48 protein-coding genes and 1 riboswitch (1 of these 49 running past the window's edge) are annotated in these 57,671 nt (G+C 56.4%); of the genes, 11 read left to right on the top strand and 37 right to left on the bottom strand.

The genetic code is table 11. The features are described 5' to 3' along the window. The 3 genes in view from pcaH to pcaD are tightly spaced (at most 13 nt apart) and all read right to left on the bottom strand, a layout consistent with a single transcriptional unit that may run on beyond the window. Positions 1-169, bottom strand: the 5' end (the start) of a protein-coding gene (pcaH, locus tag LB462_RS04025) for a protocatechuate 3,4-dioxygenase subunit beta (RefSeq protein WP_224506086.1). Its footprint begins 572 nt before the window's first position; only the first 169 of its 741 coding nucleotides appear in the window; the start codon lies at positions 167-169; its stop codon lies beyond the left edge, outside the window. Positions 170-182: 13 nt separating this feature from the next. After that, positions 183-590, bottom strand: a complete 408-nt coding sequence (pcaC, locus tag LB462_RS04020) for a 4-carboxymuconolactone decarboxylase (RefSeq protein ID WP_224506085.1) — start codon at positions 588-590, stop codon at positions 183-185. Then, complete coding sequence (gene pcaD, locus LB462_RS04015; protein ID WP_224506084.1) at positions 587-1,393, bottom strand: 3-oxoadipate enol-lactonase; 807 nt, start codon at positions 1,391-1,393, stop codon at positions 587-589. The genes pcaC and pcaD overlap by 4 nt, the downstream gene beginning before the upstream one ends. A 97-nt stretch (positions 1,394-1,490) precedes the next feature. On the opposite strand from pcaD, the gene pcaQ reads away from it, so the two are divergent. Beyond that, positions 1,491-2,414 (top strand): pca operon transcription factor PcaQ, encoded by a 924-nt coding sequence (gene pcaQ / locus LB462_RS04010; RefSeq protein ID WP_224506083.1) that lies wholly within the window; start codon positions 1,491-1,493, stop codon positions 2,412-2,414. Here the strand turns inward: pcaQ and LB462_RS04005 are convergent. After that, positions 2,411-3,166, bottom strand: a complete 756-nt coding sequence (locus LB462_RS04005; protein WP_224506082.1) for an IclR family transcriptional regulator — start codon at positions 3,164-3,166, stop codon at positions 2,411-2,413. The genes pcaQ and LB462_RS04005 overlap by 4 nt on opposite strands. A gap of 123 nt (positions 3,167-3,289) precedes the next feature. On the opposite strand from LB462_RS04005, the gene LB462_RS04000 reads away from it, so the two are divergent. From LB462_RS04000 to pcaF, 3 genes are read left to right on the top strand one after another with little or no spacing between them, the layout of a single operon-like run. Then, the gene (locus tag LB462_RS04000) at positions 3,290-4,150 is read left to right on the top strand and encodes a CoA transferase subunit A (protein WP_224506081.1); all 861 of its coding nucleotides are present in this window, start codon (positions 3,290-3,292) and stop codon (positions 4,148-4,150) included. Positions 4,151-4,161: 11 nt separating this feature from the next. Continuing rightward, positions 4,162-4,935 (top strand): CoA-transferase subunit beta, encoded by a 774-nt coding sequence (locus LB462_RS03995; protein ID WP_224506080.1) that lies wholly within the window; start codon positions 4,162-4,164, stop codon positions 4,933-4,935. Continuing rightward, the gene (pcaF, locus tag LB462_RS03990) at positions 4,935-6,140 is read left to right on the top strand and encodes a 3-oxoadipyl-CoA thiolase (RefSeq protein WP_224506079.1); all 1,206 of its coding nucleotides are present in this window, start codon (positions 4,935-4,937) and stop codon (positions 6,138-6,140) included. The genes LB462_RS03995 and pcaF overlap by 1 nt, the downstream gene beginning before the upstream one ends. A gap of 52 nt (positions 6,141-6,192) precedes the next feature. Here pcaF and LB462_RS03985 read toward each other — a convergent pair whose 3' ends face one another. The 16 genes from LB462_RS03985 to LB462_RS03910 all read right to left on the bottom strand — a co-directional run bounded on the left by LB462_RS03985 (position 6,193) and on the right by LB462_RS03910 (position 30,116). Further along, complete coding sequence (locus LB462_RS03985; protein WP_224506078.1) at positions 6,193-7,962, bottom strand: CDC27 family protein; 1,770 nt, start codon at positions 7,960-7,962, stop codon at positions 6,193-6,195. After that, positions 7,959-8,798 (bottom strand): glycoside hydrolase family 16 protein, encoded by an 840-nt coding sequence (locus LB462_RS03980; protein ID WP_224506077.1) that lies wholly within the window; start codon positions 8,796-8,798, stop codon positions 7,959-7,961. Before LB462_RS03980 ends, LB462_RS03985 begins: the two co-directional genes overlap by 4 nt. Then, positions 8,795-10,135, bottom strand: coding sequence for a polysaccharide pyruvyl transferase family protein (locus LB462_RS03975; protein WP_224506076.1), 1,341 nt, complete (start codon positions 10,133-10,135; stop codon positions 8,795-8,797). The genes LB462_RS03980 and LB462_RS03975 overlap by 4 nt, the downstream gene beginning before the upstream one ends. A gap of 2 nt (positions 10,136-10,137) precedes the next feature. Beyond that, the gene (locus LB462_RS03970) at positions 10,138-13,008 is read right to left on the bottom strand and encodes a glycosyltransferase (RefSeq protein ID WP_224506075.1); all 2,871 of its coding nucleotides are present in this window, start codon (positions 13,006-13,008) and stop codon (positions 10,138-10,140) included. A gap of 5 nt (positions 13,009-13,013) precedes the next feature. Beyond that, complete coding sequence (locus tag LB462_RS03965) at positions 13,014-14,543, bottom strand: DUF6212 domain-containing protein (RefSeq protein WP_224506074.1); 1,530 nt, start codon at positions 14,541-14,543, stop codon at positions 13,014-13,016. 258 nt (positions 14,544-14,801) lie between these two features. Continuing rightward, positions 14,802-15,821: a UDP-glucose 4-epimerase GalE gene (gene galE / locus LB462_RS03960; protein WP_224506073.1), complete on the bottom strand. Its 1,020-nt coding sequence runs from the start codon at positions 15,819-15,821 to the stop codon at positions 14,802-14,804. Between the two features lie 123 nt (positions 15,822-15,944). Beyond that, positions 15,945-17,132, bottom strand: coding sequence for a polysaccharide pyruvyl transferase family protein (locus tag LB462_RS03955; RefSeq protein ID WP_224506072.1), 1,188 nt, complete (start codon positions 17,130-17,132; stop codon positions 15,945-15,947). Positions 17,133-17,170: 38 nt separating this feature from the next. Continuing rightward, the gene (locus tag LB462_RS03950; RefSeq protein WP_224506071.1) at positions 17,171-18,499 is read right to left on the bottom strand and encodes a glycosyltransferase family 4 protein; all 1,329 of its coding nucleotides are present in this window, start codon (positions 18,497-18,499) and stop codon (positions 17,171-17,173) included. Beyond that, positions 18,496-20,736 (bottom strand): hypothetical protein, encoded by a 2,241-nt coding sequence (locus tag LB462_RS03945; RefSeq protein ID WP_224506070.1) that lies wholly within the window; start codon positions 20,734-20,736, stop codon positions 18,496-18,498. Before LB462_RS03945 ends, LB462_RS03950 begins: the two co-directional genes overlap by 4 nt. Positions 20,737-20,753: 17 nt before the next feature. Further along, positions 20,754-21,527 (bottom strand): hypothetical protein, encoded by a 774-nt coding sequence (locus LB462_RS03940; protein ID WP_370637059.1) that lies wholly within the window; start codon positions 21,525-21,527, stop codon positions 20,754-20,756. Between the two features lie 10 nt (positions 21,528-21,537). Further along, positions 21,538-22,797 carry a glycosyltransferase family 4 protein gene (locus LB462_RS03935; RefSeq protein WP_224506069.1) on the bottom strand — a complete coding sequence of 420 codons (1,260 nt, stop codon included), beginning with the start codon at positions 22,795-22,797 and terminating at the stop codon, positions 21,538-21,540. After that, the gene (locus LB462_RS03930) at positions 22,794-23,639 is read right to left on the bottom strand and encodes a class I SAM-dependent methyltransferase (RefSeq protein WP_224506068.1); all 846 of its coding nucleotides are present in this window, start codon (positions 23,637-23,639) and stop codon (positions 22,794-22,796) included. Before LB462_RS03930 ends, LB462_RS03935 begins: the two co-directional genes overlap by 4 nt. Next, a complete protein-coding gene (locus tag LB462_RS03925; RefSeq protein ID WP_255626407.1) occupies positions 23,636-25,909 on the bottom strand; it encodes a glycosyltransferase family 2 protein in 2,274 nt (757 codons plus the stop codon). Before LB462_RS03925 ends, LB462_RS03930 begins: the two co-directional genes overlap by 4 nt. A gap of 69 nt (positions 25,910-25,978) precedes the next feature. Beyond that, on the bottom strand, positions 25,979-26,638 hold the full coding sequence (locus tag LB462_RS03920; protein WP_112531200.1) for a calcium-binding protein: 660 nt from the start codon (positions 26,636-26,638) through the stop codon (positions 25,979-25,981). A 293-nt stretch (positions 26,639-26,931) separates the two neighbouring features. Further along, positions 26,932-28,350 carry an HlyD family type I secretion periplasmic adaptor subunit gene (locus LB462_RS03915; RefSeq protein ID WP_224506066.1) on the bottom strand — a complete coding sequence of 473 codons (1,419 nt, stop codon included), beginning with the start codon at positions 28,348-28,350 and terminating at the stop codon, positions 26,932-26,934. Next, positions 28,347-30,116 (bottom strand): type I secretion system permease/ATPase, encoded by a 1,770-nt coding sequence (locus LB462_RS03910; protein WP_224506065.1) that lies wholly within the window; start codon positions 30,114-30,116, stop codon positions 28,347-28,349. Before LB462_RS03910 ends, LB462_RS03915 begins: the two co-directional genes overlap by 4 nt. A 199-nt stretch (positions 30,117-30,315) precedes the next feature. Between LB462_RS03910 and LB462_RS03905 the strand changes: the two genes are divergently transcribed. Both LB462_RS03905 and LB462_RS03900 read left to right on the top strand, forming a co-directional pair. Further along, on the top strand, positions 30,316-30,885 hold the full coding sequence (locus LB462_RS03905; protein ID WP_112531210.1) for a MarR family transcriptional regulator: 570 nt from the start codon (positions 30,316-30,318) through the stop codon (positions 30,883-30,885). A gap of 44 nt (positions 30,886-30,929) precedes the next feature. Next, positions 30,930-32,150 carry a glycosyltransferase family 4 protein gene (locus LB462_RS03900; RefSeq protein ID WP_224506064.1) on the top strand — a complete coding sequence of 407 codons (1,221 nt, stop codon included), beginning with the start codon at positions 30,930-30,932 and terminating at the stop codon, positions 32,148-32,150. Positions 32,151-32,154: 4 nt separating this feature from the next. Here the strand turns inward: LB462_RS03900 and LB462_RS03895 are convergent, their stop codons facing one another. From LB462_RS03895 to LB462_RS03850, 10 genes are read right to left on the bottom strand one after another with little or no spacing between them, the layout of a single operon-like run. After that, a complete protein-coding gene (locus LB462_RS03895; RefSeq protein WP_224506063.1) occupies positions 32,155-33,315 on the bottom strand; it encodes a TrbL/VirB6 family protein in 1,161 nt (386 codons plus the stop codon). Then, a complete protein-coding gene (locus LB462_RS03890; protein ID WP_224506062.1) occupies positions 33,302-33,514 on the bottom strand; it encodes a hypothetical protein in 213 nt (70 codons plus the stop codon). Before LB462_RS03890 ends, LB462_RS03895 begins: the two co-directional genes overlap by 14 nt. Further along, positions 33,511-35,940 carry a VirB4 family type IV secretion/conjugal transfer ATPase gene (locus LB462_RS03885; protein ID WP_224506358.1) on the bottom strand — a complete coding sequence of 810 codons (2,430 nt, stop codon included), beginning with the start codon at positions 35,938-35,940 and terminating at the stop codon, positions 33,511-33,513. Before LB462_RS03885 ends, LB462_RS03890 begins: the two co-directional genes overlap by 4 nt. Further along, positions 35,940-36,239, bottom strand: a complete 300-nt coding sequence (locus LB462_RS03880) for a VirB3 family type IV secretion system protein (RefSeq protein ID WP_224506061.1) — start codon at positions 36,237-36,239, stop codon at positions 35,940-35,942. The genes LB462_RS03885 and LB462_RS03880 overlap by 1 nt, the downstream gene beginning before the upstream one ends. A gap of 4 nt (positions 36,240-36,243) precedes the next feature. After that, a complete protein-coding gene (locus LB462_RS03875) occupies positions 36,244-36,540 on the bottom strand; it encodes a TrbC/VirB2 family type IV secretion system protein (protein WP_224506060.1) in 297 nt (98 codons plus the stop codon). Between the two features lie 4 nt (positions 36,541-36,544). Beyond that, complete coding sequence (locus LB462_RS03870; RefSeq protein WP_224506059.1) at positions 36,545-37,222, bottom strand: lytic transglycosylase domain-containing protein; 678 nt, start codon at positions 37,220-37,222, stop codon at positions 36,545-36,547. Next, the gene (gene virB11, locus LB462_RS03865) at positions 37,219-38,334 is read right to left on the bottom strand and encodes a P-type DNA transfer ATPase VirB11 (protein ID WP_224506058.1); all 1,116 of its coding nucleotides are present in this window, start codon (positions 38,332-38,334) and stop codon (positions 37,219-37,221) included. Before virB11 ends, LB462_RS03870 begins: the two co-directional genes overlap by 4 nt. Further along, positions 38,331-39,695 (bottom strand): type IV secretion system protein VirB10, encoded by a 1,365-nt coding sequence (gene virB10, locus LB462_RS03860; protein ID WP_224506057.1) that lies wholly within the window; start codon positions 39,693-39,695, stop codon positions 38,331-38,333. The genes virB11 and virB10 overlap by 4 nt, the downstream gene beginning before the upstream one ends. Position 39,696: 1 nt before the next feature. After that, the gene (gene virB9 / locus LB462_RS03855) at positions 39,697-40,506 is read right to left on the bottom strand and encodes a P-type conjugative transfer protein VirB9 (protein ID WP_224506056.1); all 810 of its coding nucleotides are present in this window, start codon (positions 40,504-40,506) and stop codon (positions 39,697-39,699) included. Continuing rightward, positions 40,503-41,216, bottom strand: coding sequence for a VirB8 family type IV secretion system protein (locus LB462_RS03850; protein WP_224506055.1), 714 nt, complete (start codon positions 41,214-41,216; stop codon positions 40,503-40,505). Before LB462_RS03850 ends, virB9 begins: the two co-directional genes overlap by 4 nt. Positions 41,217-41,619: 403 nt before the next feature. Here LB462_RS03850 and LB462_RS03845 point away from each other — a divergent pair, with 403 nt between their 5' ends. Together LB462_RS03845 and LB462_RS03840 are read left to right on the top strand one after the other, a co-directional pair. Then, on the top strand, positions 41,620-42,885 hold the full coding sequence (locus LB462_RS03845) for an adenylate/guanylate cyclase domain-containing protein (RefSeq protein WP_224506054.1): 1,266 nt from the start codon (positions 41,620-41,622) through the stop codon (positions 42,883-42,885). Between the two features lie 194 nt (positions 42,886-43,079). Then, the gene (locus LB462_RS03840) at positions 43,080-44,141 is read left to right on the top strand and encodes a GSU2403 family nucleotidyltransferase fold protein (protein ID WP_224506053.1); all 1,062 of its coding nucleotides are present in this window, start codon (positions 43,080-43,082) and stop codon (positions 44,139-44,141) included. A gap of 53 nt (positions 44,142-44,194) precedes the next feature. On the opposite strand, the gene gcvP is transcribed toward LB462_RS03840, so the two are convergent. The 4 genes from gcvP to LB462_RS03820 all read right to left on the bottom strand — a co-directional run bounded on the left by gcvP (position 44,195) and on the right by LB462_RS03820 (position 49,909). After that, on the bottom strand, positions 44,195-46,996 hold the full coding sequence (gene gcvP, locus LB462_RS03835; protein WP_224506357.1) for an aminomethyl-transferring glycine dehydrogenase: 2,802 nt from the start codon (positions 46,994-46,996) through the stop codon (positions 44,195-44,197). Positions 46,997-46,999: 3 nt separating this feature from the next. After that, positions 47,000-47,368 carry a glycine cleavage system protein GcvH gene (gcvH, locus tag LB462_RS03830; protein WP_112532235.1) on the bottom strand — a complete coding sequence of 123 codons (369 nt, stop codon included), beginning with the start codon at positions 47,366-47,368 and terminating at the stop codon, positions 47,000-47,002. 5 nt (positions 47,369-47,373) lie between these two features. After that, a complete protein-coding gene (gene gcvT / locus LB462_RS03825) occupies positions 47,374-48,477 on the bottom strand; it encodes a glycine cleavage system aminomethyltransferase GcvT (protein WP_224506052.1) in 1,104 nt (367 codons plus the stop codon). 156 nt (positions 48,478-48,633) lie between these two features. Beyond that, positions 48,634-48,732, bottom strand: a riboswitch (glycine riboswitch). A 127-nt stretch (positions 48,733-48,859) separates the two neighbouring features. Further along, positions 48,860-49,909: an adenylate/guanylate cyclase domain-containing protein gene (locus LB462_RS03820; RefSeq protein WP_224506051.1), complete on the bottom strand. Its 1,050-nt coding sequence runs from the start codon at positions 49,907-49,909 to the stop codon at positions 48,860-48,862. 206 nt (positions 49,910-50,115) lie between these two features. On the opposite strand from LB462_RS03820, the gene LB462_RS03815 reads away from it, so the two are divergent. Next, entirely contained in the window at positions 50,116-51,102 is a 987-nt protein-coding gene (locus LB462_RS03815; protein ID WP_224506050.1) for an ATP-binding cassette domain-containing protein, read from the top strand. Then, positions 51,102-51,908 carry an ABC transporter permease gene (locus tag LB462_RS03810; protein ID WP_224506356.1) on the top strand — a complete coding sequence of 269 codons (807 nt, stop codon included), beginning with the start codon at positions 51,102-51,104 and terminating at the stop codon, positions 51,906-51,908. Before LB462_RS03815 ends, LB462_RS03810 begins: the two co-directional genes overlap by 1 nt. Positions 51,909-52,050: 142 nt before the next feature. Here the strand turns inward: LB462_RS03810 and LB462_RS03805 are convergent, their stop codons facing one another. From LB462_RS03805 to LB462_RS03795, 3 genes are read right to left on the bottom strand one after another with little or no spacing between them, the layout of a single operon-like run. Further along, entirely contained in the window at positions 52,051-54,447 is a 2,397-nt protein-coding gene (locus tag LB462_RS03805) for an aldehyde dehydrogenase family protein (RefSeq protein ID WP_224506049.1), read from the bottom strand. Between the two features lie 11 nt (positions 54,448-54,458). After that, the gene (deoC, locus tag LB462_RS03800) at positions 54,459-55,463 is read right to left on the bottom strand and encodes a deoxyribose-phosphate aldolase (protein ID WP_224506048.1); all 1,005 of its coding nucleotides are present in this window, start codon (positions 55,461-55,463) and stop codon (positions 54,459-54,461) included. A gap of 48 nt (positions 55,464-55,511) precedes the next feature. Further along, positions 55,512-56,507 carry a sugar-binding transcriptional regulator gene (locus tag LB462_RS03795; protein ID WP_224506047.1) on the bottom strand — a complete coding sequence of 332 codons (996 nt, stop codon included), beginning with the start codon at positions 56,505-56,507 and terminating at the stop codon, positions 55,512-55,514. A gap of 198 nt (positions 56,508-56,705) precedes the next feature. On the opposite strand from LB462_RS03795, the gene LB462_RS03790 reads away from it, so the two are divergent. Then, complete coding sequence (locus LB462_RS03790) at positions 56,706-57,644, top strand: threonine/serine dehydratase (RefSeq protein WP_224506046.1); 939 nt, start codon at positions 56,706-56,708, stop codon at positions 57,642-57,644. Positions 57,645-57,671: the final 27 nt, after the last annotated feature.

The following is a 57,671-nucleotide window of genomic DNA, read 5'->3' as shown; positions in this document are numbered from 1 at the left end:
CATGGCCGAACACCGGCCCGGTGATCTCCGAGAGTGTATTATCGAATGAAATCAACGCTCTCTGCGGCGAACGCACGACGCTCGTCTTGTACTCTGGCGTATAGGCCGGCGGATGCCACTGCCTGTCCCGCTGAAAGAATGCGCCGGTCTCCGGCTTCCTGTTGGACATTGTGAGCCTCCCGTCAGGCTGTCTTTTCGGCCGCAGCGAGGTCTTTATAGACCTGCGTCGCCAGTTTAATCGCATGGTTGGCCGCCGGAACGCCCGCATAGATTGCAACGTGCAGAAACGCCTCGCAAATATCATCCTGGGTCGCGCCAGTGTTCGCCGTCGCCTTGATATGCATGACCAGTTCCTCGTCCTGGCCCAATGCTGCCAACAGCGCGATGGTCACAATCGAGCGCTGCCGCTTCGTCCAGCCTGGCCGCGACCAGACATGGCCCCAAGCAGCTTCAGTGATAAGCTCTTGAAATGGTTCGTCAAAGTCTGTCTTGTTTGCCTCGGCACGATCGACATGCGCATCGCCGAGGACAATCCGACGTGTTTTCATGCCTTCAGCATAGCGATGGGAAGGAACGTCTGTAGACGTCATGCTCTTTCTCCAAGTTGGAACTCGTCGATGAACGCTCGTATCACCGCCGTCAGCGCTTCCGGTTGCTCCACGCAGGGGATATGTCCGGCATCCTTGATCACCTCGTAACGAGCGCGCGGAATGAGCTTTGCCAGCGAAAGCACAACTTCCGGTGGCGTCGACCCATCCTGATCCCCGACGATGCAAATGGTCGGGACCGCGATACGCGAGGCTTCGGTTGTAAAATCGGCATCGCGCAACGCGGCACACGTCCCGATATACCCTCCGATGGCCTGGCGGGTCAGCATATTGCGATATCCGGCAAGTTCGTCGCGACGCTGCTTGTGGAAGGGAGGAGTGAACCATTTTTCGAGCACCCCATCCGCAATGGCTTCAATGCCCCCTTGCTCAAGCGCCGCGATGCGCGCAGCCCACATTTCCGCCGAGCCGATCTTATGGGCGGTATCGCAAAGGACAAGTGCACGCACCAGATCCGGCCGCGTCGCATGAAGTCCTTGTGCCACCAGCCCGCCAACCGACAGGCCGCAGACAATCGCGTTCCTGACCTCAAGATAATCAAGGAGACCTGCAAGGTCAGCGGTATGATCGTCGATGGAGTAGGGTGTCGTACCAATATCCGAAAGACCATGTCCGCGCATGTCATATGTCACGATGGCGAAATCGCCGACAAGGCGAAGGATTACATCGCGCCAGATACGGAAGTCGGTGCCAAGCGAATTGGCAAAGACCAACACGGGCTTGCCTTCCGGTGCGCCGATCAATTGATAGTGCAGTGTTACGCCGTTGCTAGAAACGAATTGCACAGAAGCCTCCCATTCAATAAACCATCATGGATTATCCGTATGGTTAGGTAAAATCATATTCTATCGCATTCTCTTAACTGATGGGTTATGAAATGCCATGATCGATAGTCGCATCAAGTTTCGCCATCTTCAAACTTTTCTGGAAGTCGCGCGTCAGAAGAGCGTGATGAAGGCGGCAGCAATCCTTCATATCAGTCAACCGGCTGTCACCAAAACAATCCGTGAAATGGAAAACGAGCTTGGCGTTGCCGTATTTGAACGTGACGGCCGCGGCATCAGGATCACGCGTTATGGCGAGGTGTTCCTGCGCCATGCCGGCGCCGCCATCACGGCATTGCGCCAAGGCATTGATTCCGTTTCCAATGAACGGTCGGGGGAGGGTGTCCCCATCCGCATTGGCGCTTTGCCGACTGTGTCCACCCGCGTGATGCCGCATGCCATCAGCTTGTTTCTGCAAGAGGAAACGCAAAGTCGCATCAAGATTGTTACGGGCGAAAACGCGGTCCTGCTGGAGCAGCTTCGGCTTGGTGATCTCGATCTTGTTGTTGGCCGCCTTGCCGCTCCAGAGAAAATGACGGGGTTCTCCTTCGAACATCTCTATTCCGAGCAGGTGGTTTTCGCCGTCAGCGCCAGCCATCCGCTCTTGAACTCACAAGAGGATATTTTTTCGCTTCTTGCCGATTTTCCCATTCTCATGCCAACCAGGGCATCGATCATTCGGCCCTTCGTCGACCGCTTTCTCATCGCCAATGGGGTAGCCACCCTGCCTACCCAGATCGAGACGGTATCCGACGCGTTCGGCCGCGCCTTTGTTCGCTCCAGCAATGCTGTTTGGATCATCTCATCGGGCGTCGTCGCCAATGATGTTGACGATGGGAGTTTGGCGCTTTTACCCATAGACACAAGCGAAACGCGCGGACCGGTAGGTCTCACGATGCGTGCTGACATAACGCCGTCCCTGCCACTGATGATCTTGATGCAGACGATCCGCGAGGCAGCAACTGAAGGGTCACCAAACTAGACCAGCAGGCCCGCCAACGTATCGCGAGTTGACTGCATAACCGGCAGATAGGTTGCAACCATTTCATCAACTGTAACCCTCGGCGCCTGTGCACCGACGTTAAGTGCCGCAATGGTGGTACCCCGCATATTGCGCACCGGGATGGCAATCGAACAGAGACCGATCTCCAATTCCTGATCGATGACGGCATATCCCTGCTCGCGTATCAGTTGCAACTCAGCCATCAAGTCAGCAATAGTCGTTTTTGTATTCGGCGTATTCGCCTTACGGTTGCTATTCTCCAGAATACTCTTCGCATCGCCCTCATTCATCGCGGCGAGCAAGACTCGCCCCATGGACGAGCAATAGGCGGGCAGGCGGCTTCCGGGATTGAGATTGATCGACATTACCCTCTTATGCGATGCCCGGGCGATATAGACGATCTCATTACCATCGAGGACGGAAGCCGATGCGCTTTCGCCGGTCTTTTCGGATAGTTGATCGAGAAAAGGCTGCAGCAGGCGGGGCAGGGGAGTCGCTGTAAGATAGGAATGGCCAAGACGCAGTATTCGCGGCGATAGCGAGAAGAATTTGCCGTCATAGTCGGCATAGCCGAGTTGTGCCAAGGTCAAGAGACAACGCCGGGCGGTCGCACGTTCGAGGCCGGTAATCCTCGAGATATCGGTGATTGAAAGACGCGGATTTGCCGCGTCGAACGCCTCGATTACCGAGAGGCCCTTGGCAAAACCACTGATGAAGTCTGTTTCTCGCATACCAAACTCTAGCACGCTTTGTGCGATATACGAACAAAAATCAAATAACGCACAAAAGATTTGACCTTTGAACCATTGAAGCACTAATCCAAAAGACGAGGAATTCGAGACAGGGAGAGAAACGTGGCGCGGATTTGCACGCTTTCCGAAGCGATTGAAGAGAATGTCAGAGACGGCGATTCCATTGCGATGGAAGGGTTCACGCACCTGATCCCCTATGCGGCTGGCCATGAAATCATCAGGCAGGATCGCAAGGAGCTTTTTCTCATCCGGATGACGCCAGACCTGATTTACGATCAATTGATCGGCGTCGGGGCGGCACGCGGTATGAAATTTTCCTGGGGTGGCAATCCGGGCGTTGGCTCGTTGCACCGTTTTCGCGATGCAGTCGAGAACCAATGGCCACGCCCGCTCGAAATCGAGGAGCATTCGCACGCCGCCATGGCAAACGCCTATGAGGCTGGGGCAGCAAACCTGCCATTCGCCATGCTCCGCGGCTATAACGGTGCGGATCTAGCGAAGGTTAACCCGAACATCAAATCGATTACCTGCCCGTTCACTGGCGAAGTCCTGGCGGCGGTGCCATCGATTCGACCTGACGTGTCCATTATCCACGCCCAGCGCGCGGACCGCAAAGGCAATGTGCTGATCGAAGGCATCTCCGGCGTCCAAAAAGAAGCGGTGCTTGCGGCCAAACGCTCGATCGTTACGGTCGAAGAAATCGTTGATGAACTGAATCCGCCGTCGCCCAATGCAGTGGTTCTGCCAACATGGGCCGTCAGTTCTGTTGTTCATGTTCCAGGTGGTGCGTTTCCGTCCTATGCGCACGGCTATTATCCGCGTTCCAACGCTTTTTACATTGCCTGGGACAAGATCGCCCGTGACCGCGAAAGTTTCACAGCCTGGGTCAAGGAGCATGTGCGTGACGGAAAGCCCGAAGATTTCGCCCGCCATGTCGGCAAGCGTTCTGCAAAAGCAGCGTAAGGAGTATCGTCATGTCGATTGAATTTACACCAACAGAGATGATGACGATCGCTGCAGCCCGCGCTTTGACCAATGATGACGTGTGTTTCGTCGGCATCGGCGCGCCATCGGCAGCATGTAACGTTGCGCGGCTTACCCACGCGCCGGATATCACACTAATCTACGAAAGCGGCACGATCGGTACCAAACCTGACGTTCTGCCCCTTTCGATCGGGGATGGTGAATTGTGCGATACCGCCTTGTGCACTGTTTCAGTCCCTGAGATGTTCCGCTACTGGTTGCAGGGCGGACGCATTACCACTGGCTTTCTCGGCGGCGCGCAGATCGACCGGTTCGCCAATCTGAATACGACCGTCGTCGGTGACTATGACAAGCCGAAAGTTCGCCTGCCGGGTGGTGGCGGCGCACCCGAAATCGCCAGTAATTGCGGCCAGATCTATATAACCATGGCGCTCAACAAGCGTGGTTTTGTCAACCATCTCGACTTCATCACGTCGATGGGACATGGGGAGGGCGGCGATCACCGGGCGCGGCTTGGCATGAAAACCAAGGGTCCGACACGCGTTATCACTGATCTGTGCATATTCGAGCCCGACCCCGCAACCAAGGAATTGACGGTCGTTTCGATCCATCCAGGTGTGAGCCGTGCGACGATCGAAGAGAATTGCGGCTGGCCGGTTCGTTTTGCCGAGACAGTTGCGGAAACTCCGGTCCCGACGACGACCGAAATCTCCGTGCTCCGCGACATCAACGCCCGCACCAAGAAAGCACATGAGGCCGCCTGATGACCGAAGTTTACATCTGCGATTATATACGCACGCCCATCGGCCGCTTTGGCGGAGCCCTGGCCTCCGTTCGCGCCGATGATCTTGGCGCAATTCCGTTAAAGGCACTGATTAAACGCAATAAAAGTGTCGATTGGGAAGCCATTGACGAAGTGATTTACGGTTGCGCCAACCAGGCTGGCGAAGACAATCGCAATGTAGCGCGCATGGCGCTGCTGCTCGCCGGGCTTCCCGTGAGCGTACCCGGAACAACCATGAACCGCTTGTGCGGCTCGGGTATGGATGCCGTCATCACCGCCGCCCGTGCGATCAAGGCCGGCGAAATCGAACTTGCGATCGCCGGCGGCGTCGAATCCATGTCTCGTGCCCCTTTTGTAATGCCGAAAGCAGAAAGTGCATTCTCGCGCCATGCGGAAATCCATGACACGACGATCGGCTGGCGTTTCATGAATCCACTGATGCAGCAAGAATATGGCGCCGATTCAATGCCAGAGACTGGCGAGAACGTTGCCGAGGATTTCAATGTATCGCGTGCAGATCAGGATGCTTTTGCAGTGCGATCACAGCAAAAGACGGGGGCGGCGATGGCGAACGGACGCCTTGCCCGTGAAATCACGCCGGTCACAATCCCGCAGCGAAAAGGCGATGCAATCGTTGTTGATCGGGACGAACACCCGCGTCCCCAAACCACAATCGAGCAACTGGCGAAACTCCCGACGCCGTTCCGTAAAGGCGGGTCGGTTACAGCGGGCAATGCGTCAGGCGTCAACGACGGCGCGGCAGCGCTGATCGTCGCTTCCGAAGCCGCCGCGAAGAAATATGGCCTGACCCCGATTGCCCGTATCGCCGGTGGCGCAACTGCTGGTGTACCGCCCCGTATCATGGGTGTCGGGCCGATCGAAGCCTCGGTGAAGCTCTGTGCCCGGCTTGGCATTTCGCCGAAAGATTTCGATATCATCGAACTCAACGAGGCCTTTGCCTCGCAGGGACTCGCGACACTTCGGGCGCTTGGCATTGCCGACGATGCAGACTTCGTCAATCCAAATGGCGGCGCCATTGCGCTGGGTCATCCACTTGGCATGAGCGGTGCCCGGATCACAGGCACCGCCGCGCTGGAACTCAATCTGCGTGGCGCAAAACGCGCGCTTGCCACCATGTGCATTGGCGTTGGGCAAGGGATTGCCGTCGCACTCGAGAGGGTTTGATCGGACGATTTGGCCGACCTCGCGAAATCCAGACAAAATTCCCGCTGGTTTGCTATCTCGATTTGGCTGTACCGGCCTGGCGCGTTTCTTGTGCGTGCAGCCGCGCCAGCGTCTTCTCGGCCCATTGCCAATCCGGCGCAAGTTCGGTGCTTCGAACTGCAGCGTCGATAGCCTTGTCGCGTTGCCCGTTCACCTCGTAGAATTGCGATCTCAGCATGTAGACTTCTGCGCGTTCGCGTGCATGGAAGAGGGTTTCGAGCAAGCGATCTGTGGCGATCAGACCCTGCTCCGGATTGGTCTTGCTGCGAACGCGAAGATTTGAAAGTTTCAGCAGCGGCCAGGTCCATTCGGGCTTCGCATCGGATGCGCGCACAAAGGCTTCGGCAGCGTCTTCGATATTGTTCAAAGCTTCGTGGCAGCGCCCGAGCAACTGCCAGGCATCGGACGAATCCGGCCGGCGGGCGATGTATTCGCGCAAGGCATCAGTGCAGGGCTCGTATTTCTGTTGCCGGAACAGGACCTGCGCGAGCTGATAATTCCACCAATCGACGCTGCGATCGAGTTCGATCGCTTTGCGCAGTTGCGCTTCAGCCTCTTCAGGGTGTTCCAGCCGCATCAGGGTCAGGGCCAGTTGATGCCGCGAGCGCGCATTCCACGGCTCAGAGCTGACTGCGCGCTCCGCGTAGATACGCGCCTCATCGAGCTTCTCACCAAGGCGGGACAATTCGACCGAGACTATGTGCTGTGCTTCTGGATTATCCGGGTGATGGTTTTTCAGCTCCGCAACAAGATCAGGGGGGACGGCTTTGCCGCTATGTGCGGACAACAGGGCCTGGTAGACAGCGTGAACCGGGAAGATGGCAGGTTCGATGCTGGCCGCTTGTTGTGTTGCGAACGCCAAATCTTCCTTCGACAGAAGTTTCAGCTTGGTGCGAACCACCGAAGCGTAAGTGAAGCGCGGCGTATCGATGGGTGGCTCGATCAAGAAGCGTTCGACGAATTGCGACAGGACAACATCTGGCTGGTAGGCTTCGATCAACTCGCGATCAAATGATTTGCCGTAGACATAGACAAGCGTGCTGAAACTCTCTTTGAGGAAAGGCAACAGGTTACCGCCGAAGGAATCGCCGAACATCACGCAGCGCGGCAGCGTTGTGTCCTTGTTGACAAAAACCCTGATCCTCCCGCGGTTCGGAATGCGGTTGTCGAAGGCGAGGCGGCCAGCTGCGCCTTCAATGCGGGCGGACAAAGTGGGCGCAGAAACAGGGGGTTCGAACTTGATACCTAGATCACCGATATACGGGACCTCTTCAAAAGCCACGCGTGAGCCTTCGACCCGCAGCGGTTCGATGCCACTATTCGAAAGGCCTGCGCAAAAGGACTGATAGCCTATATAGGCCCCAAATCCGCTCCAGTGCGTATCGCTTTTCGGATAGGTTAACCCTTGCATTTTCCCCGCGCGGATTGCCTCAAGAGGATAAATGATTTTCCGCGCGCGTTGCGGGCCAAGGGCAGCCATGATCTGGTGGATGGGGCGTTGTTCGGCGATTTCCACCCAGTCCGGAAGTTGTTCTGAATAGACGAGCTCCTTGTTCGGAGCCACGAACATCAGATGTTGAGCACCGACCGAAGCTACATATTGATCGCGTTCGAGGATCAGTTTTTTCCAAGCGTCAACACCCTGCTGATCCAGCAAATGACGGCCAGTGATCTGGTCGATAACGCGATTTGAATCATGATCGAGAAAAATCCAGCCATTTTTGCCCAGGAGATATTTCTTGCTCTTGTCTGCGCGCGACGTGGAAACGAAATCATCACTCATGAACACCTCCAGAGCGGCACGTCCTGCCACTCGCTGTTTTGGAATACGCGAATGCTTTTCACCGAGGTTGCCGCGCCATCCACATCGCCGTCATCTTTACCGGCGAAAGACGCGACCGCGTTGCTGAAGAGAAGCTGCGCAGGCGTGTGCGCGAAGGTGTTTCCAACCTCGTAGATTTTCCGGTCATCAAAGAAGAACTGAAACCGGTCCTTGCTCCACAGCATGCCATAGCGATGGAAAGCATCGGCCAGTTTCAAGCGCGGGCGGTAAGTCTTGGATAAAACCTGCCTGTCAGGTAGCCAGCGACGCGCTGTCACTTGAACCAGATTGGGATACTTGGCTTCTGCCACGTCGAGCTCAAAGCGGGTATCGCCTTCACTCTCGCGCACGGAGGTAAGCCAGAACGCGTTGTTGACACCGGGCTCATTGGCGATCTTCATTTCGCACTCGAAGTAACCGTAGCATTGGCGAAAATCACGCGTTCGCACGTATCCGCCGCTGAACGGTCGCTTGTCACTCAACTTGCCCGTGTTGCGGCCAAGTTTCAATGAAAGCCCGGCGCCCGAAATTGCAACATTCCCGGGTATCCGGATGCTCCTTGTCTCTCCGCCGCTGTCACTAACCTTGATCCAGCGTTGATCGAAGCCGGCATTGTCGGTGAAATCATCATTGAACGAGAGTTGCCATTTTCCTCGCGCGCGCTGAAGTGGCGCGGGAATATCCGAGCAAAGCGCGTGAGCAAGTGCAGGCCGCGCCAGCAATCCAGCCGAAGCAATCCCCAAGCCCGCAAGGCTCAGGAAGGAACGTCGGCTGAATTGCGCGCGGCCGTGCCTCATACCGTGGCCTTGGCTGGAGCTTCCTTGAGGCTGCGCAGGCTGGTTTCGAGATTCCAGGCACGATTACGCAAGGTTTCCACCTCTCCGGTCATGAAGTCAATCTCGCTACGGAACCATGCCACAGCTTCATGGATGTTGTGCGGAACCTGAACCAGATTGGGTACCGAGAGCGGCTTGTCTGCAGGTGCAGCCACAGGCTTTGGCAGCACGTGGTTCAGCTTGTTCTCGGTCAGGAAGCGATGGTACTCGGCATAGTTCAGGCGATAGATATGCTGGACCTTGGAGAAGTCCGCTTTTTCAAGCATTTTTTCGAGGTTGATCGGCAGATAGTCCTCGATCTCGATCGATGGAATTGCAAACAGTGAGGACAATTCCCGTATACGCGAATCATAGGTGAAGAATACCGCCGGAATTCCCTGATGCAGGGCTATAACATTGCCGTGCAGTCGGAAACCAACCATTACATCCACATTTGCAGCTGCGTCGGCCGCCCATTCTTCGATATCGAAAAAGGCGCTCATGCGATTGTTGAGCATCTCTTCCGCCTCGGCGTGGCCAACTAGATTGAACTTGGTGAGGATGGCCTTGATGTTGTCCTGCTTCTCCTTGCCGGAGGAGAAAATAGCAAGCGTCTCTTCGCGTTCGCCCTGCGAGTAGAGTTTGCTCGAAGGACGCTTGGCGACTGCATCGATCAGCGCGCGCTGCATCCGGTTGGTCTTGGTCGCGTTGCTGGCGTAGTCAGCAGAAAGATATTTGTTCAGCGTCAGGCCGACGCGGGCAGTTGCCGGATCGATGGATTTGATCGTGATCGAGGGGCGCAAGGAACGGTAAAAGCTCGGGCAGCCGATCACCCGCACATTCTTGATGCCGAGATCGTTGAATATCTCCGCGCTGTAGAAGCCACGAACGCCAATCGTCTCGCATTTGTCGGCGATGACCTTCCACGCCTCGACGGTACCTTTTGGCACGTTGAGTTTCTTGTACTTGCCGGCCTGTGCGCCGACGCCGATGGCGACGACCGGGCCTTTGAGCTTCTTGAGCAGCGGCACGACATGGGCGAGATCGACGGTTTCCGTCAGATAGTTCGAACCGCGCACGACGGTAGCGTCATAAGTTCCGTCTTGCGGCCAGAGCTTTTCGTTACCGGCGTGCGAGAACTGCACGTTCTTGATGTCGTCGTAGGCGAGGGCCTTGAGCGTGGCGTCATAGACGAGAACGTCGCCTGTGTTGATGCCACCCTTGTTGAAGGCCGCCAGCGGGTCTTCAAACTTCAAATAGGCGGATTTGTTGCCAGGCTTGACCGCGGCGCCACCATTCAGAACAAAAAGTTTCTTCATCGTTAGTTCCTCAAATTATGCATGTGGGCTGATCCGGCAGCAGCGATCTGCAGCGGCCTGATTTCGGAAATTTCGTCACGCTGTTTTGGCGCTGCCTCGCGCGAAAACCGTTCGAAAGATGGTGTCCTCTCAGGCGTGATTGTCGGCGCAGTCTGTTCGACAAGCTTCAGGGTTGTCTCCACCGGGAGGGTGGGAAGCCGGCCAGGGAACCATGACTTCAACTGGTTCACCAACGGTTCGACACTGTGTTCCCACATGAGGGAACCGCCGCGCTCTGCAGCAGCTTCAGAGAGGCGGCGCAATGCAGCGGGATCCTCTGACAATGCCATGATGATTTCAGTCAGTTCCCGGCTGATAACGTTGTCGTCCGTCGACTCGATCAACAGACCATCGACACCGTGGTCGATGAGTTCGCCGACCGCGCCGACTGACGTTGCGATCGGCACACAACCCAGCCGCTGAGCCTCGATAATGGTCAAGGGTGCACCTTCCCAGCGCGATGGCAATACCACCACGTCGGCCCAGGCGAACGCCTTGTTCAGGTGGCGGCTCGAAAAGACCGGCGGTTCGACGTGAACGCCAACTTCAGCGAAACGTTCTTTCCACGAACCTCCGGCACCAGCGTCCATGACATCGCTGCCAATGATTTTCCAATCGATCGGGGCTGAGCGCTGGCGCAGGTCGCGAACAGAAGCGAACAATCGCTCGATACCCTTTTGAGCATCGAGCCGTCCCAGGAAAAGAACATTGAGCCTGTCGCGCAGCGGCCTGTTGCGGCGCGCTGCGAGGATAGTTTCCTGGTCCTTGGAGGAAAGCGCATAACTTGCGGCATTGTGAATGTGCATGAGCTTGGCATCCGGGACACCCATGCCATGCAACCACTCAGCCATGTCCCTAGAACAGGTCAGGATGGTGTCGTAGACATGCTCGAAGGCGAGAGTGAGGTACGGATGGCCTGCATCGCGTCCCATTTTCGATTTATCGAGCACGTGAACATAGTTCAGCACCTTCATGCCGCGGCGGCGAAGTTCACCGAGCATGGAATTGACCGGAGCTGCCTGATTGTTGATCACCACATCCAGCCCGGCCAGAAAGCCCATGATCAGCTCGGCTTTCGCGGCCTCATCGTGGCCCATCAACAAATCATGCCCGGCAAACTGATTGGGACCGCCCCAGAGCGGGTAATCATCTGCGAGGAAGTTAACCGTCTTGAACACGCCATCGTTTTCAGGAATGCGATTATAAACCGGCTTGCCAAGCAGGAAGAGGTGAACTTCGCAACCTGCATTCTTCAACGCCTGCGCCACAGCATATGCGACTTTTTCGACACCGCCGAAACTGCCAATGGGCAAAAGGAATCCGACACGCAGCGGATTGGACGCGTGAGCGAGTCTTGGCATTACCGGTCTTGCGCCCACAGCATGCCGCAGCAATTCGAAATAGCGGCTGCGATTGGGGAAATAGACGGAACGCCAGAGCCAGCGGTTTTTGGACTGCAATCGATAACCGGAATCGCGCAGCGCCCCCAATGTAGCGAGAAGGGCGTTCGTTGGGGACAAGGCGGTGCTTTGCATTTCTCTCGACGTGAATGGTCCGCTGATGACGATTTCGATCACATTGGGACTTGGAACCGGCTTGTGTAGTGAGCGCGTCCAATCGTCGGATGCGTCATCTGCGCAGGTCGAGAAAATATCGAATGTACACATCCAGCCAAAAGGTTTGTCGGCAAGGGGTTCCGCATCGCTGATCTTGCGTATGTCAATGCCGACTTTGGCGTTGTTCCGCTCGAAGCGAATGGCGACGAAATGGTGTTTTTGAGCAATCCGCTCGCCCAGCCACAGCAAATTGTGGATCAAGCCGAGTCGGGTCAGAGCCTCTCTGTGGGCCGCCGTCATCCATAATAGAAACGGCGGGACACCGAAGGTTTCCGGTTCAGCCTTCGCGGCCCAGAAACGCGTTACAAAATCTTCCAGGCTGCATTTGGCATGCTCGACTGTCGGATCGGTGAACAGATCCACCGCATAAGTGCCCATGCCGATCGCAGCATAGCGCGGCGTTTCCTCGTGTTCCCAGGCAAGCAGGGTTTCGGCGGCAAAGAGCTTCTTATGCTTCTGCCGGATGTAGGTCAAAATGCCTTCTCGCGTGCGATTTGAATCGCGCAGCATGCTCTCGGCGCGCTGACGGTATTCGAAGCCGAAGAAAGGATAGTTCGCACCAAGGAAGCCACGTCCGATCGCCTGCAGCCAGAAGTCCCAATCCTCAAAACCAGCCTTCATGCTCTCATCGAAACGCACGCCGGCATCGAGCATACGCCGCGAAACCAGACTGCCGGCTTCGCATATATTGTCGAAGGTCAGGTGCAGCAGGCGCGAGTACTGCGTTGTGTAATTTCCATTCCACTCGATGCCGAACTTATCGATATTCGGATAGATCCAGTCGACCTTATCGTCCGACTTCATGAAACCGAGAATGTCGCGGATCGCCGTGGGCGTAATGCGGTTGTCGGCGTCGAGAAAATAGACGGCTTCGAGATTCGGGAAATTGCGGAGTGCAAACTCGATGCCATAATTACGGGCTGAACTCAGCCCTCCATTGGCCTTGCGGAGATAAAAGACGTTTGAATGAGCCAGCGCATAAGTCCGTCCGATTTCGCCGGTTTCCGGATAGGGACAGCCGTCATCGATGATCACTGCTGCGATGTCGAAAGGCGCTTCCTGCGCCAAAACGGATTCGACAGCTTCCGCCAGAAGCACAGAATGCTTGTAGGCCGGAATGAGCACTGCGACCCTGGTGGGGGGTGAACCATCCGGGTCGATATCGGACGGTAATTGCGTGGTGATTTGTTCTCGGAGACGGCTGATCTGGTCCAGCATGAAAATTATCCGTTGACCATGAGGCTGATGTTGCGGAATTTCGCCCAAGCGAAAGCGTTGTCTCCCGGATTGTCCTTCATTCTGGTCGCGATGTAGATGTTTTGCCACACGCCAACCTGTTCAGTAATGAAGGCGTTGAGCCGCGGCTCTTCACCCGGCGCAACACTAATCCAGCCTGAAAATCCTTCTCCGGCGCCGGGTGTCCGTTGCTCATCGAATAGCTGACGGGCAGTTCGAATGTCGCTCGCAATTACCAGGGCAAAATCGACATCCTTCGATTCTTCATTATCGATGACCGCACTGGACGAGATGCGCAGGATATTGGGCGGGCAGGCTGCCGGTATATGGCCGATCGTTATACCGGTTGACGGCGGATGGCAGCCGATGGCTCTCTCCTCGGGCAGAGGGAGTATTGCTGCAAAGTCGAACGAAATCTCGTCCGTATTGGATAGGTCCGCCAGCTCGAGAATGCCGGTTGCCATCGGCATTTCCCGAAAGCCGCCGTCTCTTGTGTCCTGGGATTGGGCCGGCAAATAGTTCGCCCAACTCGGAAGCAGAACACCTGGCATGCCGCACCAGATCTGCATGGCAAGGCTGTTCTTCAGCAGCGGTGTGTCGTTTGCAGCATCTCTAACCTGAAACATGTCGAGCGGCTGAAGTCCGCCAAGCGACAACAGCGGCATTTCATCGTCCATACCCTCGATACGAAGGCGCAGGCTCAGCGTCCGCCGCAAGCCGGCAAGCGTTCGCGAGAGGCCCAGATAGTTCCAGCCCTGACCAAGTTTTGAAAGCGGCAACACCCAGCTCTCTACAACACACATGTCTTCCAGCGTGACCAGTTGGGCATGCAGAGTGGTATCGTCACGTTGCATCAGACGTTCGAAATGGATGGCAATGGCACTCACGCCTGCGCTGGCGACTGGGAGGATTTGCGATACGCCTTCGAATGACGCATCGGCCAGAACGTTGGAACGCGAGGAACTGCTGACCGGCTCATTTGAGAAGGCGAGGTCGAAGGGTTGCAGCCCCTGCCTGTCGACAAAACTCTCGACAGCAGCAAACCTGTTTTGAAGATTGTCATTCAAAGTGCGTAAAGCAAGCAATTCGCGATTTGACTGCGTGATTTTCCTCGCTTCGAACACCAATAAGCCCGCAAGTTTCTGGATGATCAAACCTGCCGTCTCAATCTCCCTCCCGGCATGCCATTCAAAAACAGTTGGTTCGTCGACTACACCACGGCTTTTCAACCAGTCGAGCAGCCGCTTTTCCCGGCCCCGATGAACGGGATTGATGAGAACAGCCAGAGTGCACAACGGTGCCTCATGCATCTCGAATTTCCTGCCGGATGAATCCGACAACATAGCGGCGTCATCCCTAACACCTTCGAAACCCAGAATTTTTATGGCTTTCGATAGGCCTTCGGGCAGCTCGTCATGGTCAATGCCCATGCGAAGCAGGATCGGCTCCTTCAGTAAATCTATTTCTCTCAAAGATTTCGCAACCGGCGAAAGCTTATACGAAGTCTGAACCGTCATTTCCCTAATCCTTGACCAACCACAGGCGCCGAACCGTGTCTCTATACAAATAGAATGGCAGATTGATGAAGCTTGTCACATAAATATATTGCAGCGCAACACTAAAATATTTGATTGTGTATGTTTTTATTCTTGGTTTAACTTACAATCATTGTGAAAGTAATTTACTTCAAAATTCAAAGTATTTGCGTGACTATTGCATGTTACTTTGCAGCGACGGCGTTTCGAACGTCGTCGCTGCTGTGCTCACGGAAATCACTAAACGGCAATGCGCTTTTCCGGCGCGTCATCCACTCTCATCGATTGCAGTTTTCGTTCCCAAGCAAGAGCATCCCCAACAATCAGGTCAAGATCGGCACGCTTGGGTGAGAAACCAAATTCATTGCAGACCCGATCATTGCCAGCCACCAAAATAGCTGGATCGCCGGCACGTCGAGGCGCCATGCGTACCGCAAAATCAACGCCCGATACACGTTTGACCGCATCAATGATCTCGAGCACCGAGTAGCCATAACCATAACCGCAATTGGCGGAAGTGCTTTTGCCGCCAGCTTCCAGGTAATTCAGCGCGCAGAGATGCGCCTGAGCCAGATCGCTGACGTGGATATAATCGCGGATACAGGTTCCGTCGGCTGTCGGGTAGTCCGTACCGTAGACCTCGATATGAGAGCGTTCGCCCGTCGCAGCCTGGCTGGCGATCTTGATCAGATGGGTTGCGCGCGGAAACGACTGTCCGGAACGCAGTTGCGGATCGGCGCCGGCCACGTTGAAATAGCGCAGCGCAACATAGTTGAAATTCGGATGAGCGGCTGCCGCATCGCGCAACATCCACTCCGTCATCAGTTTTGACGTGCCATACGGTGAAATCGGTTGATGCGGCATTTCTTCGGTAATTGGCGTCTTCTCGGGCTCGCCATAGACTGCGGCGGTGGACGAAAAAATGAAATGCTCGATGCCTTCGGCGATAGCCGCCTCGATCAACGCGCGCGACTGCACCGTGTTGTTGCGGTAATAGAAAAGCGGATCGCGCACGGAATCAGGCACAACGATAGAGCCGGCAAAATGCAGGATCGCGGTCACTCCGTACGTGCGGATCACATCGCGCACGAGCGCCTGATCGCCGACATCTCCCGCGATGAACGGGACGTCTTCGGGCACCAACCAGGAAAAACCGCAGCTCAGATCATCGAGCACGACAACGGATCGTCCCGCGTCTTTCAATGCGAGCACCATGTGGCTGCCTATATAGCCTGCACCACCTGTAACAAGAACGGTCATTGGGGAAACTCCTGGAATTCTGTTTGAGGGATTGTTTGTAAGCACCTGGCTTTTGCCAATTAACGAATTTTGGTTAGACCTCCCCAACCTGCTGCGTTTCCCCCCACGAAAGTCGCACTGGTATCATGCGACACGGCGAACCGAATTCGGCACCTGCTTCTCAGTCTCCATCATTTTGTGATCCACTCCGTTTTCCGTTAGAAAGCGGTACATTTCGCCATAAGTCCGGTACCAAGCTTGATTATATTTATCGAAAAGCGACTGGTCCCAATAATCCTCCAGCCTGAACTTCCCGCCACTGAACACATCGAAACTCGGAATTTGATAGGTCTCGGCAAACTCCACAGTGCGGCTGTCATAGGTGAAGTAGATGGAAGGCACGCCATTGGCCAAGGCCATGAGATTGCCGTGCAGCCGATAACCGAGAACGAGTTCTTTTGTCTGGACGAGGCTCTCATAATCGGCAACGACATCGGAGTAGAACATGCGCTCGCGGTAGAGCTTTTCAACCGCCTCATCCAGATACCAGTCGGAAGCCCATTTGTTTGCTTTCAGAGCCGCAATCGCTTCCTCTTTCTGGTCATCGGTCCCGAAAACCAGTTTCTTCTCCTCGACTTCGCCCTGGGCCATCAGGGTCGCATCGAAGCGACCCGCCATTTCCTTGACGAGATCGCGATGAAACGTCAGGTAACGCTCAATATCCTGAGCGTAGGTCGGTGAGACCTCACGCCGGATGGTGATTCCGATATTTTGCACCTCATCGAGCCGCGGCAGTTCTATTCTCATCTCGGGATCGTTGCGGCGGAACGCAGTCGGACAGCCGATAATCCGAACGTTTTTTATGCCGATATCGCTCATGACCTGTGCAGAATAAGCTCCACGCACACCGACCGAAGCCGTCGAGTCCGCTATCACCTTCAGAACTGTCTTGGTTTGCTCGGAGAGTTCCAATTGGCCTTCGACTGGCGCTTGAGCCCCTATGCCAAAGGCAATCACCGGCAAACCGAGCCGCTTCAGAACCGGGATGGCATCGGTCCAGTCCATGTGCTGGTGAACATAGTTCGAGCCGCGAAGAATGACGTAGTCATATTCCTCCCGCAGGCGATCGATGTGATCCATGTTCGGATTCATGATCGGCAATTCAGCCTGCTTTTCGTAGTTCATCAATTTCAACGACGAATCGAAGACAAAAGCGTCGCCGATATTATGGTAGTGATTGATACTACGCTGCACATCGCTGTGCTGATACCAGCGAACACTGTCGTGATCGTAGACCTCGCCCGATGGGATCATTACCAGTACACGTGCCATGGGGTTTCCTTCTCGTGGCGTTGAAAGCTGGCGAAAATTCAGCTTGCTTGCGAAAGAACGACATCGGTCCTTGCGGCTATGTTGATTGGCTCTTGCTGGCCGGATTTGAGCAGGTCGCCATAGAGGGCAACATGTTCTTCGGCGCAATCGATGTAATTCGTCGGCCGGCGGACACTGTGATGAAGACGATCCCAAATCAATGGATCACACAATACCTCCGTGAAACGGTCTGCAAGATCTTCGGCGCTGCGAACGCGGAAATGCAGGCCATCCTCACCATCGCGTACTTTTTCGGCCATCCCGCCAATATTGGAGCAGATGATCGGTCGGCGATGATGCAATGCTTCCTGAATAACGATCGGCGAATTCTCCCACCATATTGAAGGCATGACGACCCAGTCGACCGATTGCATCAGGCGTGGCATTTCGGCGTTCTGATACGCTCCGTAGAAGCGCACGCGCGAGCCGGCCTCGCCGATCAGCTTTTCCATACGTTCCTGAAATTCGCGCGGCTGTTTTTCGAGATTGCCGCCAAAAATCATCAGGCGAGAATCCGCGCCCCATGTTTCTTCCGGTACACGGGACACGGCATCAACCAGCACATCTATGCCTTTGTAGGGTGTCATCTGTCCGAAATAGGCAAAACGGTTACGACGCGGTTTTGGGCCCGTCAGCTCCCTTGGCGGCGTTACGCTTTCAATGGAGATGCCGTTCTCGATCACATGCAACTTGTCCGCATCGAGACCCCATTCCGCATACTTCCGGGCAAGAAAGACGCTTGGCGCAACGAAGGCATCGGCAAGTTCGAGCATTCCGCGGACAAATCGTTCGCGTTTCAGAAAGCGGGCGGGGGGAACGTCGGGGAAACAGGCGTGGCAGTCGATCGGCGATGCCTCGTTGCAGAGTTTCGACGAGCCAGCTTTTACCATCTGCCCGTCATTGTTGCAGATCGACAGATATTCATGGAACGTCACGAGGATCGCCGTATCGGGCAAGGCCTCGCGGATGGCGTAAAGCGTTTCCAGGCCTAGTCCCATTACGTGATGAAAATGCACGACGTGCGGGTTGAGATCGCCAACAAAGCGCAAAAGATCGCGGCGAATTTCGTCGGTGTTGTTGTTCGACAGGTAGAAGTGGTCATATTCGTCCGCGTGAAAGAGTATCTCGTCACTGCTGCGCCTAAGACTCATCAGGGCCGTCGTGCCATGGCGCGGTATTGGATGACTTGCTCGCGCCAGATAGACGGATTGCACGCCTGGCAACGTATTCAGCCCCTTGTGCAGATTGTAGGATGCGATCTCGCCACCGCCGAGCGAGATGCTCGGATGGGCGTGCGAAATCACCAATACCCGGAGTTGTTCGGTCATACCGCTGCCTCCGTCGTTGTCACACGATCTTTTGTGAGAATGTTTGCCCAGCGCGCATCGAAGACCTGACGATCGATGCGTTCGATAAGCGCAATCGTCGACGCCTTGTCTGCAACGGAAATGTCGTCGGAGCCCAGCATCTGGGCGGATGGCAGCCAGTAGGATTTCAGGCCGGATTGCTTGAGCTTCAGACCGAGATCGAGGCCTTTTTCATGCGTGCCAAGATATCCGCGCGTAAACCCATCGACCGAGAACAATGCCTCTCGCGGCATCACACAACATTCGAATGTCGCGGTCGCTACCTCCGTCGTTGCCATTCCTGTAACGGCGTCAATGGGATATCCGGCATAACGGCTGATCAGAGCACGGTCGGACTGCGCGCCCGCAACCCATGTGCCAGCCCAGCGGATCGAATCGTCTTCGTAGGCAAGAGTGGGGGAGAGGACGCATTCCTTGCGCGCTTCATAGGCTGCCAACAATTTGCTGAACCATCCAGGATTGCGCGGAAGCAGTGAGGCGGCGAGAAAAACAACCGTCTCGGTGGAAACGGCCCGGGCGCCCACCTCAAGGGCATCGTAAAGATCTTCCGATCCGCTGGCCGAAACGAGGCGCAGATGTAGACCGTAGAAATCTGCAAGCCGCCGCACCTGAACCCCGATGCGATCGACAATCTCGGTCGCAGCCGCAATAACGATAGGCGCCCTACGCGTTTCCGGGTCAAGGGCAAGCAAGGCAATGAGCGGCGCAATCTCTTCTACGCGCTCATCAACACCAATAATCAGCGCCGGTCCAAGGACGTCCTCGAAAGAGCCGAGATCGACCACACCAAAGATTTCAGGAGCGGGGCGGTTCACGCCACGCAGCAGCGGCACGAGTTGTTGATCGACAATATGCCGTAGCGCCCAAGCGTTCGGGTCAATCGCGCGGATCTGCCGGACAACCGCATCGCGCGACGTGATCCGCGTCGGCGTCAATGGCATGAATGCGCGCCGTCCGTCGCTCAGGCCAAGCTCCACATAGAACGGTGCTGTGCTGTCCCCATCGAGTTCGGGTGCGAAGGCAACGAAGCCATGCGCATGCCGATTGGGATCAAGCCCGGCGTTGAACGGCGGTTTATTGTCGAATTCCCGGGTAACATCTGGCCTGTCGATACGTGTCCAGTTTGCATCGAGCTGTGTTTCGCCGCGATGCCGGCGCAATTTGACATCCCCCACATGGTTGTCGGGATCAAGCAACCAGCCGGAGACAAGAAGGCCGCTACCCTCGACACGAAACACGTGGTCGATGCCCATGCGTACCGGGAAGGGCAGGCTGGAGATCGTCTCAGTTCCGTCGAAGCGATTGGCGGCCGAGCGCATACGAAGGAGAATCTCGGTCGAGCTGCGAACGCGAGGCAGAATCGCTCGCACATGGCTGGGCGTCTCACGCGCGCCTGAAATCAGACGGCGGTCGTAAACCTCGGTGAAGCGCCAGCCGCGACGCCCGCGAAATAAAAGACGCTCGATATCATTCGGCTCGACGATTTCATTGGCGAGCAAAAGCCCAGCAAAACCTGATGATTGCTCGTTCAGATCGGGGCGCGCGAAAACACTGATCGCACATTCAGCAAGTGAAGGCGACCGGCCACTGATCAGGAGCCGTGTGACGGAAGGCGTCAAGTCCTGCGCCCAGCCTTGCACGAAAATCTCACCCTCATCGCTGCCACCGATCAGTTCGATGCAACCATCGGAACGTGCGCCCGCCTGCAAAAGGACGGTGATCGCAGAGAGCTTCTTGCGGCCGATCGGTCCAGAGATCAGGCCTTCAACGAGTCCGTCGATCACGGAAGGCAAGCTGGAACCGGCAAGGTCGGTGATCATTGCTATCAGCTCGCCGGTCGAAGCGGCGCGGCTGGCAAAAGCATAACGCGTCACGTTTGCCTTGTGCTGGAACATAATCGTCTTCAACGCGCCGCGGCGCAGAATATTGGTCGGAACAATCGCCACAAACCCGTGGGTACCTGCAGGGGACGCATCTTTCAGCGGCCAGTTTACAAGGGTCACCTTCACGCTCATGGCGGGATCGCCGTTGAGAAAAACCGTAGCCTGTTCAGAGGTCAGGCTGCCGATGCCGAGCACAAGAACAAGCGTGTCGTCAATGGGGCACCCAACAACGGTCTCGCCTTGCATCACCACAGGGAGACGTTCCGGGGCTTTACCGGTCTTTATCGGCAAAACGTTTTTGTCGTCTCGAAGCATTCAAATCTGCTCCATGATCAAGGCATGACTGACATTGACAGAATAGCCCCGGCAGCAAAGCCCACGAGAACGAACAAAAGCAAAATCAACGGTTTAACGTCGCCACCGGAGCGTTTTTGCAGTGACTCCATGCGCTTTTCCATACCTGCTACGACGCCGTCCATTCGCATCAGATGAACATCAAGTTCCGTCAGGCGCTGGTTGACGTCACCGCGGAGATTTTCAATCGAATTGCTCACATCGGCGGCGTCGACTGCAGTGCTACCGCCAGATCCATCAATGACCGGCGCAATACGCTGCAACGAGCGCTGGTTGACCTGCAATTGGCGCTGTGCAGCCATCAACATATCGAGCTTGTCGAGAATGCGCGTCATCGGCGCGGCGATCAGGGCCTCGGCGGCCTGTTCATCAGGCTTTGGAACCCGCAATGCTTGTTCGACGCCTGCACCATTTATGGCAACGACCACCAGTTCACCAGCGCGCATGGCAGCGAATTGCGGCAGCATCACATCGAATGCATGCGCGCCATCGCCGATACCGGAGCGCTTCAAATCCGGGCGGTCCTTGTCGGCCACAGCTTCTGCAATGGGCTTGCCGTCCAGAAGCACGCGAATAGTCAGCCTCTTGGTCGGCGCGGCTGGATCGAAAGCCCAACCGAACAAACGGCCGTCATCGATAGCGTCAACCCTTCCCTTTGTCGGTTCCATTTTTTTGGTCTGTGTATTGTCCTGTTGGGGAACGGTACTCGGCTGAATTGGCGCCTGTGCCGACACATTTGTGATTATTGACATAATGGTCCTCTCAGGCTGCTTCGACATGTGCCGGACGCAGTGTCTCGATCAAATCGAGATAGCGCGCAGCCGTCATGTCGATTGTGTCGGGGTGGCGAGCCCCAAGGACAAGAGTCTGGCGTAAGTCAGCATCTTCAGCGATACGTCGCATGGCGGCCGCCAGCGCCATGGGATCGTTAGGCGGGACGGTCAGACCGTTGATGCCGTCTTCAATCATTTCGGCCATGCCACCGATATTGCTTGTGATTACCGGACAATCCTGGCTTTGCGCTTCCTGGATCACCAGCGGTGCATTTTCCCACCAGATCGAAGGCATGATCGCGCAATCGACAGTGGCGATCAGACCAGCGATATCTTCGCGCCGGTAAGCGCCACGGCGCTGCACGGTAGGTGATGTTTCAGCGAAGAGGCGATCTATATCAGCAACGAAACTTTCACTCTGGAACGGCGCCGCCCCATGGACCCGCAGCTCGAATTCGAAATCCTCGGAAATCAGCTGCTTTGCCGCTTCGAGCAGGACAGTTGCACCTTTCCATGGATTGAGATTGCCGAAATAACCAAAGACCGGCTTGGTACGCTGCGTGACATCTCGCTTTTTTACCTCAGCCCGTTCGGGCTGGCCATTGGGGATCACGCTGATCAAATGTTCGGAAATGCCCCAGTCGACATAGCGCTGCTTGAGAAATTCGCTCGGCGACACAAAACCATCGACAGCACTCAAAAGAGACTTCAGATGACGCTCACGCAGAACGAATTTGTCGAGAGCAATTTCCTTGAAACAGCTGTGGCACCGGTCCGGACTAGCACCATGGCATAGTTCTTTGCTCGTTGTGCGCACCATCAAACCATCATGGTGACAGATCGGGTAGTAATCATGCAGCGTCATGACGATCCGGCATTCGGGCAATGTGCGGCGCACGATATGCGGAAACTCCGCACCCAGAAGCAGGAGATGATGCAAATGCACGACGTCCGGCCGGAAATCACGCAGGAGTTCGACGATGTCCGGAACGATGCCATAAAGATCGACCTGACTCATGAAGAATCGGTCGAAGTGCCCCGACCACAGCAAAACTTCATCGCCGTTGGTACCGATGCTCTGGAAGCTCGTTCCTGGCCGGGCCTCGCGGTGAATATGATTGGTTGCGCCGAGGAAGAGCGCTTCGCATCCGGCCCGTTGATAGGCACGGAAAAGGTCGTGGGCGAATATTTCCGTGCCGCCTGGATGCAAGGCGGGATGGTTGTGTGCAGCGACGAGTACGCGGGTCATCGACCGCCTCTATCGAGCTCAGCCACGAACAGATCCTGATAATGATCCGAAGGAACGCCGCGCCAGTGACCGAATGACTTGGTTGTAACCGACAAACCGGCACGCGCAAGTGCACCATCCAGAAATCCATCATCGAAACCCACAGCAGCCAGTGGCGGCAGTTCTGGAACGAACCAGCACGGACCTTCGTCGTAACGCTGAAATCCGAGCCGCGCGTCACGCTTTTTCAAGGGATTCTCAGCTGCAACCTTATCGACGACGAAGCATGTCATGAACAGGCGGCCCCCTAGCGCAAGCACCCGTTCCACCTCGCGCAGATAGGCGCTTACCTCTTCGTCAGGCAAATGGGTGACGACAGACGTCATTATGATGAAATCGAACTGCCGGTCTTCATAGGGCAGAACGAGTTCGAGCCCGTCGATCGCACCCTTCGGATTATACAGCGAGTGTGCGATATCCAGATGGCGGAATTCGAAGTTGGAATACACAGGGCTGATCATTTGCCGGCACCAGTTGATCCCGCCGGCAACCGGATCGATGCCGCAATAGCTGCCTTTTGCAAAGTCAAGGTACTGGGTTAACGGGACAGCCATGCGCCCGATACCACAACCGATATCGAGGACCCGGCTATCTGGGCGCACACCTCCCTTGCGGATGAAATGACCGAGGAATTCTGCGCCAACGGCCTGGAAATTGCCGTCTCCGACGAAAATGCTATCCGGGTCAGGACAAGGTAGAAACCGGTTGCGCAGGACGGCTTCCATCAACCATTCGACGTGATCATTGTTGAATGCGGGGGGAAGTTCGGTAAAAGCTGTCTTGAGTGCAATAACCTCAGTCAAGCGGCGCTCCTTTCAGACTTTTCCTTGACGAAAGAAGTGACGGTGTCCCCGTTCATTTGATCAGGCACCGCTTCATCGAGATAGGTCGTCATTAATTCAGTGATGTCGTCGTCCCAGCGCTGCGTATGAAGCCAGGAATTATATTGGCTCGCGAGACCGCGCATGTAGTCGCTACTGCGACGGATAGACCGGCGTTCGAAGTGGTAGAGAGCAACATTCGGCTCGTAAGCCACCTGAAAGCCGATCTGCCGGATTTTCAGGCATAGGTCACTGTCCTCATAGTCCCCGATGACGTATTCCTCGGTGAACCCGCCGACCAGATCATAAATGTCCTTGCGGGTAACGAGGCACGCACCGGTCACGCCCGGCACTGTCCGCGCAATCTGAGCCGGCGAGTAGTAGCCCGGCATGCCTTTGTAGAAATGATGGTTCAGCCAGACGCCGCGCTGGTCGCGGGCAAAGTACAGTCCCGCATGCTGCAGGGAGCCATCTTCGAAGAGCAGTTTCGGCCCGATCGCACCCAGCTTCTTCTGTTCGAGCAAGGGCCGGGTGAGTGTGTCCAACCAGCCCGGACCGCAGGGGACAACGTCGGAATTCAACATTACCAGCATGGTGCCTGTCGCAAGACTCGCACCGGCGTTACAGGCCCGGGCATAGCCGCTGTTGCGATTCATGGTGGCGAGCTTCATAGGCAAGTCATGCAGGATATGCAGTCCGCCAAGCATGTGCTCTGTATCGTCCTGGATTTCCGGAGAATCGAGCACAAAAATGACCTCTGCATTCTCTACAAGCCAGGGATCGGTTGCCATGGCCGAAAGCTGGAAGCGCAAAAAGTCGAGATTGCGATAGAGGGGAATTACGATCGAGATCAGAGGGGTTGCCGGTCCCACGCCGTATTCCTTGATATCTGCAATCCTCACCGTCTGGCCAAGTTTTTGTTCGACCTCTTTCAGGGCTGGCGCAAGAATGCTTTCGAACACCTGGCTACGCGCATGCTGCGGCGGTACCGCCCGCAAGATGCGGTTACGCTGTGCCGATGGTTCAAATGGCTGTATTGGCGGCACCAGCATTGCGGTTGCACCCGAGACGAGTCGCATCTGAAAGCGCGGCTGCAGCAATGGTCCAAGATTTTTGGCTTGTGGCAGCCAGGCGACAAAACCGGTCACGTCGGCGCCAAGTCCATCCGCGCGTTCGCCAGTCTTGCCAGGAAACTTGTAAAAATTGGGCTGGAGCGGCAGAGCACTTCCGTCTTCCGAAAGATATTCGATGCGGGCCAGCATCGCTGCGGGATCGTGGGTCCAGCCGCCGACGAGCAGACCACCATCAAGTGCGATCGCGAGATCGATTTCGGCCGCAGGCTGCGTTCCTGACTTTGCGATCTGGCGAACTGGCAACGGCGCGCGCATCTGCATATCGATAGCAATGGCAGCGCCAGCACCGGGGACTTCTGCCAGTTGACGCACGAGGAACTCACGCAGTTCCATATCGTTCTGCCGCTTTGGCCACCACTTGGAAAAGTCAAGCTGGCCATCGCTGTCGGATAATTTGCGGACGGCGATACCGTTTTTCCCCGTAAACACAAAGTGCAATGATTGCGGCAACGCCCGGACGGACTCCACAAGGAGATGGCACGACTGCCAGCCCTTTTTGGATTGGCGCCCCAGACCCAGCTTCGTCGGCAGCGCGGTTATGGAATTGGCGCTGATTGCATAGATGGCAGTAACATCGCCAAGGTCCGGATCCAGCGCGGTTTCCAACAGGTGCTGGCCATCAATTGGCTGACCACAGCCGCGCACTTGCCGTGGCTCTGGCGTCAATGCCAGGGTGATTTCGCGAACAACGCTGGCAAAAACCTGATTCTGCGACAGGCGAAAGGCACTGCGCCATGTGCTCAGCATATTATTGAGCAGCTTGATATGTCCGGCAGCCGCGAGATTATCGACAGCACGGTCCACATCGAAAGAGCCAAGCTCAACTGCCGGATAGAGAACAGCTTGTTCGGTCGGCCCGAGTGCACCAGCAGACATGGTAAGACGGACCGGCTCATCTTTGGTGCGCATGGCCCAGAGAACACGCTGACCGCCCGTTTCGAGGGGAATATTCAAGCTGATGAGCGGAACGAACGGTTCCGGCGTCTCCAGCGTACATTTCGTTGATGCCCGTATGGAAGCCGGAAGGTCCCAGATCACGACGGCCACATCTGCACAGAGACGCGAGATTGAAATGCTCTCGGTATCGCCTGCAATATCCGTCGAATGGTCGAGGTTCAACACGTTGCCCTTTCATTCACGTCAAAAAAAGCGTGCCCGGCCGGAGGGCAGGGCACGCCATAGTCGCTATCAATGAACGACGAAGTAATCGCCCGGATGTTCCGTGACATCGTCGGCATTGACGCCAACGAGCGTGACGGAATCGCCATGACCGAGATCGACGACAACATTGCCACCAACCTGCGTAACACGATCGGCAAGATCGTCAGCCGAATGAATATCCTGCCCGTTGATACCGCTGGAGATCTGGAGGACGTCTTCACCAGGGGTAAAATCGAGAACAACGTCATTTCCGCCGCCGCCAGTGAACAGGAATACATCACTGCCTGCGCCGCCAATGAGTGTATCATTGCCTGCGCCGCCGAAGAGAGTGTCGTCGCCGGCACCGCCGGAAAGAACATCGTTTCCAGCATCGCCGAACAAGAGATCAGAACCGGCACCGCCGGTAAGAACGTCATCTCCGTGGCCGCCGAAGAGAACGTCATTTCCCTCGTTACCGCTCAGTATGTCGTTTCCATTGTCGCCGAAGAGGATGTCAGTTCCCTCGCCGCCGAAAATCGAGTCGTTGCCGTTGCCGCCAAACAACAAATCGTCGCCGGCGTCACCGAATATCGAGTCATTTCCGTTCGAGCCAAAAACAACATCATCACCGCCATTGGCGTGGATGAAGTCGTCAAAACGCGAGCCAAACAAAACGTCGTCGTAGGCGCCGCCTTCTAAAGTGGCCATCTGCTTCTCCTTCTGTCCTGCTTTGAGTCTACAAATTGCCGGAAAGATTCCGACGATCGATGCCTAAACGATTGTGCGCTGCACCAAATCGAATTGCAATCTAGACTAAGAATATAAATGTGGCAATCCATAGTAACAAATTATTACGCCCATGTATTATGACACTTTTATATTAGAATCTATAATTCCTGTTTAAAGCAAAACTACTTATTATATTGCGTCGTATTAAGTGTAATTTAATTTGAAATTTGAAATATCGCCAAATATGGTGCGCTGCAGTGAGAATCTTCTAACTAATCCTCTCTGAAGGCACGGTTAAAGCTGTCTGAAATTGGGGAAATGAGGTATTCGATCGCTTTGCGCGCCTTGTGCACGATCAGCACCTCGGCCGGCATCCCCGGGTAAAGTTTGATCGTCGGGTTGGACGCCAGCGATTGAGCGGCGATTTCCGCACGCGCCACGAAGTACGCCGTATCGGTCTTTTCATCGATAACCTGATCCGCGGCGACGTAAGTGACCTTGCCGTCGAGCGGCGACAGCGAACGCTGGTTATAGGCTGTCAGGCGAACCTGCACCGGCGAACTGACAATCACGCTGTCGATGTCGCGCGGGCTGATCTTCATTTCGACAACCAACGGTTCGTTTTCCGGTACGATATCGAGTATGGCTTCGCCAGCGGCTACCACGCCGCCAGGTGTCCGCAAGCGAATATTGGCGACGATGCCCGCCTGCGGCGAGCGTATTTCGACACGGCGCATGACGTCTTTGGCCGCCACAATACGCTCTTCCGTGTCGGCGAGATCAACCTGGCTCGTAGTGATTTCTCCGGCGATCTCCGACTGCAGATCGCTTTCAATGCCTATGAGGGAAAATTCCGCGCCTGCCTTTGCCTGCTCGGCCTTGGCTTTGTCACCCGCATACTCACCGCGGGTTCCCGCGAGTTCGCTCAATCTGGTGTCGATTTCAGTCAACTTCGACTTCTGGGCAAAACCTTTTCTAACAAGCCCGGCGATCGCCTCCCGTTGTTCATTGATCAACTCGATCTGCCGGTCAGTCGCAGCTATCTGTGCATCGGACGATTTCGCTTGCTCCGTATATTGTTCAATAGTTTTCTTCTGGATGTCCACGCGGCTCATTTTTTGCGCGTAGCGTTTCTCAAAGAATATCCTCTCAGCCCTCATTGCACTCTCAGCGGAAATGTCGCCCATTTCGCCAAAATTCTTTGGAAATGTAATTTCAGTCTCTCCTGCCTGCTCCGCACGCAGTCGCGCCAACTTTGCTATAAGCCCCACCCGGCGGCTCTGCAGGGATTGCAACTCAGACCGCGCCTTGGTGTCGTCAAGGCGGACGAGCGGCTGACCGACTTTCACTTCATCGCCTTCCTGCACCAGCAAACGATCGAGGATGCCCCCCTCGAAGTGGCTGACTGTCTTTCGCTTCGAATCGACGATCACAGTTCCGAGCGAAACGGCGGCGCTGCCAAGTTCTGCAGAATAGGCCCATCCAAAAAACCCGCCAAACGCGATCAAAATCGTCGATACGCCTGCGATGATTAACTTGCGCAGGGGGGACTTTCTATCTTCCTGCTCAAGATCGGTGACCCATTCCGGACGGACGGACCCGAACTTGGTGGGAACGGTTTCGCCGCCCGACACGGTGCGTGGTGCCAATAGTTGAGGGGCGCGTTTCTGCAGGTTTGTGTTGCCCGTCATGATGCGGTGGCTCCCATTTTAGGACCAGTCGGGGTGATGGACGACACGACGTCCGTGCGGGGGCCGAACTGTGTGATCCGCCCGTTCTCCAATACGAGCAGCTTGTCAGCCACCTGCATAATTGTTGGGCGGTGGGCGATCATCACCACGATTGCTCCATCATCGCGGGCCTGTTCGATCGCCCGCATCAGCGCTCTTTCGCCGACTGCATCGAGATTGGCGTTCGGCTCATCAAGCACGATCAGGCGAGGGCGATTATAGAGGCAACGGGCAAGGCCGATGCGTTGACGCTGACCGCCGGAAAGCGTCAACTTCCCGTCGCCCACCGGCGTATCGTAGCCAAGCGGCAGCCGTCCGATCATTTCATGAACATCAGCAAGCCGCGCCGCTTCGAGCACCCGATGCGGATCGCCGTCGCCCATGCGCGCGATATTATCCTGGATAGTGCCTTCAAGCAGTGCCACCGATTGCGGCAGATAGCCGGCAATCTCGCCGAAGGATCCACGTTCCCAGAGATAGACATTGTTCCCGTCGAGAAACACGCCGCCCGATGTCGGCTTGACGATTCCAATCATGAGTCGTGCAAGTGTCGATTTGCCGGCTGCAGATGGGCCGACAATGCCAAGTACTTCACCTGGCGACAGGCTGAAGGAAATACCCTTGATGATCGGCATCTCGACACCCGGAGCCGCATAAACCAGCTTGTCGATGATCAGGTCGCCATGCGGGCGGGGCGTTGGCATCGTCTGGCGCACGGCAAGATTCTGTGCAAGCAGGGCCTGGATGCGTTTCCAGTTGCCAACCGCATTCACCCATTGACGCCAGGTCTCGACGACATGGTCGAACGGCATCAGCAAACGGCCAACGATAATGCTGGTCGCGATCATTGCCCCCGGCGAGATCGCCTGCTCCATCGCCAGCAGGGTTCCTGCACCCAGCGTCGCGACCTGGATGATAAAGCGCAAGGTGCGCGCAATGGACGCCATCGCGCGATTGCGGGTGCCTCCAAGATCGAGCAGATCCAGCGCATTCATCTGCAAACCCCGCCAGCGTTTTGCCAGAGCGGGCAACATTCCCATTGCCTCGATGGCTTCGGCGTGTCGCAGCGTTGCACCGATTTTTGAAATGGCTTCGATGTTGGCCTGATTTGCATCCTTGAGCAGGCTGCGGGTTAAGAGATCAGTAACCACGCCGCAACAAACAAGGATGATTACCCCCACGACCCCGATGATCCCGAAAACCGGGTGTAGCAGGAAGAGCACGGCGAGAAAGATAGGCGACCAGGCAGCGTCCAGCGGCGCGCTCACCGCCGAGGAAGTCAAAAAAGTACGCAATTCGGTGAGATCGCGCAAGGATTGCGTGGCCTTGGGAAGGCCCTGATCCACCGATGCCTGCACGGCAGCCGTCAGAATCGGCAGATTTAGCCGGCGCACAAGCGCGCTGCCCATGGCCTGAAAAGACAAAGCCCGGATAAATTCGAGAATGCCGTAAACCAGCAAAGCGCCCACTGCCAGGACTGTCAGCATAAGCAGAGTGTCGGTGCTGCGACTGTTCAGCACCCTGTCATGCACCTGCAACATGTAAAGGGGTACCGTAAGTTGCAAAAGGCTGATACAGAAACTAAGTAATACGGCGTAGAGGAGACCTGCCAGAAAAACCCGGCGGGCCTTGAAAATCAGCGTTTGCGGCGTCGGAACTCCCGGCGTCGTCGCTTTTTTTCCCACATGGCTCTTGCCATTTGCATCGATTTGACGAGTATCATTCATGTGTAATCTGCCTTGGAAATGACACAGCTGCCAGTTAGCCCCAACGACCTTGGTCTAAGACCAGAGACTAGTAAAGTAATACCGTGCAGAATGTGACAGAAAAAAGATCATATGACGGGGGAAAAAGCGAAGGAGAATCGAAAATACACTCGCAACTTACTTCAAAATTTGAAGTAAAATGACCATGGAGACAAAGATGATACAAAAACTTCTGCACGAAGGAGTGGAAGTCGAAACATCTATTGATGGATATTACGCCGCCGATTTCCCCGAAATTACAGCGGAAAAACAGGGACATAGACACCCGGTTCATACGGTCGTAGTTACACACTTCGAGCTAGCTCGAATGATTGAGAGAGTAAATCGCCGTTTCGCCAGTCTGCTCAGAACAGAAATGACGAAACTGGGGATTGAAGACGTCGGTCCGGCACAGGCAATGGTCCTGATGGCTATCGGCGACGTCGAACTTTCTGTTGGGGAATTGCTGGATCGGGGGCACTATGTCGGTTCGAACATTTCCTACTACCTGAAGCAGCTTGCCGATGGGGGTTACATCGACAGGGTCGCATCTCAACGGGACAAGCGGTCTGCAAGGATTCGATTGACGGAAAAGGGAGAGCAGCTTTGCGCCAATCTGCGTGACGCTGGCGGGGCATATAATCGTGTTCTTGCCAGGGATGCCGATGATCTCCGCAATCTCGAAATCGCGTTCCAGACGCTGCACAGGCTCGAACTGGTTTGGGGCAATGCCGCGCGTTATGGCATCTAACTCAACTTCGATCAGTCTTTCGAGTCCCGGAAGGGGCTGATCTCATGCATGTGGCCTTTGTTCACAGGCGTGGTTTTGGCCAATTCGCAGCTTTGGCTGAGCATCTCGCAACGAGCGGGCATGATGTCAGCCTTATTTGTGAGACCGTGGACCGACGCCTCCCGTCGGTTCGCGTGATCTTGCACCGTGCAGAACCTGGCCCCCGGGCTGATGCCCGGATGGCCAGGCATCTGGGCATTCCGGACCACCATGTCCGCATTGGTCACCGTGTTGCGGAGACATTCGATGCGATGGTGCGCCATGGCGAACAGCCGGATATCGTCATCGGTCATATAGGCTGGGGTAGCATGATGTTCGTCAAGGATATCCTGCCAAAAGTGCCGGCTATCGGCTATTGCGAATTTTTCTACAAGGCGGAAGGTGCCGACGTCGGTTTTGCTCCCGACGATAATCCGGATGCCGAAACCCGTAAACGATTGAGACTGCGCAATGTCGCGCAGCTTCTCTCGCTGGAAGCGATCGACGGTGGGATCAGCCCCACCCGTTGGCAAAAAAGCCTTTATCCGGTCTCTGCCCGGAGTCGGATCGCTGTCTGTCATGAGGGCGTCGATACGGAAATTTTCCGCCCTGACCGCAACGCGTCGCTGCGGCTGCCTGATGGGCGCTTGTTGAAAGCGGGCGATCCGCCGATCATCACTTTTGTCGCTCGAGACCTCGAACCCTATCGCGGTTTTCCGCAAGCACTCGCCGCGGCGGCAAAGGTCATACGCCAGAATCCAGAAGCGCTCTTCGTATTTGTCGGCGGCAATGGCGTCAGCTATGGAACACCGCCCCCTGGTGGAGGGTCCTGGAAGGATGCGTTACTCGCCAGCCATGATATTCCGCCGGACAGAATTGTGTTTCCCGGAGCCATTTCGCACGATCTCTTGCGCAAGCTCTACCAGATATCAACTGCCCATATCTACCTCACATATCCTTTCGTGCTGTCGTGGTCAGTGATCGAGGCAATGTCTTGTGGCGCCTTGATAATCGGCTCCGATACGCCGCCGGTTCAGGAAATTGTCCGATCCGGGACGAATGGCCTTCTCGTGCCATTCTTTGATACCGATGCTTTGGCCGATACGATCCTTCGAGTCCTGCAAAAGCCTGAGGATTTTCTGCCGCTACGCATTGCCGCCCGTAAGACAATCGAGAATCGCTTCCGACTGGTGGATTGTCTTTCGCGGCAGAAATCTCTGATCAATTCGGTCGTCAAAGCTGCCTGACTCGCTATCGGTTTCTGCTTTGCCGATTAACCGCCGCACTTCTGTCTTGCACCTCGCGCAGATTCGTTTCGCCCGTATGTTCGTGCGAAAGTTGTGCGGGCGCAGAAGCGATTGAAGTGTTTCCAGAGGAATTTCGGACGCCGCGTCCTGCAGCCATGGAACTGGCGATGTTTCTGCTGGCATTGCCCGCGTGAGACGCAAGATTGGTGAACCATTCCTGGCTGCTTGTCGCAATTCGGCCGCTGAGAGGCACGATCTGGGCTAGCAAGAAGAATCCCGTCAGACAAACGAGCACAAAAGGACCGGCATCCTTCATGGCAGGTATGCTGCCCTTTGCAAGGCTTAACACCAGCGCCTTCACGACATCCTGTATACCGATATTGTAAAAACTGAGGAAGGTTGTCAGAAAGATCGGTATCAGGATTATCTGGATCGTGCCCGTGAGCCAACCGGAAAAGTACCGTGACGGGATTTGGAACATCAGCAACACGATGAAAAATGGAGCGAGCGCAAGCATGATCCACAAGGCAACTTTTGCAAACAAGAGGAGTGCAACCGCGTAGCCAACGAACAAGGCTGCGGCAATCCACACGATTGCTGCCTGCACCGATGAACTCAATGGAACTGTCAGCGGATTTTCCGCGGGATTTTTTGTTTGCGCAATCGGGCTTGATTTTGCCGGGTTCGGCGAGGTGCCTTCTTCCGGAACCGGTTGAGGCAGGGGGGCGACAGCCGCGACCGCTGACTGCTCGATTTTGGCCGATGCAGTTAGCGCGAAACCGTAGACAGCGTTGAGGTCGTTGGCGAGAGTGCTAAATCCCATGGCTTTGCCACTGCGAGGATTGACAATATGATTGAGCATGACGGAACTCACCATGTAGGGCGCGTTGGTGAAAAGTCCGTAGAGCGCGACCTGAAAAGGTCCCCATGCGGTCACGAGCGAGAAGATGATGGCTATGCGGACGAGCTTGAACACCATGCCGACGATGCTGCCGCCCTGTCCTTGCCAGAACCGGAATCCCCAAAAGATCAGGTAAAGAGTAAATAGCGCGGCCATGACGGGTGTGAGGTAATAGGCGAAGACGCCGTAGGTCGCCGCCGTAAAATTTGTACCTAGGCTGTCGATGTTACTCGATAGTGCGGCGATAGAATTAGCTCCCTCCACTGGACACTCCCGATTGCGACCGCGGCTGGATAACAATGTCGAACGCCTCGTTGACCGGTCGCAGCGGGCCGCAATCCGGAGCACCATAGGACAAGGCCGAGGCGGGCAGGTCGCAAGGTGTCTTCAGTTTATGACCGCCCCCGCACGCCACGCACAATGCAGCGGCGAAAAGCACGACGCTAACCGATATGATTCTCACGGCCTGTCTCCTTGCCCGCAAAACACCGGCAGCCATCGTTTTGGATCATCGCCGAGCTGCTCGCGCAGAACCGTCAGTTCGTGAACTGTTTCAGCCCGGCCGGACAGCACCTTCAGGAGATCGTCCATGCCATTGAGGCGAAGTCTGGCTATCACCGATTCCTGACCGTGTTTGATCAGAAGGGAGCGGCTTGCTGGATCCGTTGTCTTGATCCATTCGACTTCCCTCGACGAGAGCCCGAGCCCGCTGCCGTGACTCTCCAGATCGGCGCGTGGATTGGGGAAGAAAATATGCGTCGCACTCTGTTCGATCAGCGTGTTGGCGATTTGGGAATTGACGATATCCGAGGCGCTTTGCGTACCGAAACCAATAATCCCGTTGAACTTGCGGATCGTCTTCATTTTGTCGCGGATGAAGGTCGCGAACACCGGATCTTCGAGTAGCCGCCAGCCTTCATCGAGAAAGATCAGGACAGGATTGCCGTCGAGCAATTCGTCCAGCCGATGAAAGATATACATCAGCGCAGCGCTGCGGGTGAGGGGATCGTCCAGGATTTTCGTCATGTCGAACCCCGAAACCTCGGACCAAGTGAAACGATCCTGCGGATTGTTGAACAACCAGCCCATTTGATCAGGGCGGAGCCATTTTTCGAACCGGGCCAGAAGATCGTCATCGCCGGCGCGTATCCGGCCACGCAGCAAGGTTGCAAAGGCCGGCAGAGACCGGCCATCCGACCCGGTCGACATGATCTGACCGATTGCTGCGCGGATGACGCTTTCCTCGCTGGCAGGCAGCGACAAACCATCCGGGCGGCGCAGCATCAACGAAAACAACTGGAACAGAAACTCGCGATTTCCCGCAGTGTCGGGCAGGGCGAGGGGATTGAAACCAGTCGGCGCACCTGGTTGAAGGACTTCGTAGTTGCCTCCCAGCGCTCGAATGAAAATTTCGCCGCCACGATCCTTGTCGAAAAAAATGCAGCGCGGCGTTGGTTTGATGCGCTGCGACTGCGCCATCAGAAAGGAGAGGGCCACCGTCTTGCCTGAGCCAGATGGTCCGACCATGGTGAAATTACCGAGATCACGGACGTGAAAATTAAAGAAATAAGCGCTTTGGCTGGTCGTCTCCAGCAGCGAGATGGCGCTGCCCCAGTGGTTGCCTTCCTTCTGACCGCTGGGGAAATTGTGCAACGACAGAAACCCGGCAAAATTCTTCGACGAAATCATCGCCGACCGGGCGATATACGAAAAATTGCCGGGCAGCTGCGCCCAGAATGCTGGTTCACAGTTCAGATCCTCGCGCAGCCAGATGATGGATTGATCGGTGAGCGTAGCTCCGACGGAGCGGATGCAGCGATCAAGCTCAGCCTTGTCATCGCCAAGGCACATGACCGACAGGTGGTGTTCGCCATAGATGGAGCGCGAGCTTAGAAGCTCATCACGTGCCCCGGCGAGTTGATTCCCGACAATCGAACCAGCCTCGTCGGCCATGGAAATCTGGCGGTAGACACGCTCCATCTGGTTCTGCGCCACAGGCTTGTCGACAATGGAAAAACTCTGGCTGACGATAAATTCATGCGGAACCTTCAGCAGCCCGTCGAGCAGGAGAGGGCCCGTATAGGATGGATATTCGCGCACCGACAGCATGGCACCGAGCCGTGAGTCTCTTGGCGGCGTCGCGCCGACGAACTCTACAGCATTGCGCCCGAAATGCAGCCGCTTCATCGCAAGCGCACCATCGAGCGGCATGCGCGGCAAACGCATCGAAACCGGATCAAGCCCGTTGAGTATTTGAACCAGAAATTCCAGCGGCTCGGAGAAATAGTTCCCTGGCTCAGGTTCACGGATACCGAGAATACGCGCCTGATAATCCTGCAGGACTTCACGCACACCTAGAACGGCGTCGTGCAATTCGCGAAGCTCCTCATCCTCTCCCAGTCGGGCACCCTTCGCCTGGTCTTTGGTGCCACGATGAGCAAACAGGCTGCGCGTCAAGCTGTCTATCAATCCGACCTGACCGCGCAGAGGACGGCGGACGATCGTGATATACATGTCATTGACGAACATGCGCCGCTCTTCGAGCTGCGCCATATATCGGCGGTTCAATTCAGCTGCAAATTGATTGTCGAATTCGCCATCAAGCTTTGGCTCGAGCCGGCGCCGGATCATGTGACCATAGACCGCGTAGCGACTGCTGCCGAGCGAACGCAGGATCGTATTACGCCCCTCAAGCTTGCCATTGATCTGCGCCATGTCCGCAGTCTCGAAACAAAAGCCATCGAGCCTGAGTGTGCTTAAGAGCAGCCCATCCTTGGTGCGCAGCACCGTGTCATCGACATGGCGTGCGTAGGGCACGTGCGTGGCAACCGACCGCTCCCGTTTGGCTTGCGCGCCGAAACGCATCTCCTTGCGCACTAGCCGGGACATCATGTCTGGTCCCCCGGTGTATAGCTTGTAACGCCCCACAGGACTTTCGACTGTGGGGGAGTCCTTGCGCCCTTGACCCGGAGAATGTTGAAAATCTGCTCGTCGCGCAGCGTGAGGAAATAGCCGAAACTATGGATAGGCAAGACCAGGAATAGGGTGAAAAGGCTCTTTGTCGCCAGGAAGATCACCGCCGTTACCACCATGTTGAACATGGCGTACATATATGGCACGCCAAAAAGCGTCGGTGCTCTCGTCAGGGCCTTGACCAGCGGGGTCATGTCCGGCGCATCCTCGGTCATCTGTTCAATGACCCAAAGCGCTCTGAAAGAACGCCACGATCTGCGTCGAACCGAACACCAGCACAATGCCCATAATTACGGAACCGGCGATGCTCCAGGTGAAGCGTCCCGACCAGGCCAGGAAACCGCAGCTGATGACGGCCAGGATTGCGAGCATCGAGGCAATCGGACCTGTAAGAATTGAAATAAGGGTCTGCAGCACACCTGTCACCGGTTGCAGGCTCTGTGCAAAGGCATCCCCGGCAAAAATTGTGAACGATAACAATACGAAAGCTTTGAAAATTTTCGAACGTAAAAACATTGAATTACTCCACATGAAGAACAAATCCTTGGGACCACGTTTCCCGACTGCCGTCCTCCGGTTTTTTGTTTATGGCGCCATTCCCCAGCGACTTGGCTGTCGTTCTTACAAGCGGTTTCCATCCATAGAGGTCGGTGAGAATGGCAGAGACGTACCGGACGGTTTCTGGATAAAGCGGAACGCCGCGGCTTTGCTCGACAGCCCCTTCGCCGGCATTGTAAGCAGCAAGCACATAAAGCGGGTTTTGATATTTCTTCTGCAGCAGCCGCAGATAACGGATTGCGCCGCGCACATTGTCTTCAGGATCGCAGATATCGACATCAAAACGCTTCGCCGTTCCTGGCATCAATTGCATCAAGCCAACTGCGCCTGCGCTTGAGATGCTGTTCATGCGAAAGCCACTCTCTTGCCGGGCGATCGCCAGCACGAGATCAAGGTCGAAGCGCTCCTCTCCGGCAATCTTGCGAACAATGGCCTCGCCCTGAACTGCATCGATTGGAGAAGCAAGTTTGCAGGGCGCCGCCGCAGAGGGCTGCGGTGCCGGCGCGGCGTCCATGTTCGAAGCTGCTTCCTGAATTACGGTAACCTTCAGAGGCTCTTCGCCGGACGCGGCATGTCCGGTGCTGCCAAAGGCCGCCCCGAAAGCAATGGTGATAGCCGAAAACAAAATACTCCTGTTCATTGGCTTCGCCCTATCGAAACAATGCCAGCGTTCTCAAATCTGGTTAGATCGTTACTCGCAAGTGCGGCCGGTCGCTGCAAATTGGCGCGAACGAAGGGATCGTAGAAAATCTCTGTCACAACGCCGGGTCGGCCATTTCGACGGCCAAGCTGGATGACCAGTGGCAATGTCGTGCGCAGCGTATCAACGATTTCGGTTTTGCTCAGACCGAGCCCGCCGCCGGCACCGCTTTGCATGACGAGGAGGGCCAATCGCGTGTAAGCGGCAGACGGAGAGTTGGCATGGACAGTCGAGAGCGAGCCAGGGTGGCCGGTATTGATTGCCTGGAGAAAATCCAGCGCCTCGCCACCGCGTACCTCGCCGAGCAATAATCGATCCGGCCGCATGCGCAGAGAGGCCTCGACCAGATGACGCGGCTCGATGCGGGCGATATTTTGATTGCCGCGCGTTGCGATAAGACGGACATGATTCTCCTGAGGAGGTGTCAGTTCCGGTGTATCCTCGATGGTAATCAGTCGCTCGTGCGCCGAAATCTCCTGCATCAGCGCATTCAGAAAGGTTGTCTTTCCAGACCCCGTACCGCCAGAAACCATAATGGACACGCGCCGCTGCACGGCTTCACGCAGAAACGTCCAGATATCTCCCGCAGCGAGCAATTTGCATAGATCGTCTTCGTCGTGTGTAAACTGATGCGCACTATCCGTCACCAGAGCAGAGTCCAGCGCCCCTGAAGCTGCGTAATCGGAAAGGAAAAGGCTGCGCGCGACCTGCCGGCGGAGGACAATAGCGCCCCCTTGCGGCGCGGCAGGCGGCAGTACCACCTGAATACGCGCGCCATCCGGCAGCGCGGCCGACAATAGCGGCTCTTCGTCGTTGACGAATTGGTGACTTGCCGCGGCAACGCGTTCCGCCATGAAGCGGATTCGTTCGGCCGTCAATTCAGGCACCGCATGGCGCACCATCGCCGCACCCGAGCTTCCCCCTGCATGTTCGATGAACACGGCGCCCGGCTGATTGATGCATATCTCGACGACATCCGGCGTCTGGAGAAAATACTGCAAGGGGGCAAACGCCAAATCGATTAATGCGGAGAGGGGGGCTGCAAGGCTCACGGCGTGCCCCCCTTGTAAACTGGCTGTGTGCCTTCTCCTGTATCCCAGCCGCGTCCCTTCTTTAGCTCCTTGAGCTTCTGCATGACCGGATCCGGGTAAAGATCGGAGAAGTCGAGATCGCGCCGCACGAAAATCGACACCGGTGTTCCCTGATCAATGGTAATGGTTGGCGGAATGTTGATCTGCGCCTTCAGGGCCTCCTGGGCGAGCTGCGTGAAATTCTGGACCGCAAGTGCAGCACCTTGCATCGCAAGATCGTTGCCTGCATTGTTGTCATCAGGATAGATGGTATTGACCGTTACCTTACCAGTCGCCGGGTCGGTCGTCGTCGTCTGGATAGGCCCGCCATAAGTGCGGTTCCGCGTCCCGCCACCACCCGCAGCAATTAACTGTGTGCCAGCGCTGATAATGCTCAACACGCCAGCGGCGCCAAACCGCTTCAGATAGTGGTTGTTGACATCACCGGCAGATCCCGACCGACCGAGTTCATCGGTGCCGATCGAACCGAGATTCATTGAAACGCCGTCGGCGCGCAGGAGCCGCGTCCAGACGATAAAGGCGCGGGTCTGACCCTGTGCAACGCCGGCATTGTATTCGCCGATCATGCGCGACGCAGCTGGGATGAGAATTCGCCTTCCATCGAACGACCAGATATCCTCGGTGGTCACGGCCCGCACCATGCCAGGCAGGTCAGTCTGTACAGCCGTCTCGAGAACGCCGCGGATCATTGTGCCTTGAGGCACAAGCGCATCGATACGTTTGGTCTGTTCGGCCTTCGCAACTTCAACCGGCTTGGCCGCCATGGCCGACAGAAACTGCCCGTTGGGATTGGCGTCCTGGAATGTGCCGGCGGCTGCTTTCTCGGCATCGGTCGGTGGTTTTGGCTGCTCGGCTGCCAGTCCTTCGGTTTGACCGGTTTCGGTCACGACCATCGGGGAGCGATAGCGTTCCCACTTTTTCTCGTCGGTCTCTGATTCCCGCGCCAGCCGCTCCGCCTCCGTCATTCGCCGGGCTTCCTCCTCCGCCTGCAGTCGTGCCCGCTCGGCAGCGGCATCTGCGTCGGCCTGCGATGGCTGCTGCACCGCTGGCGTAGGCTCAGGCGCGGGAGATGGTTCTTTGACTGCGGGAGGAACCGCCAATTGAACTTTGCCGACTGGCGACAGCAAGTTCTCATCACCGGTATCGACATTATCAGGCGTTGACGGACGTTGAAGCCAGAAGGGCATTGCGAGCAATGGCAAGCTGACCAACGCGAGCAGCACGATCAACGCTGCCTTGCTCAAACCGCGCTTCGGCTCGGCCAGCTTTGATCGTGCAGCCTCTTCGAGTTCTACATTGAGATGGTAATCGGGATCAGGCATCTCACCTCATCCTTGTGTCGGAGGAGTTGCTGGCACTAGCGGCAACCGGGGTGCTTTTTTTCAAGTTGAAAAGGCAGAGCGCATAGTCGCCGCGCCGCAGCATCCACTGCCTGGCGATCTTGTCGACAACGATGTAATCCCCCTCACGGCGAAAGTTGGCGAGTATCTCGCGCTTTCCACCCTCAACAATAAAGATGGCCGGGATATCGCCTTCAAAACGAAACCAGGTCTTCACGCCATCGTCAAAAGCGTTCGTGGGTTTGAGTTCGCCGTCGCCGCGGAAACTATAGTTGGTATTGGTATCCTGAAACTGGAAATTGTCGCGGTTCGGCTCCGAAACGAGCCGTTGCGCTTCTGCCAGAAGCTTTGAATCGGCCTCTTCATCCGGATAGCGAAATTTGACCATGTATGTCTGATCGCCTTCCGATTCCGCGTGAGCGCGCAGGATGAACATATAAACATGCTTGTTGCTCACAACGCCCAAGTTCGTCGTTGTCTTCGCTTCCACTGGTTTTACGAATATTATATTGGAACGCTTGTTCGTTTCGATTTTCCACGAAAGACTGTCGCCAGCTGCTATCGTCTCGATCTTCTCGGCATCGCCGAGCACGATCATTGTCGAAACGCCATGGTTTGCATCGATGGAGACGACATTGGCTGGATTATATATGACTGTACGGACGCGCGCGTCTGCCGCACCACGGCGCGGGGCAATCTCGGCAAGCGCTTGTGTCATCGATCCCGCAAGACTCAAGCCAATCAGCATCAGCCGCATATAGGGCGCGATCGGTTGCAGGAGCCGCGCGATCATTGCTGGCCACCGCTTGCGGGTACGCTTTCCTGATCGCGGCGGTAGTCGATAATCTGGAAACCGAGCGGATTGTCGAAACGCCATTCATTGGTCATCGGTTCGCGCGAATAGCGGAAATGCATCAACGCTACCCAGTGCTCTTCCGGTCCGGTATCCTGGCCTATGCGCTGCGTCGAAAACCGCACGATTGCCGTGCGGCTGTTGGGGACCTGTACTGATTTGATGGTCGGCAGTACACGTGTGGCGTTACTAAAACGGTTTACGGGATTGGTCGGACTGGACGGCCCGTAAAGGTTCAGAAGGTCGCGCGCAGCATCGCCGGTCGACAACATCTGCGCCATATCGAAATTGTCCTGTACAGCAGAAGGATCGTAGGTCTCCCGCGCTCGTATGTAGCGCACGACATTCATCCTTGTGACCGCTTCCGATTGTGCCAGATCGCCTTCCGCGAGAGGCCGTTTGATCTCCATGAAACCGGTGGTCTTGTCGACCTCGATGACATAGGGCTCAAAGCTCTTCAGGGGCAAAAGCAACGCTAGACAAGCCATAGCCGTAACCGCGAGCAGTGCGCTGATACCGGCGACGATCCAGGCCATGGAGCGGGAACGCTTGACCGAACGGATGACATCGTTTTCCCAGCGGACCGCCTCGCTAAAATAGCGGGCGTCAGGGCTGGTTTTCTCTTCATGGTTTGACGCGTGGTCGCTCATGTAAAAAAGCTGGAAAATAACGCGAGGCACGCACGCGACACTTGAAACACTGGATTCAAAATCATTCCGCCTAAATCGCTTGAATTATACGCTTTACGTTCGAAAAATACGGTTTAAACAAATTCAAAGTCAGTTGAAAATTGGCCTTTGCGAAAGCCTACAACACAATGCGAGTATTTAGTTGACCTATTTCTGTCAATGAGACTTAAGTATTATGAAATCGTCGTTCTATGCTACCAAATCTGGAAATTTTAGACGATTTACAGTGAGTTAGGTTGTATTTTTACCAAGATACCTATCGTTGAAAATATTGAAAAACTCCGGCACGATACGGCGCCATAATCTTTGTGAAACAACTGCGACGTGTTAAGCCGTGGCTATCAGCAGTGCGAGCGCCAAAACCATGAACGAAGCCGATATCGTCGAAATCGAAACCTGGCTTGATCTGCAAGGATTGTCGGGCATGTCAGAGATGGACCTGTTCAACGGCTTCTGCGCGCGATGCCTCGCTGCAGGCATTCAGCTCGAACGTGCGAGCGCCTTTGTCGATACGCTTCATCCGATATATGAGGGCAGGGCATTCCCGTGGCGCCGGGATGGGGAAGTCGAGAAGGCTATCATCGAATACGGCTCTTCACAGCAAGGCGAAAGCGCTGACAACTGGCAGAATTCAACTTTCTACCATCTCTTGCAAATCGGTGAGGACGAGATGCGCCATCGGCTAACCGGCGTCGACGATGTTGGCTTCCGTCATCTCACGACTCTCAAAAGCGAGGGTTGTACCGATTACCTTGCTTTTATGAATCGGTTTTCGAACGAAGGCAGCATCGGCGAAATGGATTGCTTCTACTCCTCCTGGTCGACCGCGGATTCAGAAGGTTTCGCTGAGGACGATATCGATGTGCTCAGGCGGCTGGTGAGGGGTCTCGCTCTTGCCATCAAATGCGCTTCGCTTACACGCATCGTCAGGACACTGGCCGATGTCTATCTCGGCCGTGATGCGGCGAAACGCGTGCTTGCGGGGCGGATCAACCGCGGTTCAGCCGAACGCATCGAAGCGGTGCTATGGTATTCCGACTTGCGGGACTACACCCGTATCTCCGATGCGGCTGCACCTGATGCGATCATACCCATGTTGAATGACTACGCTGAAGCAGTCATTTCATCGGTGCAGGAAGCGGGCGGCGATGTATTGAAGCTGATTGGGGATGGCATACTTGCAATTTTCACCGAAGGGGATTCAGCGAGCGCTGCTACCGCGGCATTGAGAGCGCAGATGCACCTGCGCAAGCGCGTAGTGGTACTCAACAAGACGCGCAAAGCCAGCGGAGCGCCCGCGACAGATGTCTATCTCGGCGTTCACATCGGCGAGGTCTTCTACGGCAACATAGGCAGCGATACGCGGCTGGACTTCACTGTTGTCGGACCTGCAGTCAACGAAGTCAGCCGCATTGCCTCCATGTGCCGGTCGGTTGATCAGGACGTTCTCCTTTCCGACCGTTTCGCCGCAGCTCTGCCTGAAGAACTGCGCGCAAAACTGGTATCCGTTGGCCGCTTCGCGCTGCGCGGCGTCGGCCGAGCGCAGGAATTGTTTACGCTGGATCCGATAATTCTTGAAAAATATAGGGCGGCTGGTCGAGCCCAACACGCCGCCACCCAGTCTCAATAGGCATTTGCATGACATGGCGCACTCGGCCAGTCTGATAACAGGAAAGTTGCATAAGCTTAATTATGGAACTTATTATCCCTTTGTGCGCCGTAGTTTAACGACCTAGGGATAATACGTTGTGAATCAGTATTTTAATCCAGAATATATGTGATATTATCCCTTTCACACTCCATTCGTTGCCATATAGGGATAAGATGAATAAATTCAATGAATTATCCTCTGAGCAGATTCGCCAGCACATCGATACTGCGCAGGCTTACGAGGTCTATCGGACCAGCTTGAAGGAATATGAGCAGCGCTTTTCCGGGTCGATGTCGTGGAAAAAAAGTACGAATGACAAGGAATATCTCTACAAAAAGACCAACGGCATATGGAAATCTCTGGGCCCGCGATCGCCTGAAACCGAGACGATCTATAACCAGTTCCATGCTGGCCGCGACAATTCCAAGGAGCGCGTAGCGCGCTTGGCTCAACGCCTGGATGAATTGGCTCCAGTCAATAGGGCCATGAATTTGGGGCGTGTACCGCTTTTGACGGCACGTATTGTCCGTGCACTCGACAAGCTCGGTCTCATGGGCACGGCGATTGATGTTGTCGGTACCAATGCACTGTTTGTCTATGAACGCATGGCTGGAGTCCACATCACCAGCGGGTTGCTTTCGACGCAGGATGTCGACCTGTTGATGGATTCGCGGTTCAATCTGCGGCTGATAACCAAGGATTTTTCCCACAAGGGATTGATCGGCCTTCTGCAGAAAATCGACCATTCGTTCGTGCCTTTGGCCAAGAACGGCTATAGGGCAGCGAACCGGGACGGTTTTCTGGTGGACCTCATCAAACCCGTACCGAAAGACGTAATGTTATCAAAAGAAAAGACGCGTTTCAGCGCTGATGCCGACGATCTGCAGGCGATCGAAATCGAGGGGTTATCCTGGCTGGTCAACAGTCCGAAAACGCAGGCTGTAGTAATCGATGAGCGAGGCTACCCGGTGGCCTATTCTTGTCCAGACCCCCGAGCCTTCGCACTGCATAAATTGTGGTTGTCACGGCGTGCCGATCGCGATGCGGCCAAGCGTATACGGGACGAACAGCAAGCACGGATCGTTGCCGAACTCATCGTCAAGCGACTGCCGCATCTTTCTTTTGAATCCAGCGACTTGCAGGCCTTGCCGCTTGCATTGCGTCAGCTGGCAACGGAACTCGTTCCTGTCACGGGCAGCAGCACTGAAGAATTGCACCTCACACCAAACTGGTGACTGAAGCGCTGAGGCGCCGGGATACCTCCCAGCGCCGCAGCCATGGTCAAGATTTAGCTGTAGGCCTGCATCGGCGGGCAAGAGCAAACCAGGTTACGGTCGCCAGCGACATTGTCGATGCGCGAAACGGGAGGCCAATATTTCGGATTGTCCTCGCTTTCGCCAGCCGGGAGGCTTGCCTCGCTGCGGCTGTAGGGATGTGACCAGTTGTCGGCCAGAACATCACCGGCTGGATGCGGTGCATTGACCAGCGGATTATCGTCCTTTGGCCACTCACCGCTCGCTACTTTTGCCGCCTCGTTGGCAATGGCAATCATCGCATCGCAGAACCGGTCGATCTCACGCTTCGATTCCGACTCGGTCGGCTCGACCATCAGCGTTCCAGCAATCGGCCAGGACATGGTCGGCGCGTGAAACCCATAGTCGATGAGCCGTTTGGCAATGTCTTCGACATTGATCCCGGCGCTTTCCTTCAACACCCGAGTATCGAGGATACACTCATGCGCCACACGGCCATTACGACCCTGGAATAGCACGGGATAGGTATCCTTCAGCCGTTCGGCAATGTAATTGGCATTGAGGATCGCCATTTCCGTGGCACGCTTCAATCCGTCGCCGCCCATCATGCGGATATACATCCAGGTGATAGGCAGGATCGACGCACTGCCGAATGGTGCAGCCGACACCGCGTGCCCTGAACCGTTAGCGACATGCCCAGGCAGGAATGGTGCCAAGTGCTTTTTGACACCGATTGGCCCTACACCCGGCCCCCCTCCGCCATGCGGAATGCAGAAGGTCTTGTGCAGGTTCATATGGCAAACGTCGGCACCGATATCGCCGGGACGGGCCAGACCAACCAGCGCATTGAGGTTGGCGCCATCGAAATAAACCTGTCCGCCATGGCCGTGGATAACCGCGCAAATATCTTTCACGCCCTCCTCGAACACACCGTGCGTCGAGGGATAGGTGATCATCAGCGCCGCGAGATTTTCGCTGTGCTTCTCGGCTTTGGCCTTCAGATCGTCGAGATCGATATCACCCGCGTCTTCGCAGGCAACGACGACCACGCGCATGCCCGCCATGTGCGCGCTGGCCGGGTTGGTGCCATGTGCGGATTCCGGAATGAGGCAAACATCGCGATGATCGTCGCCGCGGTCGAGATGATAGCGGCGGATGGCCAGCAAGCCCGCATATTCGCCTTGACTGCCTGCATTCGGCTGCAGGGATACCGCATCGAATCCGGTAATCTCGGACAGCCACGCTTCAAGATCATCCGTCAGCGATTTATAGCCGAGCGCGTGATCGGATGGCGCAAAGGGGTGCACATTGGCAACGCTCTGCCAGCTGACGGGCAGCATTTCAGCTGCGGCGTTGAGCTTCATCGTACAAGAGCCCAGCGGGATCATGGCTCGGTCAAGTGCCAGATCCTTGTCGGCAAGCCGGCGCAGGAAGCGCATCATCTCGGTTTCGGAACGCTGCTGATGAAACACGGCCTGGGTCATGAACCCTTCAGCTGGCCGGGTGCTTGGCAGCTTTACGCCGGGATCATTCGGCAGGCTTGCACCGAACAGCGCTGCAAGTGCGCTGAGGTCCCCGTCCGTTGTCGTCTCGTCAACGGTAATGCCAAGCCGGTCCTGATCAATGACCCGGAGCAAGCGCCCGCCCTTTTCGGCAGCGTCAGCAATGGAAGTCGCCCTGCCGGGGACGGCGACCGTTATCGTATCGAAGAAGCGTTCGCCGCCAAGCTTAAGGCCGGCAGCCTCAAGTCCCGCCGCAAGACGCGCAGCTCTTGCATGAACTTGGGCTGCGATAGCCTGAAGTCCCTGCGGGCCATGCCAGATGGCGAAGGACACCGCCATATTGGCAAGCAGTGCCTGCGCGGTACAGATATTCGATGTCGCCTTGTCGCGGCGGATATGCTGTTCGCGAGTCTGCAGCGCAAGGCGGTAGCCCGGCCGTCCCTTGCTGTCTACTGACTGGCCAACCAGACGTCCCGGGATAAGCCGGGTAAGATTATCGCTCACTGCGAGATATGCTGCGTGCGGTCCACCATAGCCGATCGGAACGCCGAAACGCTGCATGGAACCAGCAGCGACATCCGCGCCAAGCGAAGCGGGGGAAGCTGTGATTGTCAGTGCGAGGGGGTCGGCGACTGCAATAACCAGGGCGCCGGCCGCTTTTGCAGCCTTGATGATCGCCGAATGATCGCCATAGACGCCATAGGTGTCAGGCCACGGCACGATGATCGCCGCGACGCTGGCATCGATCTCGCCGCCGTTCACGCTCATGCCAAGAGGCTCGGCGCGGGTCCTGACCACGTCGAGAATCTGCGGATGTACCTCTCCGGCAAGCACGATACGGTCGCGCTTTTCGCGATGATGACGATAGGCGATGCCAACGGCTTCCGCCACAGCGGTCGCCTCGTCCAGCAGCGATGCGGATGCAACCGGCAAGCCTGTCAGTTCTGTAACCAATGTCTGGAAATGGAACAGCAGCTCCAGCCGTCCCTGACTTATCTCTGACTGGTAGGGCGTATAAGCCGTGTACCACGCGGGGTTTTCAAAAAGATTGCGCTGGATGACCGCAGGTACGTGCGTGCCGTGATAGCCCTGCCCGATGAAGCTCTTATGGATCTTGTTCTGACCCATCTTGAGGCTAAGTTCTGCCAGTGCTTCCGCCTCATTGGCAGCTTCGGGAATGTTCAGCGGCCGTTCCAGACGAATGGATTTCGGTACAGCCTGTGAAATCAGGGTTTCCAGCGAGGGAATGCCTAGTGCCGCCAGCATTGCGCGCGAGCCCTGTATGCTCGGGCCGATATGGCGGTCGGAAAAAGGAAAAATGCTTTTATTCATGATCGATCAACCAATAATCGCTTTGTAACCGGCTTCGTCGAGCAAACCGGTCAACTGGTCCGTGTCGGACAATTTCATCTTCCATAGCCAACCATCGCCGGTTGCCGAAGAATTGACCAGCGCGGGATCGCTTGCCGTCGCTTCGTTGACTTCAGTCACTTCGCCGTCCAGCGGCGCATAGACATCCGAAGCCGCCTTGACCGATTCCACCACAACAGCGGCATCGCCCTTCGACAGGGATTGACCGACATCCGGCAATTGAACGAAGACGAGATCGCCGAGTTGGTCCTGCGCATGGTCGGTAATACCGACGGTGGCGATGCCGTCCTCGACGCGGACCCATTCGTGATCTTCGGTAAAATAAGTGGCTGCCATCTGAATTATCCTTTGTGATAGCGGTGTGGAGTGAAGGGAAGTGAATGAACGTGGAGTGCAATGCGGTTACCGCGCACTTCAGCGAAAACCTGGGTACCGATGGGAGCGAAATCCTTGCCGACATAGCCCATCGCAACAGGAAAGCCTGCCGAGGGCCCGAAACCGCCCGATGTCACCACACCGACCGCATTGCCGTGGATATCGACCAGAATGGAATCAGACCGAACCGGCTGGCGGCTATCGGGTTTCAGACCTACACGTTTTCGTGCCGCGCCCTTGGTGATCTTGTCGAGCAGAGCTTTGGCACCGATGAACCCGGCCTTTTCGCGCACTGGCTTGGTGATCGCCCAGGTAAGACCCGCATCGACGGGATCAATCTCGGGCGTGATGTCCTGGCCATGCAGGCAGAGGCCGGCCTCCACTCGCAGACTGTCGCGCGCAGCAAGCCCGACCCACGCCACGCGTTCGTCTGCAAGGAGCACGGTCGCGAGTTCGCGCGCTTCATCTGCTGGCAGGCCGATCTCGAAACCGTCCTCGCCCGTATAGCCCGAGCGGCTCATGAACCAGCCAGGCTTGGGCTCGAAGCCATGCATGAACGCAAGCTCTGTTCCGGGAACTCCGGCCACGCGCAGCACATCCACCGCCTGCGGTCCCTGAATAGCGAGGAACACGCAATCGAGCGCGTCGATCCTGCAATCAAAGCCCTTCGCAACGTCGCGCAAATGCGCTTCGTCAGCGGCTGCATTGCCGGCATTGGCGACGACCATGAAATGGTCTTCGCTGAGCCTCGTGACAATCAGATCATCGAGAATGCCCGCCTGCTCGTTGAGGAAGAATGTATATTTGGATTGCCCTGTCGCCAGCGTATCTGCGCCCAACGGGCAAATATGGGATAGCAGCGCCGCTGCTCCAGGTCCTGCAATATCAAACAGCTGCATGTGCGAGATATCGAACAGCCCGGCTTTCTCGCGTGTATGCAGATGCTCTTTCATCACCCCCAATGGATAAGTGATTGGCATGGACCAGCCTGCAAACCCGCCAAAGCGCGCACCGGCGGCTTTATGCAGATCATCAAGCGGCAATGATTTCAGGTTTTTTTCAGCGCCCATTTTTACTCCAGAGTCGTGCAAAGATCCCCGCCACAAGGACGGACCGTTTCTTTGCCCCTCTGTCGGAAGCCTGAGAGACTCGCGCAGCTTAGGACTTGCGTCCGGCTGCACTTACACCTTCGGCGCGAGGTTTCCCTCGACTTTCCAGAGTTGTCTTATCCTTTTGCGGTTCTTGCTACCTGAGAGATTTCGGGCGATTTCCCCTTCGGTGGACCTGCACATCGCTGTGCAAAGACACTCTCCCGCAAATTGACAGGGCCCTTGATTCTACAATCGAAGACCCTCGACGAAGCAGACCATATCGCACCGCACAAGCGCTGTCACCGCCCAATCCGCTGATTTGACGCTTTGTGGACAGAAATTGTCGAGGGCAGGATATACATTACGCACTCCGGGCCACCAGCTTTAGCGCAGGTTCTTTCTCCCGTGTCAGCGCCATGACGCCGAGCGACTGTCCCCTGCCCTTCAGCGCATGCTGGCCGAGATATTCAGCTTTGATGTCGCCGGCAAATTCCAAGCGTTTCGCCAGATCGCTCGAAATCAATATCGGCACACCGAGTGTACGGCTCAGGCCTTCCAGACGTGCTGTCGTATTCACGGTATCGCCAAAATAAGCGATCTTGTGGTGATCCACTCCGACCTCCGCGGTGACAATGGGCCCGCCATGCAGAGCTATGCGCAGACGCGGTACTCGACCGAATTTCTGCAGCCATTTGTCGGCGTCGGCCTCGATCGCGTCGACGATCGCGAACGCACACTTCACGCAATTATCTTGTCTCAGTCCGCGCGCCATCGGCCAGGTTATAATCGCCGCATCACCGACATAATCGTCAATGGTGCCTCGATACTGTCGCACGGGTTTGGCAATAGCCGTAAACAATGCACTAAGAAACTGTTGCGCGCGTAGGTCCCCGAATTCCTCGGCAAAAGACGTAGATCCGACAAGATCGATGAACAGGAACACTCGCTCTTCTTCGATGGGTTTGCGGTACCGGCCAAGAAGCAGACTGGCGAAGACGTCTCGGCCGAGCAGTTCGCGGACGCGGGTGACAAAACTGAGGATCAGCGATACCCCGATTGTGTAAAGCAAGATATCCGCCGGCAAAATGACGGCTTCCTGCCAAGTTATAGCCTTCAGACGCCCCAGGGACCAAAGCAGACCACCGCAGGCCGCGAAAGCCACGCTGACCATCAAATAGAAAACGAGAAGGGAGAAAATAATATAGGCCGGGGTCGAAAGAGATGTAACCCAGGCGTTCAGACGCGGCAGCAGCAGTCCCCGCTCAAAGGCAATGACCGGAACACAGACAAACAGCGCAAAAACGGCCCCAATCAGCGACCAGTCATCATAGAATATCGCGCCATAAATCACGCCGCTTACGGCGATAGCGCACAAAACGAATATCCAGAAGCCGAAGGAATATCTGTTCATGATACCAGCATTGTGAACATTGAAGCTTTCCGAATAATTATTGCACGGTATTTCTGTCTGTCATTCGTCCGGCGAGACGGCAGATTTCAGGCAGCTGCCTGCGACACTTTGACAGAAAACGCCCGCATTGCTATCTATCCGCCCCGCCGCTGCCCATCTTGCCGCTGACTCATAGTCGGCCAACTGCAAATTGAAGGACCGTGACGATGCCCGATACCGCCCAACCGCCGAAAGGTACCGCCATCGAGGCGCGGGGCCTCAGCAAATATTTTGGCGATGTCCGTGCTGTCGATGGTATTGATCTTGATGTGCCGCGCGGCATGATATTCGGCATTCTAGGCCCGAATGGTGCGGGCAAGACAACCTTGCTGCGTATGCTGGCGACATTGCTTCCCCCCGATGCCGGTTCGGCAAAGGTACTGGGTTTTGATCTCAAGCAGTCTCCGCACGAGATACGCGGTTCCATCGCCATGACCGGGCAGTTTGCCTCGCTTGACGAAGATCTGACGGGACGTGAAAACCTGATCCTGCTAGCGCGGCTGTGGGGATTTCGCGGTCAAGCCGCAAAGCAGCGGGCAGACGATCTTCTCACCGCCTTCGATCTTGCAGATGCCTCCGCCAAACAGGTCAAGGATTATTCCGGCGGCATGCGGCGCCGGCTGGATATCGCAGCCTCGCTCGTGGTTACGCCGGGCGTCTTGTTCCTCGACGAGCCGACGACCGGGCTCGACCCCATGGCGCGCAAGAGCGTCTGGCGCATGATCCGCTCGCTCTCCGAGGCAGGCGTAACCATTCTTCTCACGACGCAATACCTGGAGGAAGCCGACCAGCTTGCCGCGCGCATCGCCGTGATCGATCACGGCAAGAAAATCGCGGAAGGTACGAGCCGCGAGCTCAAGGCGGCTACGGGGTCGGGCTTCCTGCATCTGACATTGGTCGATGCAGCAGGTATCGCGGAAGCCGAACGTCTGCTGGAGGAAATAACCGGCAGCAAGGCGCAACGCAGTTCTGAAGGCGCGGCGCTGTCACTGATGGTTGATACGCCCCAGAACGCCAATCGGGGTCTGGCCGCACTGATCGCCGCAAATATTGAACTTGCCGATTTCTCGATGGGCGCGCCCAGCCTCGACGAGGTGTTCTTCGCTTTGACCGGGCACATCACCGAAAGCCAGCCTTCTCCGGGAGAAGCATGATGGATAACGAAACCGCAACAACTTCGCTCATCTACGCTACCCGTCCGCCGCAGCCTTCGGCGGTGTCCAATGCGCTCGTTTTCGGTTGGCGTGCCGTGCTCAAGTTCAAACATATTCCAGAACAGCTCTTCGACCTGGTCATGACGCCGATCATGTTCACCCTGTTGTTCACCTTCGTGTTCGGCGGTGCGCTTTCAGGTTCTACAGCGGCCTATCTGCAATATTTTCTGCCCGGCATTCTGGTGCAGACCGTGGTGTTCAATTCGATGTACTCCGGCATGGGGCTGAGCACCGATCTCGGCAAGGGTCTGTTCGACCGGTTCCGTTCACTGCCGATCTGGTCGCTGTCACCTTTCGCCGGGCTGATGGTGGGCGACATCCTGCGCCATCTGATCGCGTCGCTGCTTATCCTGTTCATTGGCGTCCTCCTCGGCTACAGGCCGGAAGGCGGCATCATAGGCGTCGTCGAAGCGCTCCTCCTGCTAGTGGTGATCGGGTTTGGGTTCGGCTGGATATTCCTGGTGCTCGGGCTGGTCATGCGCACGCCCAGCACCGTTATGACCATGGCCTTTACCGGCATCATGCCCTTGGTTTTCGCCTCCAACATCATGGTAGACCCTGCAACAATGCCAGGCTGGTTGAGGGTCTTCGTCGATGTCAATCCGGTGTCGCTGATGACGACTGCCATGCGCGGTCTGATGGCCGGAAATGTCACCGCCGCCCAGCTGGGCGCAGCACTTATAGCCCCAATATTGCTGACTGTCGTGCTCGCACCGCTGACATTGTATCTCTATCGCCGCAAGTAAGCGGAGAACGAGTATGAGCCGACTGAAAATTCGTCAGCGCGTGGCGAAAATGGTGATTTTCGAGCCCCGAAGCGGAGTGTACTTTTGGGTACATGAGCATCGGAGCGGAGAAAATCGCCATTTGCAGCCCGCGCTGGCGGATTTATTCGCCGTAGGGAACCCAGATGTTTTTGACCTGCACCGCGCGTCGCAGATAGTCTCTGCCCTGCCCTTGAGCACTGAGCCAATCGCGTTGGCGTCCATTATTGACCCATGTCGCCTTGAGGTTCCCGCACGACGCTTTCTCTACCATCGTGCTTCCCTCCTTCGAGCCGACGTACCACATCGCATCGACCTCATCGTGCTCGGCCAATGTCCTGGCCAGAACATCGCGTTCGCCGGTAACGATGTTGACCACACCCCCTGGAACATCCGAAGTGTCTAGCACCTGGTAGAGGTTGGCGGCGATCAAAGGATGGCGGGTCGACGGGACGGCGATCACGCGGTTGCCCATGGCGATCGCCGGCAATACCAGCGATACGAACGACAGCAGCGGCAATTCGTCGGGGCATACGATACCCATGACACCCCAAGGCTCGTTCATCGCCAATGTCACATGGCGTGATTTGGTCGAGTGAACCGCGCCATCATATTTGTCTGCCTGGGCGGCATAATAAAAGATGCGGCGGAGAGCGACGGCAAACTCCTCGGCTGCGACCTTGGCGGACACGCCGGTGCTTGTCTCCAGCAGTTCCTCGAATTCGGCCTGACGCGCGCTCAGGTTTTCGCCGAGATAATACAGCACCTGCGCGCGATTATGCGCCGTCGCGCCACCCCATGCGCCGGCTTTGGCCGCCGCCTCGACGGCGTTGCGAATGTCCTTGCGGTTGCCGAGTCCGGCCTGGCCAATGATTTGTCCACCCTTGCCCATCACCGAATAGCTGTAGCCGCCATCGGGACGTGCCTGCTTGCCGCCCACATAATTCTTCGCCGTGCGGTCGATTGTGCCTGTAGCCGCGATCTTGGCGTCGCCGTCCGGTGTCGCCGATGGCTTGAACGCTGGTTCGGCCTTGGCCAGAGGCAGGCGTTTTTCCCAATCGGCCGTCAGATACTCGTAGAGCCCCTCGCGGCCACCTTCACGGCCAAAACCACTTTCGCGGTAACCGCCGAAACCGGCGCCGGCATCGAGCAGGTTGGTCGAGTTGATCCAGACGACACCGGCCTTGACACGAGCAGCCATATCGAGCGCAAGATTGATATTCTCCGACCAGATTGATGCGGCAAGCCCGTACCTGGTGTTGTTCGCCAGAGCAATGGCCTCATCCGGCGTGCGGAAGGTGGTCGCCGTGGCGACTGGACCAAAGATTTCGACTTCGCAGACCGTCGACGCCGGCTCGACATCGGTGAAGAAGCCGGGGGCGAAGTAGCTGCCCTTGGCCGGTAGTTTCACGGGTGCCTGCCACAACGTGCCGCCCTCAACCTTGCCCTGCTCGACCAGTGCCGAAACGCGTTTCAACTGCCCTGCCGAGACAAGCGCGCCGATATCCATGGTCTTGTCCAGCGGATCGCCGACGCGCAGCGTCTCCATGCGCTTGCGCAGTTTGTTGTAGAAACGGTCTGCAATGCCTTCCTGCACGAGGATTCGCGATCCGGCGCAGCAGACTTCGCCCTGGTTGAACCAGATGGCATCGACCACGCCTTCCACCGCCCCGTCCATATCCGCATCTTCGAAGACGATGAACGGCGACTTGCCGCCGAGCTCCAGCGACAGCTTTTTCTCCGAGCCGGCAATCTGTTCGCGGATGATGCGGCCAACTTCGGTCGAACCAGTAAACGCGACCTTGTCGATATCCTCGTGGCCGCAAATCAGTGCGCCGGTTGAACCATCGCCATGCACGATATTGACAACACCGGCAGGCAGGCCGACCTCATGGCAGATCTCTGCAAAGGCGATTGCTGTCAGCGGCGTCAATTCCGCCGGCTTGAGGACGACCGTGTTACCGGCCGCCAACGCCGGAGCGATCTTCCACGCCAGCATCAACAGCGGGAAATTCCACGGAATCACCTGCCCGCACACGCCGACCGGAGAGAAGCCCTCGAACTCGGTCTCGACCATCTCGGCCCAGCCGGCATGGTGGTAAAAATGCCGGGCAACAAGCGGGATATCGATGTCGCGTGTCTCGCGGATGGGCTTGCCATTGTCCATGGTCTCGAGCACCGAGAAGAACCGCTCTCGCTTCTGGATATGGCGAGCGATGGCATAAAGATATTTCGCGCGCTCATGGCCCGGCAATTTGGACCACTTGCCGAAGGCGGCACGTGCGGCCTTGACAGCAGCGTCGACATCCTCGGCCGTGCCGTTGGCAACCTTCGCCAGCACTTTTTCGTTGGCCGGATTGATCACTGCGAAGGTCTTGAGACCTTCACTGCCAGTAAATTTGCCATTGATGAAATGACCGAAGCCCTTTTTGTTGGCATCGAGCCATGCCTGAACGTCACTATTGCTCTCCGGAGCTGGGCCATATTCCATGGTGCGAAGGATGTCCTTGATCTGTCCCATGATTTTGTTCCTTAAGCGAGGGCGTGGCGCGAAGACGCGGCGTAGCGGCCCGTCACGTAATGTTCCAGCTGCCGTTCGATATCGCCAAGCATCGAACTCGCACCGAGACGGAATAGATCCGGCTGCATCCACGGCAGCCCAAGTTCTTCCTTCATCAGGATCAGCCAGTTCATGGCATCCTTGGCGGTCTTCATGCCGCCTGCCGGCTTGAAGCCGACTGTCTGGCCTGACAATTCGCCATAGTCGCGCAAGGCGCGCAGCATGATCAGGCTGACTGGAAGCGTGGCATTCACTTCCTCCTTGCCCGTCGATGTCTTGATGAAATCGGCGCCGGCCTGCATCGCAACCATCGAAGCGCGATAGACATTGCGCAGCGTGTTAAGGTCGCCGGTGGCCAGGATCGCCTTCAGATGTGCATCGCCTGCCGCTTCCCGCATCTGCGCGATCTCATCGTACAGCGCTGACCAGTTCTGGGTTAGCACGTGTTCGCGCGTGATAACGATGTCGATTTCAGCGGCCCCCTCACCCACAGCATAGTGGATCTCGGCAAGGCGCTGCGGCAGCGGCGTGAGGCCAGCCGGGAAACCAGTTGCCACCGAGGCCACAGGTATGCCGGACCCCTGCAATGCCTTCACCGCATGCGGCACCATTGTCGGATAGACGCAAACAGCACCAGTCGTGATGTTCGCATCGGCCAGGCCGAGGGCCTCGAGGATATCCTCCCGCACGGGACGCCTTGCCTTGGCGCAAAGCCGATGGACGCGACCCGCCGTGTCGTCGCCGGCAAGCGTGGTCAGATCGATGCAGGTGATCGCCTTTATCAGCCAAGCCGCCTGATATTCCTTCTTCACTGTCCGGCGCGTCGTCAGCGTCGCAGCGCGGCGCTCCGTGGCCGAGCGGTTGACAGCTATATCGTCAAACCAGTCAAGCGCGAGCCTGGTGCCGGCGTTGCGCGCTAGGGAATGCTGGACTGCCAAGTCCGTCCCCTTTGATACCAAAATATCCTGGCGGTTCATGCGCGATCCTTCCTGTGATCGACACGGCAATTTGTCGCCTCACGCGTGTCAGACACCATTTTGATTTTCCAATGCATAGAGTGCCGTTGCTTCGTCCGTGATGATGACCGACACATAGCCCGCTTTCAACGCTGCAACGGCGACCCGGTGCTTTTCTTCACCCGCAACCACGCCGATGGCTCGCTGCTTGGTCTTCAGATGTTCGAGCCGCATGCCGACGGTGCGGTCGTCGATAGCCTCATCGATTATTCTGCCGTTCTCATCGACAAACCGCCCAAGTATGTCGCCAACGGCGCCCGCATCCTTCAGCCTGTCCATATCGGCCTCATCAAGATAGCCGTTGCTGAGCAGTACCGACTGATGGTTGATGCCGCCCATGCTGAAGCAGACAACATCCGCCTGCGTGGCAAGTTTTAATACACGCTCGATGATCGGGTCTTCTTCCAGCACCTCGCGTGTACTTTTCTTGCCGACGATTGCCGGCACTGGCAGCAAGGTCGCGATCCCGTTGGCGGCGCGGGCAAATTCTTCCGCAACAGCGCTTGAATGCGTCGACGTCGAGCGCAGATTGGTCGCGCCATTGACCAGCACAACATGCACGCCCGGGTTCCAGTTGCCCGGCAAAAATCGCGCAACGGCAGACATGGTGCGGCCCCAGGAAACGCCAATCAGTTCACATTTCGGCGTGAGCCCGGCAAGATAGATCGCCGCGGCCTGCGCCACGCTTTCGGTCAATAGCGCAGAATCCGTCATGTCCCCGGAGGCAACAACAATTGCATCTTTGAGGCGATATTGCTGCTGCAATCGCACTTCGAGATCGGTCCTGCGCTTGGCCCTTGGAGTAATCTCGATACGAACCACACCGAGCTCCCTCGCCTCGGTCAGCAGCCTGCCGATCTGCCACCGGGTCAAGCCGAGTTCAGCCGCGATATCGCCCTGCGTCCATTCGAGGTCATAATAAAGCTTGGCGACGCGCACCATCAAATGTTCGCGCTGCTCGTCGGAAGGAAGCCTGTTCGATGATTGGAGGCGAATTTCATTCATAGCTGGGTCACACCTCCCTTCACGCAAGATTTAAGAACCAACAAATGCAGATTTATTGCTCTTTTGTGAATTCGTACTCCCGGACACGATTGGAGTCAATGACGGTTTCACGCGGCTTAGCCAATGATCAATCGTTTGCACTTGCTTCTCAGACTTCGTCACCACTATTCTCCGCACCGTCCTTCAAGCGAGAATCCCATGAACTCCCTGATCACACCTGAACGAATTGCCGAGATAGAGCGGTTGATCCGTCCGCATATCCGTCACACACCAACCTTGCGCGTCGACATGATTGATTTCGGGCTTGCACCGCGTCCGGTCGATCTCAAGCTGGAATATTTGCAGCACTCAGGCTCGTTCAAGGCGCGCGGTGCTTTCACCAATCTCCTGACCCGTTCCATTCCGGAGGCTGGTGTCGTGGCGGCGTCCGGCGGAAATCACGGCGCCGCAGTCGCCTACGCCGCGATGCGTCTGGGCGTACCCGCAACGATCTTCGTTCCGGGCGTCACCTCCCCGGCCAAGGCTGATCGCATCCGCGGCTATGGCGCAGCTCTCGTCATCGGCGGCGATCGCTACGCCGACGCCTTGGCCGCGAGTGAGAAATTTGTCGAAGAGAACGGCGCCCTGGCCGTCCATGCCTATGACCAACCCGAGACGCTGCTCGGTCAGGGCACTCTCGGTGCCGAGATCGAAGCTGATCTTCCCGATATAACGACACTCTTGGTTGCGGTTGGCGGCGGTGGACTGATTGGCGGCATCGCTGCATGGTTCAAAGGCCGGGTGAGAGTCGTTGCCGTTGAACCGGAGGGCTCGCCGACCCTTCATATGGCGCTTGAGGCCGGTCAGCCTGTCGATGCGCCAGCGGAAGGTATTGCCGCCGATTCGCTGGCTCCGAAACAGGTAGGCAAACTGATGTTTCCGATCGCCCAGGCTTTCGTCGACCGCTCGGTGCTGGTTTCGGATGATGACATCCGCGCGGCACAGCAGGCTCTCTGGGACAAGATACGCATTGTTGCCGAACCCGGTGGCGCTGCTGCCTTCGCCGCTATCTTATCCGGCAAGTATGTTCCGGCACCAGATGAGCGGGTGGCCGTTCTCATCTGCGGTGCGAATACAACGGCTGTGAAGTTCGACTGAGGATTTTCGGTTGTCTGAGGAACCGCA

This window comes from Phyllobacterium chamaecytisi (assembly GCF_020164455.1).
GTDB classification, from domain to species: domain Bacteria; phylum Pseudomonadota; class Alphaproteobacteria; order Rhizobiales; family Rhizobiaceae; genus Phyllobacterium; species Phyllobacterium chamaecytisi.
Note: the sequence above shows the minus strand (reverse complement) of the source record. Positions and strands in the feature narration are given on the sequence as shown.

Bases quoted from the DNA above. Each gene is read 5' to 3' on its own strand.
- LB462_RS03985 (WP_224506078.1), bottom strand. From the start codon at position 7,962: ATGAGTGATGATTTCGTTTCCACGTCGCGCGCAGACAAGAGCAAGAAA.
- virB9 (WP_224506056.1), bottom strand. From the start codon at position 40,506: ATGATCGCGCGGCTCCTGCAACCGATCGCGCCCTATATGCGGCTGATG.
- LB462_RS03790 (WP_224506046.1), top strand. From the start codon at position 56,706: ATGAACTCCCTGATCACACCTGAACGAATTGCCGAGATAGAGCGGTTG.
- LB462_RS03900 (WP_224506064.1), top strand. From the start codon at position 30,930: ATGCATGTGGCCTTTGTTCACAGGCGTGGTTTTGGCCAATTCGCAGCT.
- LB462_RS03945 (WP_224506070.1), bottom strand. From the start codon at position 20,736: ATGCTTCGAGACGACAAAAACGTTTTGCCGATAAAGACCGGTAAAGCC.
- gcvH (WP_112532235.1), bottom strand. From the start codon at position 47,368: ATGGCAGCCACTTATTTTACCGAAGATCACGAATGGGTCCGCGTCGAG.
- LB462_RS03935 (WP_224506069.1), bottom strand. From the start codon at position 22,797: ATGACCCGCGTACTCGTCGCTGCACACAACCATCCCGCCTTGCATCCA.
- LB462_RS03975 (WP_224506076.1), bottom strand. From the start codon at position 10,135: ATGAAGAAACTTTTTGTTCTGAATGGTGGCGCCGCGGTCAAGCCTGGC.
- LB462_RS03940 (WP_370637059.1), bottom strand. From the start codon at position 21,527: ATGTCAATAATCACAAATGTGTCGGCACAGGCGCCAATTCAGCCGAGT.
- LB462_RS03795 (WP_224506047.1), bottom strand. From the start codon at position 56,507: ATGAATGAAATTCGCCTCCAATCATCGAACAGGCTTCCTTCCGACGAG.
- LB462_RS03880 (WP_224506061.1), bottom strand. From the start codon at position 36,239: ATGACCGAGGATGCGCCGGACATGACCCCGCTGGTCAAGGCCCTGACG.
- LB462_RS03915 (WP_224506066.1), bottom strand. From the start codon at position 28,350: ATGACGGGCAACACAAACCTGCAGAAACGCGCCCCTCAACTATTGGCA.
- LB462_RS03810 (WP_224506356.1), top strand. From the start codon at position 51,102: ATGGATAACGAAACCGCAACAACTTCGCTCATCTACGCTACCCGTCCG.
- LB462_RS03840 (WP_224506053.1), top strand. From the start codon at position 43,080: ATGAATAAATTCAATGAATTATCCTCTGAGCAGATTCGCCAGCACATC.
- LB462_RS03995 (WP_224506080.1), top strand. From the start codon at position 4,162: ATGTCGATTGAATTTACACCAACAGAGATGATGACGATCGCTGCAGCC.
- LB462_RS03955 (WP_224506072.1), bottom strand. From the start codon at position 17,132: ATGGCACGTGTACTGGTAATGATCCCATCGGGCGAGGTCTACGATCAC.
- gcvT (WP_224506052.1), bottom strand. From the start codon at position 48,477: ATGGGCGCTGAAAAAAACCTGAAATCATTGCCGCTTGATGATCTGCAT.
- pcaF (WP_224506079.1), top strand. From the start codon at position 4,935: ATGACCGAAGTTTACATCTGCGATTATATACGCACGCCCATCGGCCGC.
- pcaC (WP_224506085.1), bottom strand. From the start codon at position 590: ATGACGTCTACAGACGTTCCTTCCCATCGCTATGCTGAAGGCATGAAA.
- LB462_RS03805 (WP_224506049.1), bottom strand. From the start codon at position 54,447: ATGGGACAGATCAAGGACATCCTTCGCACCATGGAATATGGCCCAGCT.
- LB462_RS03970 (WP_224506075.1), bottom strand. From the start codon at position 13,008: ATGCTGGACCAGATCAGCCGTCTCCGAGAACAAATCACCACGCAATTA.
- LB462_RS03920 (WP_112531200.1), bottom strand. From the start codon at position 26,638: ATGGCCACTTTAGAAGGCGGCGCCTACGACGACGTTTTGTTTGGCTCG.
- LB462_RS03950 (WP_224506071.1), bottom strand. From the start codon at position 18,499: ATGACCGAACAACTCCGGGTATTGGTGATTTCGCACGCCCATCCGAGC.
- pcaQ (WP_224506083.1), top strand. From the start codon at position 1,491: ATGATCGATAGTCGCATCAAGTTTCGCCATCTTCAAACTTTTCTGGAA.
- LB462_RS03965 (WP_224506074.1), bottom strand. From the start codon at position 14,543: ATGACGGTTCAGACTTCGTATAAGCTTTCGCCGGTTGCGAAATCTTTG.
- LB462_RS03870 (WP_224506059.1), bottom strand. From the start codon at position 37,222: ATGAACAGGAGTATTTTGTTTTCGGCTATCACCATTGCTTTCGGGGCG.
- LB462_RS03980 (WP_224506077.1), bottom strand. From the start codon at position 8,798: ATGAGGCACGGCCGCGCGCAATTCAGCCGACGTTCCTTCCTGAGCCTT.
- LB462_RS04005 (WP_224506082.1), bottom strand. From the start codon at position 3,166: ATGCGAGAAACAGACTTCATCAGTGGTTTTGCCAAGGGCCTCTCGGTA.
- LB462_RS03885 (WP_224506358.1), bottom strand. From the start codon at position 35,940: ATGTCCCGGCTAGTGCGCAAGGAGATGCGTTTCGGCGCGCAAGCCAAA.
- LB462_RS03850 (WP_224506055.1), bottom strand. From the start codon at position 41,216: ATGAGCGACCACGCGTCAAACCATGAAGAGAAAACCAGCCCTGACGCC.
- galE (WP_224506073.1), bottom strand. From the start codon at position 15,821: ATGACCGTTCTTGTTACAGGTGGTGCAGGCTATATAGGCAGCCACATG.
- virB10 (WP_224506057.1), bottom strand. From the start codon at position 39,695: ATGCCTGATCCCGATTACCATCTCAATGTAGAACTCGAAGAGGCTGCA.
- LB462_RS03815 (WP_224506050.1), top strand. From the start codon at position 50,116: ATGCCCGATACCGCCCAACCGCCGAAAGGTACCGCCATCGAGGCGCGG.
- LB462_RS03910 (WP_224506065.1), bottom strand. From the start codon at position 30,116: ATGAATGATACTCGTCAAATCGATGCAAATGGCAAGAGCCATGTGGGA.
- LB462_RS03820 (WP_224506051.1), bottom strand. From the start codon at position 49,909: ATGAACAGATATTCCTTCGGCTTCTGGATATTCGTTTTGTGCGCTATC.
- LB462_RS03845 (WP_224506054.1), top strand. From the start codon at position 41,620: ATGAACGAAGCCGATATCGTCGAAATCGAAACCTGGCTTGATCTGCAA.
- LB462_RS03875 (WP_224506060.1), bottom strand. From the start codon at position 36,540: ATGTTTTTACGTTCGAAAATTTTCAAAGCTTTCGTATTGTTATCGTTC.
- deoC (WP_224506048.1), bottom strand. From the start codon at position 55,463: ATGAACCGCCAGGATATTTTGGTATCAAAGGGGACGGACTTGGCAGTC.